This window comes from Stutzerimonas urumqiensis (genome assembly GCF_003640395.1).
GTDB classification, from domain to species: Bacteria; Pseudomonadota; Gammaproteobacteria; order Pseudomonadales; family Pseudomonadaceae; genus Stutzerimonas; species Stutzerimonas urumqiensis.
Genome location: NZ_RBZQ01000003.1, coordinates 1 through 55,762, shown reverse-complemented (window position 1 = coordinate 55,762; position 55,762 = coordinate 1). Strand labels below are relative to the sequence as shown.

General features: G+C 63.9%; 56 protein-coding genes and 1 tRNA gene (1 of these 57 cut by a window edge). 30 read left to right on the top strand and 27 right to left on the bottom strand.

Annotated features, from left to right (window positions below; all coding sequences use genetic code 11):
• Positions 1-99 carry the 5' portion of an LEA/WHy family protein gene (locus D7325_RS06300; RefSeq protein WP_120994703.1) on the bottom strand. Its footprint begins 399 nt before the window's first position, so only the first 99 of its 498 coding nucleotides appear in the window; the start codon lies at positions 97-99; its stop codon lies off the left edge, out of view.
• A gap of 157 nt (positions 100-256) precedes the next feature.
• Here D7325_RS06300 and D7325_RS06295 point away from each other — a divergent pair, with 157 nt between their 5' ends.
• Together D7325_RS06295 and D7325_RS06290 are read left to right on the top strand one after the other, a co-directional pair.
• A complete protein-coding gene (locus D7325_RS06295; protein WP_120994702.1) occupies positions 257-1,141 on the top strand; it encodes an MBL fold metallo-hydrolase in 885 nt (294 codons plus the stop codon).
• Positions 1,134-1,325 (top strand): hypothetical protein, encoded by a 192-nt coding sequence (locus tag D7325_RS06290; RefSeq protein WP_120994701.1) that lies wholly within the window; start codon positions 1,134-1,136, stop codon positions 1,323-1,325. Before D7325_RS06295 ends, D7325_RS06290 begins: the two co-directional genes overlap by 8 nt.
• Positions 1,326-1,336: 11 nt before the next feature.
• Here the strand turns inward: D7325_RS06290 and D7325_RS06285 are convergent, their stop codons facing one another.
• Positions 1,337-2,110 (bottom strand): PhzF family phenazine biosynthesis protein, encoded by a 774-nt coding sequence (locus D7325_RS06285; RefSeq protein WP_281273493.1) that lies wholly within the window; start codon positions 2,108-2,110, stop codon positions 1,337-1,339.
• A gap of 465 nt (positions 2,111-2,575) precedes the next feature.
• Between D7325_RS06285 and D7325_RS06280 the strand changes: the two genes are divergently transcribed.
• From D7325_RS06280 to D7325_RS06240, 9 genes are all read left to right on the top strand, one after another.
• A complete protein-coding gene (locus D7325_RS06280) occupies positions 2,576-3,574 on the top strand; it encodes a DctP family TRAP transporter solute-binding subunit (RefSeq protein WP_120994700.1) in 999 nt (332 codons plus the stop codon).
• A 40-nt stretch (positions 3,575-3,614) separates the two neighbouring features.
• On the top strand, positions 3,615-4,091 hold the full coding sequence (locus D7325_RS06275) for a TRAP transporter small permease (protein WP_120994699.1): 477 nt from the start codon (positions 3,615-3,617) through the stop codon (positions 4,089-4,091).
• Complete coding sequence (locus tag D7325_RS06270) at positions 4,081-5,376, top strand: TRAP transporter large permease (RefSeq protein WP_120994698.1); 1,296 nt, start codon at positions 4,081-4,083, stop codon at positions 5,374-5,376. Before D7325_RS06275 ends, D7325_RS06270 begins: the two co-directional genes overlap by 11 nt.
• 109 nt (positions 5,377-5,485) lie before the next feature.
• Positions 5,486-5,644, top strand: a complete 159-nt coding sequence (locus tag D7325_RS06265; RefSeq protein WP_120994697.1) for a YqaE/Pmp3 family membrane protein — start codon at positions 5,486-5,488, stop codon at positions 5,642-5,644.
• Positions 5,645-5,836: 192 nt separating this feature from the next.
• Entirely contained in the window at positions 5,837-9,340 is a 3,504-nt protein-coding gene (locus tag D7325_RS06260) for a response regulator (protein ID WP_120994696.1), read from the top strand.
• Positions 9,341-10,159, top strand: a complete 819-nt coding sequence (locus tag D7325_RS06255; RefSeq protein ID WP_120994695.1) for a CheR family methyltransferase — start codon at positions 9,341-9,343, stop codon at positions 10,157-10,159. It begins immediately after the preceding gene.
• The gene (locus D7325_RS06250) at positions 10,156-10,740 is read left to right on the top strand and encodes a chemotaxis protein CheB (protein WP_120994694.1); all 585 of its coding nucleotides are present in this window, start codon (positions 10,156-10,158) and stop codon (positions 10,738-10,740) included. Before D7325_RS06255 ends, D7325_RS06250 begins: the two co-directional genes overlap by 4 nt.
• A 2-nt stretch (positions 10,741-10,742) precedes the next feature.
• A complete protein-coding gene (locus D7325_RS06245) occupies positions 10,743-11,936 on the top strand; it encodes a hybrid sensor histidine kinase/response regulator (RefSeq protein ID WP_120994693.1) in 1,194 nt (397 codons plus the stop codon).
• Positions 11,937-12,013: 77 nt separating this feature from the next.
• Positions 12,014-12,781, top strand: a complete 768-nt coding sequence (locus D7325_RS06240) for a TSUP family transporter (protein ID WP_120994692.1) — start codon at positions 12,014-12,016, stop codon at positions 12,779-12,781.
• Between the two features lie 104 nt (positions 12,782-12,885).
• Here D7325_RS06240 and D7325_RS06235 read toward each other — a convergent pair.
• The 4 genes from D7325_RS06235 to rpsU form a co-directional block, all read right to left on the bottom strand.
• Positions 12,886-12,962 (bottom strand) — tRNA-Ile (locus tag D7325_RS06235).
• 121 nt (positions 12,963-13,083) lie between these two features.
• Positions 13,084-14,940: an RNA polymerase sigma factor RpoD gene (rpoD, locus tag D7325_RS06230; protein WP_120994691.1), complete on the bottom strand. Its 1,857-nt coding sequence runs from the start codon at positions 14,938-14,940 to the stop codon at positions 13,084-13,086.
• Between the two features lie 68 nt (positions 14,941-15,008).
• The gene (gene dnaG, locus D7325_RS06225; RefSeq protein WP_120994690.1) at positions 15,009-16,949 is read right to left on the bottom strand and encodes a DNA primase; all 1,941 of its coding nucleotides are present in this window, start codon (positions 16,947-16,949) and stop codon (positions 15,009-15,011) included.
• Positions 16,950-17,137: 188 nt separating this feature from the next.
• Complete coding sequence (rpsU, locus tag D7325_RS06220) at positions 17,138-17,353, bottom strand: 30S ribosomal protein S21 (protein ID WP_003290642.1); 216 nt, start codon at positions 17,351-17,353, stop codon at positions 17,138-17,140.
• A gap of 192 nt (positions 17,354-17,545) precedes the next feature.
• On the opposite strand from rpsU, the gene tsaD reads away from it, so the two are divergent.
• Positions 17,546-18,571, top strand: a complete 1,026-nt coding sequence (tsaD, locus tag D7325_RS06215; RefSeq protein ID WP_120994689.1) for a tRNA (adenosine(37)-N6)-threonylcarbamoyltransferase complex transferase subunit TsaD — start codon at positions 17,546-17,548, stop codon at positions 18,569-18,571.
• A 12-nt stretch (positions 18,572-18,583) separates the two neighbouring features.
• On the opposite strand, the gene plsY is transcribed toward tsaD, so the two are convergent.
• Positions 18,584-19,153, bottom strand: a complete 570-nt coding sequence (gene plsY, locus D7325_RS06210) for a glycerol-3-phosphate 1-O-acyltransferase PlsY (protein WP_120994688.1) — start codon at positions 19,151-19,153, stop codon at positions 18,584-18,586.
• A 63-nt stretch (positions 19,154-19,216) separates the two neighbouring features.
• Between plsY and folB the strand changes: the two genes are divergently transcribed.
• Entirely contained in the window at positions 19,217-19,570 is a 354-nt protein-coding gene (gene folB, locus D7325_RS06205; protein ID WP_120994687.1) for a dihydroneopterin aldolase, read from the top strand.
• On the top strand, positions 19,567-20,091 hold the full coding sequence (gene folK / locus D7325_RS06200; protein ID WP_120994686.1) for a 2-amino-4-hydroxy-6-hydroxymethyldihydropteridine diphosphokinase: 525 nt from the start codon (positions 19,567-19,569) through the stop codon (positions 20,089-20,091). Before folB ends, folK begins: the two co-directional genes overlap by 4 nt.
• Here folK and D7325_RS06195 read toward each other — a convergent pair.
• The 11 genes from D7325_RS06195 to D7325_RS06145 all read right to left on the bottom strand — a co-directional run bounded on the left by D7325_RS06195 (position 20,086) and on the right by D7325_RS06145 (position 33,969).
• On the bottom strand, positions 20,086-21,279 hold the full coding sequence (locus D7325_RS06195) for a multifunctional CCA addition/repair protein (protein ID WP_120994685.1): 1,194 nt from the start codon (positions 21,277-21,279) through the stop codon (positions 20,086-20,088). The genes folK and D7325_RS06195 overlap by 6 nt on opposite strands.
• 53 nt (positions 21,280-21,332) lie before the next feature.
• Positions 21,333-22,883, bottom strand: coding sequence for a SpoVR family protein (locus D7325_RS06190; protein WP_120994684.1), 1,551 nt, complete (start codon positions 22,881-22,883; stop codon positions 21,333-21,335).
• Between the two features lie 7 nt (positions 22,884-22,890).
• Complete coding sequence (locus D7325_RS06185) at positions 22,891-24,162, bottom strand: YeaH/YhbH family protein (protein ID WP_120994683.1); 1,272 nt, start codon at positions 24,160-24,162, stop codon at positions 22,891-22,893.
• Between the two features lie 95 nt (positions 24,163-24,257).
• Positions 24,258-26,180, bottom strand: a complete 1,923-nt coding sequence (locus tag D7325_RS06180; protein ID WP_120994682.1) for a PrkA family serine protein kinase — start codon at positions 26,178-26,180, stop codon at positions 24,258-24,260.
• Positions 26,181-26,462: 282 nt separating this feature from the next.
• Positions 26,463-26,792 (bottom strand): thiosulfate sulfurtransferase GlpE, encoded by a 330-nt coding sequence (glpE, locus tag D7325_RS06175; RefSeq protein ID WP_120994681.1) that lies wholly within the window; start codon positions 26,790-26,792, stop codon positions 26,463-26,465.
• A complete protein-coding gene (locus tag D7325_RS06170) occupies positions 26,789-27,613 on the bottom strand; it encodes a symmetrical bis(5'-nucleosyl)-tetraphosphatase (protein ID WP_120994680.1) in 825 nt (274 codons plus the stop codon). Before D7325_RS06170 ends, glpE begins: the two co-directional genes overlap by 4 nt.
• Positions 27,614-27,640: 27 nt before the next feature.
• On the bottom strand, positions 27,641-28,021 hold the full coding sequence (gene apaG, locus D7325_RS06165) for a Co2+/Mg2+ efflux protein ApaG (RefSeq protein ID WP_120994679.1): 381 nt from the start codon (positions 28,019-28,021) through the stop codon (positions 27,641-27,643).
• The gene (gene rsmA / locus D7325_RS06160; RefSeq protein ID WP_120994678.1) at positions 28,011-28,832 is read right to left on the bottom strand and encodes a 16S rRNA (adenine(1518)-N(6)/adenine(1519)-N(6))-dimethyltransferase RsmA; all 822 of its coding nucleotides are present in this window, start codon (positions 28,830-28,832) and stop codon (positions 28,011-28,013) included. Before rsmA ends, apaG begins: the two co-directional genes overlap by 11 nt.
• A gap of 115 nt (positions 28,833-28,947) precedes the next feature.
• Positions 28,948-29,949: a 4-hydroxythreonine-4-phosphate dehydrogenase PdxA gene (gene pdxA, locus D7325_RS06155; protein WP_120994677.1), complete on the bottom strand. Its 1,002-nt coding sequence runs from the start codon at positions 29,947-29,949 to the stop codon at positions 28,948-28,950.
• Positions 29,946-31,250 (bottom strand): peptidylprolyl isomerase, encoded by a 1,305-nt coding sequence (locus tag D7325_RS06150; RefSeq protein WP_120995099.1) that lies wholly within the window; start codon positions 31,248-31,250, stop codon positions 29,946-29,948. The genes pdxA and D7325_RS06150 overlap by 4 nt, the downstream gene beginning before the upstream one ends.
• Positions 31,231-33,969: an LPS-assembly protein LptD gene (locus D7325_RS06145; protein WP_120994676.1), complete on the bottom strand. Its 2,739-nt coding sequence runs from the start codon at positions 33,967-33,969 to the stop codon at positions 31,231-31,233. The genes D7325_RS06150 and D7325_RS06145 overlap by 20 nt, the downstream gene beginning before the upstream one ends.
• Positions 33,970-34,096: 127 nt before the next feature.
• Here D7325_RS06145 and D7325_RS06140 point away from each other — a divergent pair, with 127 nt between their 5' ends.
• Genes D7325_RS06140 through D7325_RS06130 form a run of 3 tightly spaced genes read left to right on the top strand, consistent with a single transcriptional unit; the run spans position 34,097 to position 36,552 of the window.
• Entirely contained in the window at positions 34,097-35,119 is a 1,023-nt protein-coding gene (locus tag D7325_RS06140; RefSeq protein ID WP_120994675.1) for an aminoglycoside phosphotransferase family protein, read from the top strand.
• The gene (gene murU, locus D7325_RS06135) at positions 35,116-35,781 is read left to right on the top strand and encodes an N-acetylmuramate alpha-1-phosphate uridylyltransferase MurU (protein ID WP_120994674.1); all 666 of its coding nucleotides are present in this window, start codon (positions 35,116-35,118) and stop codon (positions 35,779-35,781) included. Before D7325_RS06140 ends, murU begins: the two co-directional genes overlap by 4 nt.
• Positions 35,782-36,552 (top strand): DnaJ domain-containing protein, encoded by a 771-nt coding sequence (locus D7325_RS06130; RefSeq protein ID WP_120994673.1) that lies wholly within the window; start codon positions 35,782-35,784, stop codon positions 36,550-36,552.
• Positions 36,553-36,554: 2 nt separating this feature from the next.
• Here D7325_RS06130 and D7325_RS06125 read toward each other — a convergent pair whose 3' ends face one another.
• Positions 36,555-37,601 carry a DUF3530 family protein gene (locus D7325_RS06125; RefSeq protein WP_120994672.1) on the bottom strand — a complete coding sequence of 349 codons (1,047 nt, stop codon included), beginning with the start codon at positions 37,599-37,601 and terminating at the stop codon, positions 36,555-36,557.
• 95 nt (positions 37,602-37,696) lie between these two features.
• Here D7325_RS06125 and rpe point away from each other — a divergent pair, with 95 nt between their 5' ends.
• The 6 genes from rpe to trpC all read left to right on the top strand — a co-directional run bounded on the left by rpe (position 37,697) and on the right by trpC (position 43,232).
• Positions 37,697-38,371 carry a ribulose-phosphate 3-epimerase gene (rpe, locus tag D7325_RS06120; protein WP_120994671.1) on the top strand — a complete coding sequence of 225 codons (675 nt, stop codon included), beginning with the start codon at positions 37,697-37,699 and terminating at the stop codon, positions 38,369-38,371.
• Positions 38,368-39,054 (top strand): phosphoglycolate phosphatase, encoded by a 687-nt coding sequence (locus tag D7325_RS06115; protein ID WP_120994670.1) that lies wholly within the window; start codon positions 38,368-38,370, stop codon positions 39,052-39,054. The genes rpe and D7325_RS06115 overlap by 4 nt, the downstream gene beginning before the upstream one ends.
• 217 nt (positions 39,055-39,271) lie before the next feature.
• Positions 39,272-40,750 (top strand): anthranilate synthase component I, encoded by a 1,479-nt coding sequence (trpE, locus tag D7325_RS06110; RefSeq protein WP_120994669.1) that lies wholly within the window; start codon positions 39,272-39,274, stop codon positions 40,748-40,750.
• A 9-nt stretch (positions 40,751-40,759) separates the two neighbouring features.
• A complete protein-coding gene (locus D7325_RS06105) occupies positions 40,760-41,353 on the top strand; it encodes an anthranilate synthase component II (RefSeq protein WP_120994668.1) in 594 nt (197 codons plus the stop codon).
• Positions 41,353-42,399, top strand: coding sequence for an anthranilate phosphoribosyltransferase (trpD, locus tag D7325_RS06100; RefSeq protein WP_120994667.1), 1,047 nt, complete (start codon positions 41,353-41,355; stop codon positions 42,397-42,399). The genes D7325_RS06105 and trpD overlap by 1 nt, the downstream gene beginning before the upstream one ends.
• Positions 42,396-43,232, top strand: a complete 837-nt coding sequence (gene trpC, locus D7325_RS06095) for an indole-3-glycerol phosphate synthase TrpC (protein ID WP_120994666.1) — start codon at positions 42,396-42,398, stop codon at positions 43,230-43,232. Before trpD ends, trpC begins: the two co-directional genes overlap by 4 nt.
• A 41-nt stretch (positions 43,233-43,273) precedes the next feature.
• On the opposite strand, the gene crp is transcribed toward trpC, so the two are convergent.
• On the bottom strand, positions 43,274-43,918 hold the full coding sequence (gene crp, locus D7325_RS06090; RefSeq protein ID WP_120994665.1) for a cAMP-activated global transcriptional regulator CRP: 645 nt from the start codon (positions 43,916-43,918) through the stop codon (positions 43,274-43,276).
• Positions 43,919-44,124: 206 nt separating this feature from the next.
• On the opposite strand from crp, the gene D7325_RS06085 reads away from it, so the two are divergent.
• Both D7325_RS06085 and speD read left to right on the top strand, forming a co-directional pair.
• On the top strand, positions 44,125-44,547 hold the full coding sequence (locus D7325_RS06085) for an OsmC family protein (protein ID WP_120994664.1): 423 nt from the start codon (positions 44,125-44,127) through the stop codon (positions 44,545-44,547).
• 201 nt (positions 44,548-44,748) lie between these two features.
• Positions 44,749-45,546 carry an adenosylmethionine decarboxylase gene (gene speD, locus D7325_RS06080; RefSeq protein WP_120994663.1) on the top strand — a complete coding sequence of 266 codons (798 nt, stop codon included), beginning with the start codon at positions 44,749-44,751 and terminating at the stop codon, positions 45,544-45,546.
• Positions 45,547-45,582: 36 nt separating this feature from the next.
• Here speD and coq7 read toward each other — a convergent pair whose 3' ends face one another.
• From coq7 to hemJ, 5 genes are all read right to left on the bottom strand, one after another.
• On the bottom strand, positions 45,583-46,227 hold the full coding sequence (coq7, locus tag D7325_RS06075; RefSeq protein ID WP_120994662.1) for a 2-polyprenyl-3-methyl-6-methoxy-1,4-benzoquinone monooxygenase: 645 nt from the start codon (positions 46,225-46,227) through the stop codon (positions 45,583-45,585).
• Positions 46,228-46,254: 27 nt separating this feature from the next.
• Positions 46,255-46,596 carry a histidine triad nucleotide-binding protein gene (locus tag D7325_RS06070; protein ID WP_120994661.1) on the bottom strand — a complete coding sequence of 114 codons (342 nt, stop codon included), beginning with the start codon at positions 46,594-46,596 and terminating at the stop codon, positions 46,255-46,257.
• 65 nt (positions 46,597-46,661) lie between these two features.
• Entirely contained in the window at positions 46,662-47,561 is a 900-nt protein-coding gene (locus D7325_RS06065) for a DUF805 domain-containing protein (protein ID WP_120994660.1), read from the bottom strand.
• A gap of 82 nt (positions 47,562-47,643) precedes the next feature.
• The gene (locus D7325_RS06060; protein ID WP_120994659.1) at positions 47,644-48,609 is read right to left on the bottom strand and encodes an NAD(P)H-dependent flavin oxidoreductase; all 966 of its coding nucleotides are present in this window, start codon (positions 48,607-48,609) and stop codon (positions 47,644-47,646) included.
• Positions 48,610-48,623: 14 nt separating this feature from the next.
• Entirely contained in the window at positions 48,624-49,049 is a 426-nt protein-coding gene (gene hemJ / locus D7325_RS06055; protein WP_120994658.1) for a protoporphyrinogen oxidase HemJ, read from the bottom strand.
• Between the two features lie 127 nt (positions 49,050-49,176).
• On the opposite strand from hemJ, the gene argC reads away from it, so the two are divergent.
• From argC to erpA, 4 genes are all read left to right on the top strand, one after another.
• On the top strand, positions 49,177-50,211 hold the full coding sequence (argC, locus tag D7325_RS06050) for an N-acetyl-gamma-glutamyl-phosphate reductase (RefSeq protein ID WP_120994657.1): 1,035 nt from the start codon (positions 49,177-49,179) through the stop codon (positions 50,209-50,211).
• Positions 50,212-50,288: 77 nt separating this feature from the next.
• Positions 50,289-50,933 (top strand): DUF6776 family protein, encoded by a 645-nt coding sequence (locus D7325_RS06045; protein ID WP_162988012.1) that lies wholly within the window; start codon positions 50,289-50,291, stop codon positions 50,931-50,933.
• Positions 50,917-51,333 (top strand): bactofilin family protein, encoded by a 417-nt coding sequence (locus D7325_RS06040; protein WP_120994655.1) that lies wholly within the window; start codon positions 50,917-50,919, stop codon positions 51,331-51,333. Before D7325_RS06045 ends, D7325_RS06040 begins: the two co-directional genes overlap by 17 nt.
• 63 nt (positions 51,334-51,396) lie before the next feature.
• Positions 51,397-51,747: an iron-sulfur cluster insertion protein ErpA gene (gene erpA, locus D7325_RS06035; RefSeq protein WP_120994654.1), complete on the top strand. Its 351-nt coding sequence runs from the start codon at positions 51,397-51,399 to the stop codon at positions 51,745-51,747.
• Between the two features lie 2 nt (positions 51,748-51,749).
• Here the strand turns inward: erpA and D7325_RS06030 are convergent, their stop codons facing one another.
• Both D7325_RS06030 and D7325_RS06025 read right to left on the bottom strand, forming a co-directional pair.
• Positions 51,750-52,844: an anhydro-N-acetylmuramic acid kinase gene (locus D7325_RS06030; protein WP_120994653.1), complete on the bottom strand. Its 1,095-nt coding sequence runs from the start codon at positions 52,842-52,844 to the stop codon at positions 51,750-51,752.
• Positions 52,845-52,846: 2 nt separating this feature from the next.
• Positions 52,847-54,247: a peptidoglycan DD-metalloendopeptidase family protein gene (locus tag D7325_RS06025; RefSeq protein ID WP_120994652.1), complete on the bottom strand. Its 1,401-nt coding sequence runs from the start codon at positions 54,245-54,247 to the stop codon at positions 52,847-52,849.
• Between the two features lie 151 nt (positions 54,248-54,398).
• On the opposite strand from D7325_RS06025, the gene tyrS reads away from it, so the two are divergent.
• Complete coding sequence (tyrS, locus tag D7325_RS06020; protein WP_120994651.1) at positions 54,399-55,610, top strand: tyrosine--tRNA ligase; 1,212 nt, start codon at positions 54,399-54,401, stop codon at positions 55,608-55,610.
• The last annotated feature ends 152 nt before the right edge of the window (positions 55,611-55,762 follow it).

The window sequence follows — 55,762 nt, the reverse complement described above, 5'->3', positions numbered from 1 at the left end:
GCGCGAGCCGAACAGCGCGCAGCCGCCCAGCAGCAGGATGAACAGCCACAGCGGCAGGGCGCGCAGCAGGCGGATCGACGGTGAAAGGGACGATGGCATGGCGCAGCTCCTCGGGACCGGACAGGGCATTCGACACGTCGTCGCGCGATCCGCTCAACGCGGCCCGATATGGCTGAACTCGCCCTGCCGCCACGCCTCTGAACAGACAGGGGCGGCGTATTGCACGCGGCCGGTGAGCGACCGACGGGGGAGAGCCATGCGCATCCATCACCTGAACTGCGGCTGTATGTGTCCCCTCGGGGGCGCCTGGTTCGATGGCTTCAGCAAGGGGCTGACCGCGAGCCTGGTCTGTCATTGCCTGCTCATCGAGACCGAGGCCCACGGGCTGGTGCTGGTCGACACCGGCTTCGGGGCCTGCGACGTGCAGCGACCCCGCGAGCGGCTGAGTCCGTTCTTCATCGCCTTCAACAACATCCGGTTCGAGCACCGCTACACGGCGCTGGAACAGGTGCGCCAGCGCGGCTTCGACCCGGCCGACGTGCGCCATATCGTGCTGACGCACCTGGATTTCGACCATGCCGGCGGGCTGTCCGACTTCCCCAACGCGCAGGTGCACGTGCTGCAACGCGAGATCGACGCGGCGCGCCAGACGCACAGCCTGCTCGGGCGCAACCGTTATCGGCACCGGCAGTGGGAACACGTGCGGCATTGGCATTTCTACGAGCCCGGCGGCGATACCTGGTTCGGCTTCCAGACGGTGCAGGGGCTCGACGGGTTGCCGCCGGAGATCCTGCTGGTCCCGCTGACCGGCCATACCCACGGCCATGCCGGCGTGGCGATCGACACCGGCGCCGGCTGGCTGCTGCATGCCGGTGACGCCTACTTCTACCGCGACGAGGTGGGCCGAACGACGCGGCACTGCACGCCGGGCCTCAAGCTCTACCAACGGATGATGGAGGTCGATCGCACGGCGCGGCTGGCCAACCAGCACCGGCTCTGGACCCTGTCGATGGAGCACAAGCAGAAGGTCACGCTGTTCTGCAGCCACGACGCCCTGGAGCTGGAGCGTATGCAAGCGGGTGAAATGTCGGGCGACGCATCGCAGCAGGCGCCGGCCGAGAGTACGCGGCACGATGGATAAGGCGCTCGCCGCGGTCCGCTGGATCGGGCTGGTCAGCAGCGCCCTGGCGTCCATCGCCTTCCTGGGGCTTGGCAACTACAACATGGCCGGCCTGATGGGCTCGCTGGCGGTGCTGTCGCTGGTCAACATCCGCCGCAAGCGTCGCGCCCGACCGACCGACGCGGACAATACCCGGACCTTCTAGACCCGGACCTTCTAGGCGGCCGGCTCATCCGGCAGCGAGACGACACCGCGGCCCAGCTCGAGTACCCGACCGCCGACCCGGATGCCATGCGGCGGTTCGATGTCCAGGAGCAGGGTGCAGGGCCGGTCGATCTGCGCGCCCTGACGAATGCGCAGCGAACGGGCGGCATGACCGTGCGCCAGCAGCCAGCCGCCGAGGTTGGCGCAGGCCGACCCGGTGCCCGGGTCCTCGACTACGTCGCTGCCGCGCGTCGTGAAGAAGAAGCGGGCATCCACCTCGGTGCGCCCATCGACACTGTCGCCGAGCGCGAACACATAACCGGTGCGGCTCTCCAGGCTCGACAGCGGCCACTGCGCCATGCGGGTCGAGTCCGGCTGGGCGCGTTCCACCGCCTGGCGCGTGCGCACGGGGATCAGCAGCTGGTCGGCGCCGGTATCGACCCAGCAGGGCGCGGCGGCGAGGTCGCCTTCATCGAGGCCGAGCAAGGCGGCGACGGCCGCGGCCGGCAGGTCGACCGGACGCAGCGTCGGCACCTGGTCGACCGGAGCGGTGAAGGTGCGCACCGAGCCGTCGCATTCCACCGGCACCACGCCGACCGCGAATTCCAGCTGCGCCCGTCGGCCAGGCGCCACCACCTCGGCGGTCCCCAGCGTCGGATGGCCGGCAAAGCGCATCTCGTAGCCGGGCGCGAAGATCCGCACCCGCGCATCGGCCCGGTCGCTGGGCAGCACGAAGGTGGTTTCCGAGAGGTTGGAACTGCCGCGCCAAGGCCAGCATTTCCGCATCGCTCAGGCCGCGCGCATCCTCGAACACGCAGAGCGGATTGCCGCCGAAGGTCGATTCGGCGAAGACGTTGAGCAGGCGATAGCGGTACTGGCGCATGGGTGGCTCCGGGCGGCGAGGGCTGCCTGCACTCTAGCCCAGCGCCGTGCGGGTGGTGCGGTACAGCGGCGCGCGAGAACTGTTGCAGCCGTCGGTGGTGCAAACCCGGCGGGACGGCGTTTGGCCAATGGCATCGGCTGGCGCCTTCTGCGATAGTGACCGGCCGGCTCACCCGCCGGCCCGGCGCCGCTCACGAGGCGTTCGCCCTCCCGACGCCACCCTGCCACCGAGCCACCCCCTCGGACCCGGCGTCCCCCGTCTTGCGTCTATCCGGCGCGCCGGCAGCTCACTCCGCTGCCTCGGGTCTGCCGTGCGCCTGCCGGCCCACGGTCGTTCATACAACAAGACTGGATCCACAAGGACGCCCCATGAAACTGACTCGCTTCTTCGCGGCACTGGCCGCTGCCACCGCGCTGACCGCCGCCGCGTCGGCCCAGGCGCGCGAATACTCCGTCTCCACCGTGCTGTCCGATGCCTTCCCCTGGGGGCAGGCGGCGCAGAAGTGGGCCGATCTGGTCAACGAACGCTCCGAGGGCCGCATCACCCTGCGCGTCTATCCGAACGCCCAGCTGGTCGCCGGGGACCAGACCAAGGAGTTCTCCGCCATGCGTTCCGGCCTGATCGACATGGCCGTCGGCTCGACCATCAACTGGTCGCCGCAGGTGCCGGAACTGAACCTCTTCTCGCTGCCGTTCCTGATGCAGAACAGCGCCGACCTGGACGCCATCACCGGTGGCAAGCCCGGCGAAATGGCCTTCGCCGCCATCGACAAGCGCGGCATCGTCCCGCTGGCCTGGGGCGAGAACGGCTTCCGGGAACTCTCCAACTCGGTTCGCCCGATCCAGACGCCGGCCGATCTCGCCGGGCTGAAGATTCGCGTGGTCGGCTCGCCGCTGTTCCAGGACACCTTCACCGCGCTGGGCGCCAACCCGACGCAGATGAGCTGGGCCGACGCCAAGCCGGCGCTGACCACCGGCGCCGTCGACGGGCAGGAGAACCCGCTGTCGGTGTTCGACGTGGCGCGCATCGACCAGGTCGGCCAGAAGCACCTGACGCTCTGGCACTACATGGCTGATCCGCTGATCTTCGCGGTCAACCAGCGCGTCTGGAAGGGCCTGCCCGAAGCGGACCGCGAACTGCTGCGCCAGGCCGCGATCGACGCCGGCGAGTGGGAGATCGAACTGTCCCGTTCGCTGGAAGCCAAGCGACTGGACGATATCCGCGCCCGTGGCGTCGAGGTGGCCGAGCTGACCGACGCGCAGCGCCAGGCGTTCAGCGATGCGACCGCTTCGGTCCGCGAACAGTGGACGCCGAAGATCGGCGAAGAACTGGTCGAAGCGGCCCGCCAGGCCATCGCCCAGCCGTGAGCAGTACCCGGTGGTCGGCCACCGGGACACGAGGTCAATCATGAGCAACAAACCGGATGCGCGCCTCGAGCGCGCACTGGCGACGCTGGCGCTGGTCATCATCGGGGTGATCAGCCTGGCCAACGTCGTCGTTCGTTATTTCACCGACGCCTCCTTCGCCTTCACCGAGGAGCTGTCGGTCTTCCTCCTGGTCGTGCTGACCTTCGCCGGCGCCTCGGTGGCGCTGCGCAGTAACCGGCACATCCGTATCGGCCTGATCGAGCGGCTGTTTCCGCGGCTGCGCATGCCGCTGATTCTGCTGCAATGGCTTGCAGCCGCCTTGGTACTGGGGCTGGTGATCTGGTACGGCGCGCAATTTGCGCTGGAAGAGTATCAGTGGGAATCAGAGTCGCCAGGCCTGGGCCTGCCGAACTGGTGGTACGTGGTGTGGCTGCCCCTGCTGTCGCTGGCGATGCTGGTGCGCTTGACGCAGATGACCCTCGACCGGCTGCGCGGGAGGCTGTCCGATGAGCCCTGACCTCTGGATGCTGCTGAGCTTTCTCGCGCTGCTGGTGCTGGGTGTGCCGGTGGCCTTCGCACTGGGGCTGTCCGGTGCGATCGGCATTCTGGCTGGGCTGACGCCGGACATGCTCGCCACGCTGGGCACCAACACCTTCAACGGCGTGGCGAAGTACCCGCTGATCGCCATTCCGCTGTTCATCCTGACGGGGCTGGTGTTCGAGAAGTCCGGCGTGGCGCTGCGTCTGGTGCGCTTCGCCCAGGCCTTGATCGGCCCGCGACACGGCGGGCTGGCGCTGGTGGCGGTGCTGGTGTGCCTGATCATGGGCGGCATGAGCGGCTCCGGCCCGGCGGATGCTGCGGCGGTGGCGATGGTGATGATCCCGAGCATGACCAAGGCCGGCTATCCGAAGCCGTTCTCGGCGACGCTGATCGCGGCCTCGGCGTCGACCGCCATCCTGATTCCGCCGTCGATCGCGCTGATCCTCTATTCGATCGTGGTGCCCGGCGTCGACCTGCGCGCGCTGTTCGCCGCCGGCCTGTTCCCCGGCATCCTCGCGGGCCTGGTGCTGCTGGTGCCGGCCTGGCTGCTGTCGCGCCGCTATGGCTGGGAATCGCCCGAAGGGGTCGAGCGGCCGCCGCTGGGCGAGAGCTTCCGGCAGGCGTTGCCGGCGCTGTTCGCGCCGGTGCTGATCCTCGGCGGCCTGCGCAGCGGCCTGTTCACCCCGACGGAAGCCGCGGTAGCCGGCGTCGCCTACGGCGTGGCGATCGGCCTGTTCGTCACCCGCGAGCTGGACTGGCGCAGCCTGTGGCGCCTGTGCGGCGAGGCGGCGGTGGTCTCGGGTGTGGTCATGCTGATCATCGCGCTGGCCGGCATCTTCGCCTGGGCCGGCACCCTGCTCGGCACCTTCCGCCATCTGGCCGAGTGGATGATCTCGCTGTCCGACGACGGCGCCGTGCTGCTCCTGCTGGTGATGATCGCCGTGCTGCTGGCGGGGATGCTGCTCGATGCCATCTCGATCTACCTGATCCTGATGCCGATCCTCATCCCGGTGATGCAGCACTTCGGCTGGAATCCGGTGTGGTTCGGCATCCTGCTGGCGATGAACATCGCCATCGGCCAGTTCACCCCGCCGGTGGCGATCAACCTGATGGTCACGACCGAGGTGGCGAAGATCCGGCTGGAGCAGACCATCGGCTGGGCCTGCCTGTTCGTCGTGACGATGGGCTGCGCGCTGCTGCTGGTGGCGCTGTTCCCCGAGATCGCCCTGTGGCTGCCGAGGGTGCTGGGTTACGCGGTCTGATCGAGTCGGTGGCGCCGGCCTGACGGGCGCCACCGAGGAACCCCGCGGCCAGGGTCGGGTCGATCTTTTAGAGGCCAATTCGGGCCAAGCAGACCTGACGGAGACCTACATGGACATCATCCGCATCATCATCGCGATCCTGTTGCCACCCTTGGGCGTCTTCCTGCAAGTGGGCCTGGGCGGCGCCTTCTGGCTCAACATCCTGCTGACGATCCTCGGCTACATCCCGGGGATCATCCACGCGGTCTGGGTGATCGCCAAGCGCTGACACCTGAGCTTCGGCACCGAATAGCCCGGCATTGATGCCGGGCTTTTTTGTGCTCGGGCGGCACGCCCTGTATCTTCCTGCGGTTCGATCTGGCGCGAAGGGAACCTCTTTCGCGCTAAACACTCAAGATTTCCCGGAAAACGTCCGCGGCGCCCGCCGCGCACCCGCCTTGCGGGCCGGAAAGGACAGCCGATGAGCGAAACCACTCAAGAACAACAGTTCCAGCGCATCCTGAACCGCAACGTCGCCGTCCCGCTGGGGTTCGGCTTCCTGAGCGCATTCTTCTTCTGCGCCATCGTCTATTACCTGCTGAACGTCAGCCACTGGGTCGAGCGCTCGGTACAGGGCGTGGCGGTCGGTCATGAGACGTTCAAACTGCTGATCGACCTGGAAACCGGCATGCGCGGTTACCTCATCGCCGGCGACGAGCGCTTTCTCCAACCCTACGAAGTCGGCCTGCCGCAAGTGCGTGCGGGGCTGGACGAGTTGGAGCGCTTTGCCGGAGACGACCCGGCGCAGCAGCAGCGCATCCGCCAGATTCGCGCGCTGCACCTGCGCTGGGTGGATTACGCGCAGGAGGCCATCGAGCGCCGCCGCAACGGCCTGCCCATCGTCGAGTACGTGCAATCGGGCCGGGGCCGCGCGCTGGTGACCGAGATGCGCGACTTGCTGTCCGAGTTCATCGCGACTGAGCGCAAGGTGCGGGCGCAGCGCAGCGACACCTCGGAAACCGTCAGCACGTTGCTGATCGGCAGCTTCCTGCTGTTCAGCCTGATTTTCAGCGGCCTGCTGGTCATCTCGGGGCGGCGGGACCTGATGATGCTGTCGCGCACCTACCGCGACGCCCTGGAGAAGCAGGAAGCGCATGCCCGCGATCTCGAGGCGCAGGCCTGGTACCGCGTCGGCCAACAACAGCTGAGCGAGGCGATCATCGGCGAACTGTCGTTGCCGGTGCTGGGGCAGAGCGTGCTGGGCTTCCTGTCGCGTTACCTCGGGATCGTCGCCGGGGCGCTGTACGTGATGCGCGACGGCCAGCTCAAGCGGGCGGCCGAGTTCGGCTACGACAACGAACAGCGCGAGCAGAACCAGACCCTCGCGCTTGGCGAAGGGCTGATCGGGCAGACCGCGCTGGAACGGCGGCAGATGGTGCTGGACAACCTGCCGCAGGGGTACCTGAAAGTTAGTTCGGCGCTGGGCGAGAGCCCGTCGCGCTCGGTGATGATCGTGCCGATCGAAGACAGCGGCGTACTCAACGGCGTGATCGAACTGGGGTTCCTGCGGCCGCTGAGCGAGCGCGATGGCGAGCTGCTCGCGCGCATCGCCCCGAGCATCGGTTCGGCGATCGAAGCCGCGCGTTACCGCCAGCGCTTGCAGCAGATGCTCGCCGAGACCCAGCAGCTCAACGAGGAATTGCAGGTCCAGCAGGAGGAACTGCGCGCCGCCAACGAGGAGCTGGAAGAGCAGTCCAACGCGCTGCGCGAATCGCAGGCCCACCTGGAAGAGCAGCAGGCCGAGCTGGAACAGACCAACGAACAGCTTGCCGAGCACACCCGCATCCTCGCGCATCAGCGCGACGAGCTGGACCGCAACAACGAGCGGCTGCGCGAGGCCCAGCTGATGCTCGAGGAACGCGCCGAGCAGTTGGAACGTGCCAGCCAGTACAAATCCGAATTCCTCGCCAACATGTCCCACGAGCTGCGCACGCCGCTGAACAGTTCGCTGATCCTGGCCAAGCTGCTGGCTGACAACAGCGACGGCAATCTCTCGCCCGGCCAGGTGCAATACGCCGAGTCGATCTATGCGGCCGGCAACGACCTGCTCACGCTGATCAACGATATCCTCGACATCGCCAAGGTGGAGGCGGGGAAGCTGGAGGTGCATCCCGAGCCGATGCAGCTGACGCGTCTGGTCGAAGGCGTGCGGCGGTTGTTCACTCCCGTGGCGATGGAGCGCGGGCTGGCGTTCGAGGTCACGCTGGACGACGCCTCGCCGGCGACCCTGTTCACCGATCGCCAGCGATTGGAGCAGATCCTCAAGAACCTGCTGTCCAACGCCTTCAAGTTCACCGAGCAGGGCCATGTCCGGCTGCATGTGGCGCCGGCGGCGGGCGGGCAGGTCGCCTTCCATGTCAGCGACACGGGCATCGGCATCGCCGAGGACCAGTTGCCGATGGTCTTCGAAGCGTTCCGCCAGGCCGACGGCACCACCAACCGCCGCTATGGCGGCACCGGGCTGGGCCTGTCGATCTCGCGCGAGCTGGCCGGCCTGCTCGGCGGCGGCATCGAGGCGCAGAGTCGCCCGGGTGAGGGCAGCACCTTCACGCTGCTGTTGCCGCCGCGCTATTCGGCGCCGGCCGACGAGCCGGAGCGATTGACCCCGCCGGCCCCGCCGATCGAAAGCCGCCTGCCCGCGCCGGTCATCAGCGCGCCGGCCGAGGTCGCTCAACCTGAAGCGCCGCAGCGAATCGACCGGGATGGCGGTCTGGCCGATGACCGCGATGGCTACCCCTTCGAACGCTGCGTGCTGGTCGTCGAGGACGAGCCGCAGTTTGCGCGCATCCTCTATGACCTGGCGCACGAGCTCAGCTACAGCTGCCTGCTGGCGCAGAGCGCCGACGAGGGCTTCGACACGGCCGTGCGCTATCGGCCGGACGCGATCCTGCTCGATATGCGCCTGCCGGATCACTCGGGCCTGACCGTGCTGGAGCGCCTGAAGGAAACCCCCGAGACCCGCCACATACCGGTGCACATCGTGTCGGTCGAAGACCGCAAGGAAGCCGCGCTGCACATGGGCGCCGTCGGCTATGCGCTCAAGCCCACCACGCGCGACGACCTCAAGGCGGTGTTCGGCCGGCTCGAGGCGAAGCTGGCGCAGAAGGTCAAGCGCATCCTGCTGGTCGAGGACGATGCCCGCCAGCGCGAGAGCGTGTCGCGGCTGATCGACGACGTCGATGTCGAGATCACGGCGGTCGAGTTTGGCGAGCAAGCCCTGGCGAGGCTGCGTGAAACCGTCTTCGACTGCATGATCATCGACCTCAAGCTGCCGGACATGGACGGCAATGCGCTGCTCGAACGCATGGCGCAGGAGGACATCTGCTCCTTCCCGCCCGTGATCGTCTACACCGGGCGCAACCTGACGCGCGATGAGGAAGCGGAGCTGATGAAGTACTCGCGCTCGATCATCATCAAGGGCGCACGCTCGCCCGAGCGGCTGCTCGACGAGGTGACGCTGTTCCTGCACAAGGTCGAGTCGGACATGCCGCCCGAGCGGCAGAAGATGCTGAAAAGCGCGCGAAGCCGGGAGAAGGCCTTCGAGGGTCGGAAGATTCTGGTGGTGGATGACGATGTGCGTAACGTCTTCGCGCTGACCAGTGCGCTGGAGCAGAAGGGCGCACGGGTGGAGATCGCCCGCAACGGGCATGAAGCGCTGAGCCGCCTGGATACGCAGCGCGACATCGACCTGGTGCTGATGGACATCATGATGCCGGAGATGGACGGCTTCACCGCGACCCGGGAGATTCGCAAGATTCAGCGGCTGAAGAAGCTGCCGATCATCGCGGTGACCGCCAAGGCCATGAAGGACGACCAGCAGCGCTGCCTGGAGGCGGGCGCCAACGATTACCTGGCCAAGCCGATTGATCTGGACCGTCTGTTCTCGCTGATCCGGGTGTGGTTGCCGAAGGTGGAGCTGCTGTAAATGGCTGTCAGCCCTGTCGAAGTCGAGCTGAAACTGCTGGTCGAAGCGATCTACCATCGCTACAGCTATGACTTCCGCGACTATTCCGGCGCGTCGCTCAAGCGCCGGGTGCTGTTGTCGTTGCGGCATATCGGCTGCGAGTCGGTCGGTGCGCTGCAGCGGCGCATCCTCGACGATCCGCAGGCGTTCATGGAGCTGCTGCAGTACCTGACGATCCCGGTGACGGAGATGTTTCGCGACCCTGGCTACTACCGGGCGCTACGCGAGCACGTCGTGCCGGTGCTGCGGACCTACCCGTCGCTGAAAATCTGGGTCGCCGGATGCAGCACGGGAGAAGAGGTGTATTCGCTGGCCATCCTGCTGCACGAGGAGGGCCTGCTGGAGCGCTCGATGCTCTATGCCACCGACATCAACCCGCGATCGCTCGAGCGCGCCCGCGAAGGCATCTTCGACATGCGCCACGTGCGCGCCTACACGCTCAACTACCAGCAGGCGGGCGGCACGGCGAGCTTCGCCGACTACTACACGGCGGCCTATGACTCGGTGCTGCTCGACCGCTCGCTGCGCAGCCGCGTGACCTTCGCCGACCATAGCCTGGCGACCGACAGCGTGTTTTCCGAGACGCACCTGATCTCCTGTCGCAACGTGCTGATCTATTTCAACAAGGGCTTGCAGAACCGGGCGCTCGGGCTATTCCATGAGTCGCTCTGCCGACGCGGATTCCTGGGCCTCGGCAGCAAGGAAACGGTCGAATTCTCCGCCAGCGCGGAGCGCTTCGAGCCCTTCGTGAAGCCGGAACGGATCTTTCGCAAGCTATGAACCTGCCTGCCAACGCACCTCGCCATATCGATGCGATCGCCATCGGCACCTCGGCCGGCGGCCTCGAGGCGTTGTCCGTGCTGGTCAGCGGGCTCGAGGCCGGTTTCCGGCTGCCGTTGCTGGTGGTGCAGCACGTGCCGCCGTCCGGGCCGACGCAGCTTGCCGAAATCTTCCAGCGCAAGACCGGCCTGCGGGTCAAGGAAGCGGACGAAAAGGAGCCGATCGAAGGCGGCACGCTCTATTTCGCCCCGCCGGGCTATCACCTGCTGGTCGAGCAGGACCGGACGCTGTCCTTGAGCCAGGACGAGCCGGTGCATTTTTCCCGGCCGTCGATCGACGTCCTGTTCGAATCGGCGGCCGACGCCTGGGGCTCGGCCGTCGCCGGCGTTCTGCTGACCGGTGCCAACGAAGATGGCGCCGCCGGGCTGGAAGCCATTCACCTGGCCGGCGGCCTGACCGTCGTGCAGGACCCGGCCGAAGCGGAGATCGACACCATGCCACGGGCGGCACTGCAGCGTTTCACGCCCGATCACGTCCTGCCCTTGCGCCGCATTGCGCAGTTGCTGCGCTCACTGGAGTGACCATGTTCGAACGAGATGATGAGGCGAACCTGCTGATCGTCGATGACTTGCCGGAGAACCTGCTGGCGCTGGATGCGCTGTTGCAGCGCAGCGGCATCCGCGTGCACAAGGCCGAGTCGGCGGAGGCGGCGCTGGAACTGCTGCTCGCGCATGAGTTCGCCTTGGCCATCCTGGACGTGCAGATGCCCGGCATGGACGGCTTTCAGCTCGCCGAGCTGATGCGCGGAACCGAGCGCACCAAGCACATCCCGATCGTCTTCGTCAGCGCCGCCGGCCGCGAACTCAACTACGCCTTCAAGGGCTACGAAAGCGGTGCGGTGGACTTCATGCAGAAGCCGCTCGATCCGCACACGGTCCGCAGCAAGGTCAGCGTGTTCGTCGATCTGTACCGCAACCGCAAGCGGCTGGACCGTCAGCTCGAAGCGCTGGAGCGCAGCCGTCGCGAGCAGGAAGTCTTGCTCGACGAGCTGCGTCATACCCAGGCCGAGCTGGAGCAGGCCGTGCGCATGCGCGACGACTTCATGTCCATCGTCTCGCACGAACTGAAGACGCCGCTCAATACGCTCATCCTTGAGGTGCAACTGCGCAAGCTGCAGCTCGGCAAGGCGGATTTCCAGCCCTACGGCCGCGAGCAGCTGCAACGCATGGTCGACAAGGATGAACGCCAGATTCAGAGCCTGATCCGCCTGATCGACGACATGCTCGACGTGTCGCGCATCCGCACCGGCAAGCTGTCGATTCGCCCGCAGCGGGTCGACATCGGCCAGCTGGTCGCCACCGTCGTCGAAAGCTTCGCACCGCAGATGGCAGCGCGCGGCTGCGAGTTGACCTTCGAGCCGCCACCGCCGATCACGGGCGTATGGGACGCCTTTCGCATCGAACAGGTGCTGGCGAACCTGCTGACCAACGCGCTGCGTTATGGCGCCGGCAAGCCGGTGGCCGTGTGCGTCCGCGAACTGCCCGGCGAGGTCTGCATCGCCGTACGCGACCAGGGCATCGGTATCAGCCCTGCCAACCTGCAACGCATCTTCTGCCAGTTCGAGCGCGCCGAAGGCAGCGAGCTGAGCGCGGGCCTCGGCCTCGGGCTGTTCATCGCCGAACAGATCGTGAAGGCGCATGGCGGACGCATCCAGGTCCAGAGCGAGGAGGGCAAGGGCGCCTGTTTCAGCGTGATCCTGCCATTGACGCCCGCCTGAGCCGGCTGGCTCTTGCGGGGTCGTCGGCGTAGGCTTCAGCGGCGCCGGCCGGGCGGCCGGGCCAACGAAGGACTGTCATGGAATTCACGCTCGATCCCTCGCTTCTGTTGCTTCTCGGCGGTGTCGCCTTCCTGGCCGGTTTCATCGATACGCTGGCCGGCGGCGGCGGGCTGATCACCATCCCGGCCCTGATGCTGGCGCAGTTGCCGCCGATTCATGCGCTGGCGACGAACAAGCTGCAAGGCACGTTCGGCAGCCTCACCGCCACCCTCACGCTGCTGCGCAAACGACAGATGACCTTTGCCGAGGTACGTACCGCCTGCATCGCGTCCTTCACCGGCGCTGCATTCGGCGCGCTGGTCGTGCAATTCATCGATGCGTCCGCATTGGCGGTGCTGATTCCGTTCGTGCTCGGCTTCATTGCCCTCTACTTCCTCCTGGCGCCGAGCGCAGGCGACATCGAGCGACGCCCTCGACTGGGCAGCCGTGCTCATACCGGCATCGTCGTGCCAGTGATCGGCTTTTACGATGGATTCTTCGGGCCGGGTACCGGCTCGTTCTTCTCGCTCAGCGAAGTCGCCCTGCGCGGCCGCACGCTCATTCGCGCCACGGCCCACGCCAAAGCGATGAACTTCGCCAGCAATGCCGCCTCTCTGATGGTGTTCCTGCTGGGCGGCAAGATCATCTGGCTGGTCGGCCTGACGATGGGACTGGGCCAGCTCCTCGGCGCCTACCTGGGCTCCCTCGCCGTCATCGGCGGCGGCGCGCGCCTGATCCGACCGGTGATCGTACTGGTGTGCTTCGCCATGATCGGTCGCTACCTGTACCAGGCGGGATACTTCTGAGGCAGTGCTGCTTGCTTGCGGCACGACGAACGCACGCATGCAAATAGCCTGGAAAGCGGAAGTAGCGAAGTCCAACCGAGATAAGCGCTCAGGCGCTGAATAGATGGTGGGCCCACACGGACTCGAACCGTGGACCAAAGGATTATGAGTCCTCTGCTCTAACCAACTGAGCTATAGGCCCCCAGAAGGCTGGCGGATTATACCGGCGAGGGCAGGGGGCGCCAACCGAGGTCTCGGTGTAATCGGCGCCTTAAAACGAAGAACCCCGGCCAAGGCCGGGGTTCTTCGTTGCGGATGCTGCCTTATTCGTCCAGGAACGAGCGCAGGTGCTCGCTGCGGGTCGGATGGCGCAGCTTGCGCAGGGCCTTGGCTTCGATCTGACGGATACGTTCGCGTGTGACATCGAACTGCTTGCCGACTTCCTCAAGGGTGTGGTCGGTGTTCATGTCGATGCCGAAACGCATACGCAGGACCTTGGCTTCACGGGCGGTAAGGCCGGCCAGGACTTCACGAGTCGCTTCCTTGAGGCTTTCCACGGTGGCTACGTCGATCGGGGACTGCATGGTGCTGTCCTCGATGAAGTCACCCAGGTGCGAATCCTCGTCGTCGCCGATCGGCGTCTCCATGGAGATCGGCTCCTTGGCGATCTTGAGCACCTTGCGGATCTTGTCCTCGGGCATCTCCATGCGTTCGCCAAGCTCTTCCGGCGTCGGCTCGCGACCCATTTCCTGCAGCATCTGCCGGGAAATACGGTTGAGCTTGTTGATCGTCTCGATCATGTGCACCGGGATGCGGATGGTGCGGGCCTGGTCAGCGATCGAGCGGGTGATCGCCTGGCGAATCCACCAGGTGGCGTACGTCGAAAACTTGTAGCCGCGGCGGTATTCGAACTTGTCCACTGCCTTCATCAGGCCGATGTTGCCTTCCTGGATCAGGTCGAGGAACTGCAGGCCGCGGTTGGTGTACTTCTTGGCGATGGAGATCACCAGGCGCAGGTTGGCCTCGACCATCTCCTTCTTGGCGCGGCGGGCCTTCGCCTCGCCGATGGACATGCGACGGTTGATGTCCTTGATGTCGGCGATGGCGAGACGGCAGTCGCTCTCGAGGGCGGTCAGCTTTTCCTGCGCCTGGCGAATTTCGCCCTTGAGGTTGCCGATCGCTTCCGCGTACTTGCTCTTGCCGCTGGCCAGTTGGTCGGCCCAGCCGAGGTCGGTCTCATGGCCGGGGAACAGGCGCAGGAAATCGGCACGCGGCATGCGAGCGTCGCGCACGCAGATCTGCATGATGGCGCGCTCTTGCTGGCGAATCTGGGCCAGGGAACCGCGTACGCGTTCGACCAGCGCGTCGTACTGTTTGGGCACGAGCTTGATCGGCATGAACAGTTCGGCCAGCGCCTGCAGTTCGGCGGTGGCTTGCTTGCTGGCACGGCCATGCTTGCTCAGCGCCTTGTTGGCCTTTTCGAGCTGATCGGCGACTGCACCGAAGCGCTGCCGCGCGATCTCCGGGTCCGGCCCGCCGTCGCCTTCTTCTTCCTCGGAATCGGAGTCGGATTCCTCTTCGTCCTCTTCCTTGTCGTCACTCTTGGGCTTGGCAGCAGCCTGCGGCGCGACCGGCTCGACCTCTTGCGGGGCCGCGGCGCCATCGTCGTCCGGATCGATGTAGCCGCTGAGCACGTCGGAAAGCCGGCCACCTTCGGTGGTGACGCGGTTGTATTCGGACAGGATGCTGTCGACGGTGCCCGGGAAGTGAGCGATAGCGCTCATGACTTCACGGATGCCTTCTTCGATGCGCTTGGCGATCTCGATTTCGCCTTCGCGGGTCAGCAGTTCGACGGTGCCCATCTCGCGCATGTACATGCGCACCGGGTCAGTCGTGCGGCCAATGTCGGTTTCCACCGCCGCGAGCGCAGCGGCAGCTTCCTCGGCCGCGGCTTCGTCGGTATCCGCTTCGGCCAGGAGCAGGGCGTCGGCATCCGGGGCAGCCTCGAATACGTTGATGCCCATGTCATTGATCATGCGGATGATGTCTTCCACCTGCTCCGGATCGGAAATATCCTCTGGCAGGTGGTCGTTGACCTCGGCGTAAGTCAGGTATCCCTGCTCACGGCCACGCTGGATCAACTCTTTGAGACGAGATTGCTGTTGCGCTTTTCCGGACATATAACCCTATCCAACTGAAGGTTCTGGCGGGCTGAAAATAAGCTGAGCATTATAGCCCAGAAGCGACCTCACGCGCCAGTTGAGGTCGGTGTAGCAGGTGTCGCATCGCGACTGAGCAGGGCGCGCAGGCGGTCTTTTTCCTCTGCGCTGAGTTCATCTTGACGTGCCTTGCGAAGCAGGCGTTCGAGGCTGCGTTCGCGTTGTCGTGCGGCAAGTCTAGTTATGGTGTCGAAAAACTGCTGTTCAAGGTTATCGGCAGAGATCAGCCATTCTTTTGCGGCCAGTGCTCGAAGAAGGCGCCCCTGGTCGGTGCCATGCCAGCGAGCCAGCAATTGCAGCGTGCGCAGCTTCGGATTCTTTTGCAGCGTGCCGAGCAGGGCGATGAGCAGCTGGGTGTAGGTATCGTCTTCTTCGGCGAACTGGCTGACGTCTTCGACGCGTTGAGCAAGCTCCGGGTGGTGCAGCAAGGTGCGCAGGGTGGTCAGCGTCGGAGGCTCGACGGGTGCCGGCGTTCGTGGACTCCGGGGCGCACGGTCAGCGGATTTTCGTCCACCCTTGGCTCGGTCGTCCTGCTTCCAGCTGCCCTTCTTCCGCTCCTGCTGGTAGCTGGGCTGCGGGGCGGAAAATTCCTCCAGGCCATGATCATGGGCAGGCAGGCTGTCGTAGTAGCCGCTATCGTCGGGTGCCGACGCGGGTGCTGATTGAGTGGCGCTGATCTCCTGCAAGGCCTGCGGATTGAGGCCGGTCAGCTCCGTGAGGCGTTGCCGCATCAATGCGCGCAAATTCGCCCCCGGAATCTTTTCGATCAGCGGTGCGGCGAGCGTCGCCAGGTGCGCCTTGCCTTCGAGCGAGCGGGGATCGGCCTCATCGCTCAATTGCTGGAAGAAATAATCGGCAAGTGGCTGCGCCTGCTGTTGAAGACGTGCGCGAAAGGCATCAGGCCCCTCGGCGCGCACCAGGGTATCGGGGTCTTCTCCTTCGGGAAGAAAGAGAAAGCGCGCCCGGCGCCCATCCTGCAGGTTCGGCAGGGTCGCTTCGAGGGCGCGCCAGGCGGCTTTGCGTCCGGCATTGTCGCCGTCGAAGCAAAACACGACGCTCGGTACCAGGCGGTACAGGCGCTTGAGGTGTTCTTCGCTGGTCGAGGTGCCGAGCGTCGCGACCGCATTGCGCAAACCCTGTTGCGCCAGTGCGATCACGTCCATGTAGCCCTCGACCACGAGAATTTCATCGAGGTCGCGGTTGTTCTGGCGGGCCTCGTAAAGACCGTAGAGCTCCTGCCCCTTGTGGAAGACCGGTGTCTCGGGCGAGTTGAGGTACTTGGGCTTGTCGTCGCCGAGGACGCGGCCGCCGAAGGCGATTATGCGTCCGCGGGTGTCTCGAATCGGGAACATCACGCGATCGCGAAAGCGGTCGTAACGCTTGCCCGAGTCGGTGTTCTCGATCAGTAGGCCGGCGTCGATCATGGCCTTCTGCTGCAATGCATCGCCACCCATGTGCTTGAGCAGATGATCCCAGCCGGGCGGTGCGAAGCCGAGACCGAAATCCCGTGCGATCACGCCGGTCAGTCCGCGTCCCTTGAGATAGTCCACGGCGGCCTTGCGGCTGGGGTGACTTTTGAGGGCCTGTCGATAGTAATCGGCGGCTGCGGCGAGCAGCGGGTAGAGCGGCGAGTCGACAGGCTGGCGTGGCTTGCTGCGGCCGCTCGCTTCTTCTCTGGGCACCTCGAGGCCGACACGGCGAGCGAGATCATCGACCGCCTGGGGGAAGTCCAGGTGGTCGTGATCCATCACGAAGCCCAATGCATTGCCGCCGGCACCGCAACCGAAGCAGTAATAGAACTGCTTGTCCGGGCTCACGCTGAACGATGGCGTCTTCTCGTTATGAAAGGGGCAGCGGGCGACATAGTTCTTCCCGGCCTTCTTCAGCTGAATGCGCGACCCGACCACTTCGACGATGTCGGAGCGATTGAGCAGGTCGTCGATGAAAGACTGTGGAATCAGGCCAGCCATGATCAGCAGGTGCTCGAATGACCGAGAGAGGCATCATCCATCGCTGCGTCTCGATAGAAAAGCGGATGCTCGCGTAGATGAGGAAGGCTGGTTGCCAGCGCTGGCAGGCCGTTCAACCTGCATTTGTGGCAGACACAAACGTCAAAGCCCGGCATGTGCCGGGCCTGGATCGCATCAGCGGTACTGAATCAGTACAGGCGGACGCTACGGCGCTGTTCGCGCTGAACCTTCTTGGCGTGACGCTTGACGGCGGCAGCGGCCTTGCGCTTGCGCTCGGCGGTCGGCTTCTCGTAGAACTCGCGGCTACGGACTTCGGCCAGGACGCCGGCCTTTTCGCAGGAGCGCTTGAAGCGACGCAGGGCTACGTCGAAGGGTTCATTTTCTTTGACTTTGACAGCGGGCATCCAGAACGTACCTTCACTTGATTACCGGTGGCAACGCGCTTTGGCGGAACACTCACAAGCACGCTGGTTTTTAAGGGTTGCGGATGTTAACCCCTGAGAGGCCCGTTTGCAAAGTCTGGCGAAGGAAACCGCTGGCCGGTCGCGGGAAGCTGGCAGTAGTATGCGCGGCTTGTTTTGATCGAGGTTCGGCTCATGTTGGTGTTGGGGCTTGAAACGTCCTGCGACGAGACCGGCGTCGCGCTCTACGACAGCGAACGCGGCCTGCTGGCCGACGCACTGTTCAGCCAGATCGACCTGCACCGCATCTATGGCGGAGTCGTGCCGGAGCTGGCCTCGCGCGATCACGTCAAGCGCATGTTGCCGTTGATCCGGCAGGTGCTGGCCGAGGCCGGCCGGCAATCGACGGACATCGACGCCGTTGCCTATACCTCCGGCCCGGGGCTGGTCGGCGCGCTGCTGGTCGGCGCGTCCTGTGCCCAGGCGCTGGCACTGGCGTGGGGCATTCCGGCGGTCGGTGTGCATCATATGGAAGGCCACCTGCTGGCGCCGATGCTCGAAGCCACGCCGCCGTCCTTTCCGTTCGTCGCCTTGCTGGTTTCCGGCGGTCACACGCAGCTGGTCGAAGTGAGCGGCATCGGCCGATACCGGCTGCTCGGCGAGTCCGTCGACGACGCGGCGGGCGAGGCGTTCGACAAGACCGCGAAGCTTCTGGGCCTCGGCTATCCCGGCGGGCCGGAAATCGCCCGGCTGGCCGAACGTGGCACGCCGAGTCGCTTTCGCTTCCCCCGGCCGATGACGGATCGACCGGGGCTCGACTTCAGCTTCAGCGGGTTGAAGACGTTCACCCTCACCACCTGGCAGCAATGCGTCGCAGCCGGGGATGACTCCGAGCAGACGCGTTGCGACATCGCCCTGGCCTTCGAGCAGGCGGTGGTCGAGACGCTCACGATCAAGTGCCGTCGCGCGTTGAAACAGGTCGGGCTAAGCCAGCTGGTGATCGCCGGTGGGGTTAGCGCGAACCGGGCGTTGCGGCGTTCGCTCGAGGCGGCACTTGGCGAAATCGGCGGTCAGGTGCACTACGCGCGACCCCGGTTCTGCACCGATAACGGCGCCATGATCGCCTACGCCGGTTGCCAGCGGCTGGTCGCCGGCCAGCAGGATGGGCCGGCCATCGAAGTGCATGCACGCTGGCCGATGGAGAGCCTGCCTGCGCTGTAGTCGATGCCGCATTCAGAAATGCCGTTCCCGGCCCGCCAGCAGGTCTCGCAGATTGCCTCGGTGACGCCAGACGATGAGGCTCGCCAGGAGGCTGATCGGCAGCAGGATGGCCGGACGCTGCCAGGCGATCAGCGGCAGGCACAGTGGCAGCGCTATCAGCACGGCGAGCGAGCTGGTGCGGGTCAGGGCTATCACCAGCACCCAGATGGCTATCGCCAGGGCGGCCGCCGCGGGGTAGAGCGCGAGCAGGGCGCCCGCGGCGGTCGCGACACCCTTGCCGCCTCGAAAGCGGAAGTAGACCGGGAACAGGTGACCGATCACGGCGGCGAGCCCGATCCACGCCTGCAGCGTCAGCGGCATGTGCAGGGCGGCGGCGATGAGAACCGCAAAGGCGCCCTTGCAGGCGTCGCCGATCAGCGTGCCTATCGCCAGCCGGCGACCGGCGAGGCGCAGCATGTTGGTCGCGCCGGGATTGCCCGAGCCGGCGCCACGAGGGTCAGCGATGCCGGCGATACGGCTGAGCAGGATGGCGAACGACAGCGAGCCCAGCAGGTAGGCGAGCAGCAGCAGCGGCCAGAACATAGAATGCATCGTGGGCTCCCTGGTGGTCAGCGCCTCAGCCCCCGGCGCCGTGGAGAATGTAGCGTGGATAAGGTGTTCATCGAAGGGCTGGAAGTCGACACGGTCATCGGCGCGTACGACTGGGAGCGCGGCATTCGCCAATGCCTGCGCCTCGATCTGACCTTCGGCTGGGACATCCGGCCCGCCGCGGCGGACGACCTGCTGGACAAGGCGCTCGATTACGCAGCGGTTGCCGCGGTCATCGACCGGTTCGCCCAGGCGGCGCGCTTCGAACTGGTGGAAACCTTTGCCGAACGGCTGGCCGCCGAGCTGATGGAGACTTTCGGCATCCCCTGGATGCGCTTGCGTGTGACCAAGCCGGGCGTACACCCGCGCGCGCGCGGCATGGGCGTCGAGATCGAGCGATCCTCCTCATGACGCCCGTCCTGCTGGGGCTTGGCAGTAACATCGACCGTGAGCGGCACCTGAGCGCCGGGCTCGATGCGCTTGCCGGCCTGCTGACCGACATGCGCTGCTCGCCCGTGTTCGAAAGCCAGGCCGTCGGCATTCGCAGCGGGAATTTCTACAACCTGGTGGTCGCCGGGCAGACCGACTTGCCGCTGCTGGAAATCGATCGCCGGCTCAAGTTCATCGAAGCCGACAACGGGCGCTATGCGCCGGAGCGCAAGGGCCTGCCGCTGGATATCGATGTCCTGCTCTACGGCGATCAGGTGGGCACCTTCAATGGCCTGGTGTTGCCGCGGCCGGAAATACTGCGCAACGCGTTCGTGCTCTGGCCGCTGGCCTTGATCGCGCCGGCGCAGCGCCATCCGGCGGTTGACCGTACGTTCGCTGAACTCTGGCGGGACGCGCGGATCGACCAGCAGCTCTGGCCGGTCGCGTTCGAATGGCGTGGTCAGCCACTCACGCCGCAGGGGCTGCTGCTTTCCCTGTCATGACGGGTGAGGCCAGGCGGCGCGGTGCTCGGCCAGCGTGGCAAGACGTGCCTGATTGATCGCCTCGCCCAGCGCGGCACCTTGATAGCCGGCTTCGATCAGCGGTCTTGGCTGAACGCTTCGAACCGCTTGCGCGGCACTGCGCAGATAGGCGGCCTGAGCGAAGGCATCGGCGCGGCGACTGCCATGGGCGCGGGCGTCCATCTCGCACACGGCGATGAAATGCTCGAACCGTTCGGGGCGGCGATAGACATCGAAACGCTGCAACAGACCTAGCAACGCCTCGGCCGGCAATGCCAGCGCGCGGACCGCCAGGCCGTGGAATTCGCCCGCCAGCAGCGCCAGCTCCTGGCAGTCGCGCGGTGGATTGGTGCTCTCGTTGATGCGAGCGATAGCGACCAACCCGCCATCAGAGCTCGCATCGGCGTCGGTGGCGGCCGGTGCGCTGGCCAAGCCGAGCAGCAGGCACGCCCAGCGCACGGCCAATGGCTGCTCGCTCCGTGCGCTTTGCCGCAACACCTCGAGCGTGTGGTCTCCATCGCCGCTGACCAGCAGCCGTTCGACGTCGGGCAGCAGCTCGGCCAGGGCGCCGCAATCATGCAGGACCTGAATGAACACCTCGGGGCGAGGCTCCAGCAGCGCGCGGGAAATTTCCTTCCAGGCGCGTTCGGGCGTGAGGTCGCGCAGTTCGCCGGACTCGGCCAGCTGGCGCATCAGCGCCTGGGTTTCATCGGCCACGCGAAAGCCAAGGTCCGCGTAGCGAGCGGCGAAGCGCGCCACCCGCAACACGCGCAGCGGATCTTCGGCGAACGCGTCGGAGACATGGCGCAACAGCCGGCTGTCGAGGTCCTGTTGGCCGCCGTAGGGGTCGATGATTTGGCCGTCGTCGTCCTCGGCCATCGCATTGATGGTCAGGTCGCGGCGGATCAGGTCCTGCTCGAGCGTGACGTCAGGGCTGGCGTAGAAGGTGAAACCACCATAGCCCCGACCGCTCTTGCGCTCGGTACGGGCCAGCGCGTACTCCTCGCCGGTCGCTGAATGCAGGAACACCGGGAAGTCCGCGCCAACCGGGCGAAAGCCCTGGCTCAGCATGTCATCAGGGGTGGCGCCGACCACCACGTAGTCGACTTCGGTGACCGGACGGCCCAGCAGGCGGTCGCGTACGGCGCCGCCAACCTTGTAGATGTTCATGGCTTATCCTCCAGACGCCGAAGGATAAGCCAAAGCGGCTGCCAGGATGCCGTTCAGATCGGCGGGATCGACAGGTCCAGCCGGGGGTAGTGGCTGTCGGCGCCCTCAGGACGGGGCGGCATGTGGTGCGTCGCGGCGATCTGGTCGTCCTGCATCGATTCGAGGTGCACATCGAAACCCCAGAGGCGGTGCAGGTGCTTGAGCACGTCCTCGGTCGATTCGCCCAGCGGTTTGCGGTCGTGCTGCTGGTGGCGCAGCGTCAGCGAGCGGTCTCCGCGACGGTTCACGCTCCAGATCTGTACGTTGGGTTCGCGGTTGCCCAGGTTGTACTGAGCGGCGAGCAGCTCGCGGATGGTGCGATAGCCGTCCTCGTCGTGGATGGCCGGTACCAGCAGCTCGTCCCGGTGATCGTCGTCGAGGATGCTGAACAGCTTGAGGTCGCGGATGACCTTGGGCGACAGGAACTGCTGGATGAAGCTCTCGTCCTTGAAGTTGCTCATGGCGAACTTGACCGTGGACAGCCAGTCGCTGCCGGCCATGTCCGGGAACCAGCGCCTGTCTTCCTCGGTGGGGTTCTCGCAGATGCGGCGAATGTCCTGGAACATCGCGAAGCCGAGGGTGTAGGGGTTGATGCCGCTGTAGTACGGGCTGTCGAACCCCGGCTGGAAGATCACGCTCGTGTGCGACTGGAGGAATTCCATCATGAAGCCGTCGGTCACCAGGCCTTCGTCGTACAGGTCGTTGAGCAGCGTGTAGTGCCAGAAGGTGGCCCAGCCCTCGTTCATGACCTGCGTCTGGCGCTGGGGATAGAAGTACTGGGCGATCTTGCGCACGATGCGCACGACCTCGCGCTGCCAGGGTTCGAGCAGTGGAGCGTGCTTTTCGATGAAGTAGAGGATGTTTTCCTGCGGTTCGGCGGGGAAGCGCCGGCTTTCGTCGGGGTCGTCCGGCCGCTCGTTCAGCTTCGGGATGGTGCGCCACAGGTCGTTGAGCTGGCGTTGCAGGTGTTCTTCGCGCTCCTTCTGGCGACGGCGTTCTTCCTCGGCGGAAATCGGATACGGCCGCCGGTAGCGGTCGACGCCATAGTTCATCAGCGCGTGGCAGGAATCGATGAGGTCTTCCACCGCCGAGATGCCGTGCCGTTCCTCGCACTCGGCGATGTACTGCTTGGCGAAGACCAGGTAGTCGATGATCGAGCTGGCGTCCGTCCAGGTGCGGAACAGGTAGTTGCCCTTGAAGAAGCTGTTGTGCCCGTAGCAGGCATGGGCGATGACCAGCGCCTGCATGGTCATGGTGTTTTCTTCCATGAGGTAGGCGATGCACGGATCGGAATTGATGACGATCTCGTAGGCCAGCCCCATCTGGCCGCGCTTGTAGTGTTTTTCGGTGTGCAGGAACTGCTTGCCGTATGACCAGTGGTGATAGCCCAGCGGCATGCCGACCGAGGCATAGGCGTCCATCATCTGTTCGGCCGTGATGACCTCGATCTGGTTGGGGTAGGTGTCCAGCGCATAGCGCTCGGCGATGCGGCCGATCTCCCGGTCGTAGGTTCGGATCAGCTCGAAGGTCCATTCCGATTCGGTCGATATTGGCTGTCGCTTCATACGCACCTCAGGTCGTCATTCGACGCTGGAACAACTCGCGGAACACCGGGTAGATGTCTCCCGCCGAGACCAGTTGCTGCTGGGCGAAGGAGTCGGCGAAGGCTTCGCCCACCTGGTTGTATTCGTACCACAGCGCCTGATGTTCGCGCGGTGTGATCTCGACGTAGGTGAAGTACTGGACGAACGGCATGATCTGCTTGATCAGAATGTCGCGGCAGATGGGGGAGTCGTCGTTCCAGTTGTCGCCGTCGGACGCTTGCGCCGCGTAGATATTCCATTCGTTGATCGGGTAGCGCTCGGCCATGATTTCCTGCATCAGCTTCAGCGCGCTGGAGACGATGGTCCCGCCGGTCTCGCGGGAATAGAAGAACTCCTCCTCATCCACTTCCTTGGCGCTGGTGTGGTGGCGGATGAACACCACGTCGATCTTGTCGTAGTTCCGCTTGAGGAACAGGTACAGGAGGATGAAGAAGCGCTTGGCGATGTCCTTGGTGGCCTGGGTCATGGAGCCCGAGACGTCCATCAGGCAGAACATCACCGCCTTGGAGCTGGGATTCGGATGCTTGACCAGCAGGTTGTATTTCAGGTCGAAGGTGTCGAGGAAGGGCACGCGATTGATGCGCGCGCTGAGCCGTTCGATCTCTTGTTCGGCGGCCTGGATGTCGCCGAAGTTGTCCGGCTCCTCGGTGCGCAGGCGTGCCAGTTCGGCTTTGACTTCCTTGAGCCGCGTCCGGCTACTGCCGGAAAGCGCGATGCGCCGCGCATGGGCCGAGCGCAAGGTGCGCACGATGTTGACGCGCGAGGGGTTGCCCTCGTTGGAAATGCCGGCGCGAACGGTTTTGTAGGTGTCGGTCCCGGTGAGGTGGCGCTTGACCAGGTTCGGCAGTTCCAGATCTTCGAACATGAAGTCGAGGAACTCTTCCTGGGTGATCTGGAAGACGAAGTCGTCCATGCCTTCGCCGCTGTTGCTGGCTTTGCCGGCGCCCTGGCCGCCGCCACCGCCCTGCGGGCGAGGAATGCGGTCGCCCGCCGTGAAATCCTTGTTGCCGGGATGGACGATGGTCTGGCGACCGCCGCGGCCGTGGTGCAGCACCGGCTCGTCGATGTCCCGCCCGGGAATGCTGATCTGTTCCCCATGCTCCATGTCGGTGATGGAGCGCCGGCCGACCGCCTCCTCCACCGCCTTCTTGATGTGTTCGCGGTACCGTCGCAGGAAGCGCTGGCGGTTCACCGTGCTCTTGTTCTTGCCGTTCAGACGACGATCGATCACGTAGCTCATGCGAGCCCTCCGGGCTGGGGCTGAGAGCCGGAGGCTGGATGACGGCGTCGCATGGTCGTCCAGCCCCCGGTCTCAAGCCTCGAGCGGCTTCTTGATTACTGCGATTTCCGAACCCGCAGATACCACTCGGATAGCAGGCGGACCTGCTTCTCGGTGTAGCCGCGCTCGACCATTCGAGTGACGAAGTCGTTGTGCTTCTGCTGATCCTCCTTGCTGGCCTTGGCGTTGAAGCTGATGACCGGCAGCAGGTCCTCGGTGTTGGAGAACATCTTCTTCTCGATCACCGCGCGCAGCTTCTCGTACGACAGCCAGCTTGGGTTCTTGCCGTTGTTGTTGGCCCGCGCGCGCAGGACGAAGTTGACGATCTCGTTGCGGAAGTCCTTCGGGTTGCTGATGCCGGCCGGTTTCTCGATCTTTTCCAGTTCCTCGTTGAGCGCGGCCCGGTTGAGGATTTCGCCAGTCTCGGGGTCGCGATACTCCTGGTCCTGGATCCAGAAGTCGGCGTACAGCACGTAGCGGTCGAAGATGTTCTGGCCGTACTCGCTGTAGCTTTCGAGGTATGCGGTCTGGATTTCCTTGCCGATGAAGTCGACGTAGCGCGGCGCCAGGTATTCCTTGATGAAGCGAAGGTAGCGCTCGCGGGTTTCGGCCGGGAACTGCTCCTGCTCGATCTGCTGCTCCAGCACGTAGAGCAGGTGCACCGGGTTGGCGGCGACTTCGTGCGGGTCGAAGTTGAAGACCTTCGACAGGATCTTGAAGGCGAAACGGGTGGAGAGGCCGTTCATGCCCTCGTCGACGCCGGCGGTGTCGCGGTACTCCTGAATCGACTTGGCCTTGGGATCGGTGTCCTTCAGGTTTTCGCCGTCATAGACGCGCATCTTCGAATAGATGTTGGAGTTCTCCGGCTCCTTCAGGCGTGACAGCACCGAGAACTGCGCCAGCATCTTGAGCGTGTCCGGCGCGCAATGGGCGTGGGACAGCGAGCTGTTGGTCAGCAGTTTGTCGTAGATCTTGATCTCATCGCTCACGCGCAGGCAGTAGGGCACCTTGACGATGTAGATGCGGTCGATGAACGCCTCGTTGTTCTTGTTGTTGCGGAAGGTGTGCCACTCCGACTCGTTGGAGTGCGCCAGGATGATGCCGCTGTAGGGGATCGCGCCCAGGCCTTCGGTGCTGTTGTAGTTGCCTTCCTGCGTGGCGGTCAGCAACGGATGCAACACCTTGATCGGCGCCTTGAACATCTCGACAAATTCCATCAGGCCCTGGTTGGCCCGGCACAGCGCGCCGGAGTAGCTGTAGGCGTCCGGGTCGTTCTGCGGGAATTCCTCGAGCTTGCGGATATCGACCTTGCCGACCAGGGCGGAGATGTCCTGGTTGTTCTCGTCGCCGGGCTCGGTCTTGGCCACGGCGATCTGGTTGAGGATCGAGGGATACAGCTTGACCACGCGGAACTGGCTGATGTCGCCGCCGAACTCCTGCAGGCGCTTGGTGGCCCAGGGCGACATGATCGAGTTGAGGTAGCGACTGGGGATGCCGTAGTCCTCCTCGAGGATCTGCGCATCCTCGGCCGGGTTGAACAGGCCAAGGGGCGATTCGTACACCGGCGAGCCCTTGATGGCGTAGAAGGGCACCTTCTCGATGAGCTGCTTGAGTTTCTCGGCCAGCGATGACTTGCCGCCGCCCACCGGCCCCAGGAGGTAGAGGATCTGCTTCTTCTCTTCGAGCCCCTGCGCGGCGTGCCGGAAATAGGACACTATCTGCTCGATGCAGTCTTCCATGCCGTGGAAGTCGGCGAACGCCGGGTACCGTCGGATCACCTTGTTGGCGAAGATGCGCGACAGCCGTGGATCGGTCGCTGTGTCGATCATCTGCGGTTCGCCGATCGCCATCAGCATCCGCTCGGCCGCGGAGGCGTAGGTGGTCGGGTCCTGTTTGCATAGATCGAGATACTCCTGGAGCGAATACTCCTCCTGGCGGGTCGCTTCGAATCGTTGTTGGAAGTGGCTGAAAATGCTCATGACTTCACCTCGTCGATGCACAGGGGCAGGTGTGGTCACCAGGCATTCTGGAGCGGGCCGTAGCGGCCAGTGGAGTTCCCCCGAACGCCTAATGGTCGAAACCTTAGGCCTAAAACCAGCGGACTGGCTTCTCTTTTTGGATGGCCTTGTCTGAAGGATAGTTCGCTTTCGGGGAGGTCAAGCGGGAGAGCTACGAAGCGGCGACGGGAGGAAGCGGAACGTTGGCGCGACGGCCCGCCGCGCGCCGCCTGGGGAGGTATTCGGCAAGCGAAAGAAAATGTTTCAGTGGTCCGGCGCGGCCTGTACGAGTGCTGGATAGCGTGACCGCCATTCCTCGAAGCCGCCGTCCAGGCTGTACACCTCGGCAAAGCCCCGGTGAGCCAGGTAGGCGGCGGCGCTCTGGCTGGAATGGCCGTGATAGCAGGTGACGATCAGCGGCTGGTCGAAGTCGGCCGCCGCGATGAAGTCTGGCAGCGAGTGGTTGTCCAGGTGGGAGGATCCTGCGATGTGGGCGGTGGCATAGCTCTGCGGGTCGCGGACATCGACCACCACGGCGCCGTTCGAGATCAGCGCCTGGGCGGCGTCGGGGGAGATGCGCTTGAATTCGCTCATCGAGATATGTCCTTGCAGTCCTGGCGGTGGGTTTCACCGGTATCGAGGTTCATCAGTGTCATGCAGTTGCCCCAGACGCAACCGGTGTCCAGGGCATGTACGCCTGGTTCGTCGCAGCGACCTTCGAGCGCGGCCCAATGGCCGAACACGATGGTGCGGCCGCGCATCTTGCGCTCGGGGTGGCTGAACCAAGGGGCGAAGCCCGGCGGCGCCGATGCGAGGCCCTCCTTCGTTTCGAGATCGAGGGTGCCATCGGCGGTGCAGAACCGCATCCGGGTGAAGTAGTTGGTGATCACCCGCAGGCGCGTCACGCCTTGCAACTCACGGCTCCACTTCGCTGGCTGGTTGCCGTACATCCCGTCCAGAAAAGGCAATAGTCGCGCGTCATCGGTCAGCGCCTCCTGCACTTCGGCGGCCCGGCGCAACGCCTTGGCCAGGCCCCAGGGCGGTGGGACGCCGGCATGCACCAGGGTGATGTCGCGCTGCGGATCGTGGTGAAGCAGCTTCTGCCGGCGCAGCCAGTCGATGAGGTCGGCACGATCAGGTGCATCGAGGATGGCCTTGAGGGTGTCTGCCTTCTTCAGACGCTCGATGTTGTGGGCGACGGCGATCAAATGCAGGTCGTGATTGCCGAGCACGGTAAGCCCGGAGCTTCCGAGATCCCGCGCGAAGCGCAGCGCCTCCAGCGATTGCGGCCCGCGATTGACCAGGTCGCCGGCCAGCCAGAGGCAGTCGCGCGAGGGGCTGAAGTCGACCTGTGCGAGCAGTGCCTTGAGCGGATCGAGGCAGCCTTGCAGGTCACCGACGGCGTAGAGGGTCATGGGTGCGGTTCACCTCCTGGCTGGTGATCAATGCAGTACGCCTGGCACCGCCAGGCGGAACGGCGCGATTGGCGCGTCGAATGCGTGACCATCGGTCGCGACCATCCGGTAGCTGCCCTGCATGTTGCCCACTTCGGTCGCCATCAGCGTGCCGCTGGTGTAGACGTGCCGCTGGCCCGGCGCGATCAGCGGTTGCTCGCCGACGACGCCGTCGCCCCGCACTTCCTGAACCTGGCCATCGCCGTCGGTGATGATCCAATGGCGAGAAAGCAGCTGCGCGGCGAGCTCACCGTTGTTCTCGATGGTTACGGTGTAGGCAAAGGCATAGCGGTTTTGTTCCGGCCGCGACTGTGCCGGCAGGTATTGCGGCGAGACCGTGACATCGATCCGGTAGCGGTTATCGCTCATCGCGGGCTCCTTCGGGTGTGCGGCTGGCCAGCTGGTCGGCCAACCGGACGAACGCGGCGAGGTCGAGCTGTTCGGGGCGCAGGCTGCCGTCGACGCCGGCCGATTCGATGGCCGTGGCATCGAGCAGGCCCTTGAGCGTATTGCGCAAGGTCTTGCGCCGCTGATTGAACGCCTCTCGCACAACGCGCTCGAGCTGGCGTACATCCTGCGCGGGATGAGGTAGCTGCGCATGCGGCACCAGCCGCACGATCGCCGAGTCGACCTTGGGCGCCGGGTTGAACGCGCCGGGTCCGACGTTGAACAGGTGCTCAACGCGGCAGTGGTACTGCACCATGATCGACAGCCGGCCCCAGTCGCCCCCGCCCGGCTGAGCCGCCAGCCGCTCGACGACTTCCTTTTGCAGCATGAAGTGCATGTCATGGATGCGTTCGGCGTGGGAAAGCAAGTGGAAGATCAGCGGCGTCGAGATGTTGTAGGGCAGGTTGCCGACTACTCGCAGGCTGCGAGGACGGTCGCTCAGGCGGGCGAAGTCGAACTTCAGCGCGTCACCCTGATGCAGCGACCAGCTTTCGCGATCGCCGAAACGCTCACGTAGCAGCGGTACGAGGTCCAGGTCCAGTTCGATGACATCCAGTTTCGCACCGCTGTCGAGCAGCCCTTCGGTCAGTGCGCCTTGCCCGGGGCCGATCTCGACCAGGTGCTCCCCGGCCTTCGGGTGGATGGCGCGCAGAATGCGATGGATCACCCCCGCATCGTGCAGGAAGTTCTGGCCGAATCGCTTGCGGGCGCGGTGCTGGTAGGTATCGCTCATCACGGCTCCGATCTGTCCCGCAGGCAAGCGGGAAAAGGGCTGGATTCTAGCAGGCGCTCCAGAGGAACGGAGGATGGTGCAACAGGATGCGGCGCGCGCGAACCACGACCGGCGGTCAGCGCGCCTTGCTGTCCGCCATCAGGTAGGCGGTCTGCAAGGCGACTCGCAGACTGCCGTCATCGATGTTGCCGGTCGCCGCGAGGTCGAGCGCGGTGCCATGATCGACCGAGGTGCGGATGATCGGCAGGCCGAGCGTGACATTCACCGCCGCGCCAAAACCCTTGTGCTTGAGCACCGGAAGGCCCTGGTCGTGGTACATGGCCAGCACGGCGTCGCACTGGGCAAGGTGCTTGGGTGTGAACAAGGTGTCGGCCGGCAGCGGGCCGACCAGGTCGATCCCTTCGCTACGAAGCTGCACGAGCGCCGGTTCGATGACCTCGATCTCCTCACGCCCCAGGTGCCCGCCTTCGCCAGCGTGCGGGTTGAGGCCGCAGACGAGGATGCGTGGACGCTCGATGCCGAACTTGCCGACCAGATCGGCATGCAGGATGCGTGCGACGCGCTTGAGGCGATCGCCCGTGACGGCCGCCGCGACATCCTTCAGCGGAAGGTGGGTCGTAACCAGCGCGACCCGCAGATCGCCGGTCGCCAGCATCATCACCACCTGCTCGGTGGCGGTGAGCTCGGCGAGGAACTCGGTATGGCCGGAAAACGGCACGCCCGCTTCGTTGATCACGCCCTTGTGGACGGGCGCGGTGACCATGGCATCGAAGTCACCGTCCAGGCAGCCTTTGCCGGCGCGCGTCAGGGTTTCGATCACGTAGGCCGCGTTGGCGGTGTCGAGCTGCCCGGGCACGGCCGGGCGGGTCAGGGGGGTGTTCCAGACGAAAAGGGCGCCGGCATCGGCTGGCTGGCGGGGCCAGTTACCCGGCCCGACCGGAACGATCGACACGGGAAGCTGCAAGGCGCGGGCGCGCGCTTGCAGCATCTGTATGTCGGCGATCGCGATCAGGATGTGGGGCTGCGCCTCACGCGCCAGCATGAGGCACAGATCCGGGCCTATGCCGGCCGGCTCGCCAGGCGTCAGCGCGATGCGCCGAAGGGCGGTCGCGCTCAGAGCTTGATCTCCACGTAGGCTTCGTCGCGAATCTCGCGAAGCCAGGCCTGCAGCTCTTCCTCATAGCGACGGTTGCGCAGAGCGGCTTGCGCCTGCTGCTCGCGGACCTCTTCGCTGGCATCGGTCGCGCGGCGTCCGAGTACCTCGAGGATGTGCCAGCCATAAGGCGTCTGGAACGGCTGGGACAGCTCGCCGGCAGCGGTTTCGGCCATCACGGCGCGGAATTCGGGGACCAGCGCTTCGGGATCGATCCAGTCGAGGTCGCCGCCATTGAGCGCCGAGCCCGGGTCTTCCGAGAAATTGCGGGCCAGCGTGGCGAAATCTTCGCCCGCAACGATTCGCTCGCGCAGGCGCTCGACCAGCTTGCGGCTCTCTTCGTCGGTGCGAATGGCGCTGGGCTTGATAAGGATGTGGCGGACATGCACCTCGTTGCGGACCTGTTCGCCCCCGCCGCGCTTGTCGAGCACCTTCACCAGGATGTAGCCCGGCGGGGTGCGGATGGGCTCGGTCACTTCGCCGACGCTCATCTCGCTGACCAGACTATCGAAGGGAGGCGGTAGCTGAGCGGCCTTGCGCCATCCCATCTCGCCGCCTTCCAGGGCGTTCTCGCTCGCCGAGCGCGATGCCGCGAGCTGAGCGAAATCGGCACCGTTCTGCAACTGACGGTAGGTGTCCTGAGCCAGCTGCTCGGCCTTGTCGATCTCCTCCGAGCCAGCGCTCTCCGGCACCGGGATCAGGATGTTGGCCAGCCGGTATTCCTCGGCCAGCTGCAGTTGGCCCAGGTCGGAGGCGAGGAAGTTCTCCACCTCCTGCTTGGAGACCTGGATGCGGTCGGCGATGCGCCGCTGGCGCACCCGGCTGATGATCATTTCGCGGCGGATCTGCTCGCGCGCTTCCTCATAGCCCAGGCCGTCCTGTGCCAGCGCCTGGCGAAACTGCTCCAGGCTCATCCCGTTGCGCTGGGCGATGGTCTCCACCGCCTGGTTCAGCTCTTCGTCGCTGATGCGGATACCCGACCGTTCTCCGATCTGCAATTGCAGGTTTTCCAGGATCAGTCGATCCAGCACCTGCTGCTGCAGCACGTCCGAGGGCGGCGCTTCGGCGCCGCGCTTGGCGAACGTCTGCCGAACCTCTTCGACGCGTTGTTGGAGCTGGCTCTGCATGATCACGTCGTTGTCGACGATCGCCACGACGCGATCGAGGGGTTCGACGGCGGCCCAGGCGGAGCTGGCGCAGGCGCCGAAAAGCGTCGCCGCGCACAGCAGCAGCGGACGCAGGTGGTTAGAAAGCTTGGTCTTCACGTTCACGGTAACCCTGGATTCCTTTGTCGAGGAAAGACTCGGTACTGCTGCCGAATACGTTGCCCAGGCCCTTGAGGACGATTTGCAGGAAGATGCCGCGATCCGGCTCGTCGTTCAGGCTCGGGTTGAGGCTGGCCTCTTCGTAGTCCACCCAGTAGCGATTGATCAGGCGCAGCTTCCAGCAGCAACTGTCGTACTCGAAACCACCGAAGGCTTCGAGGGTGCGGTTGCGGCTGTAGTCGTACTGCCAGCGCGCGATGACGCTCCACTGCGGCAGAATCGGCCAGATCGTGGAGAAGTCGTGCTGTTGGATCTTGTAGTAGTCCTGGATGTACGTAGTGCTCGGATCGTTGTCGGTGGCGTATTCGGGGCGTCCGAAGTCGCCGCCATAGACCCATTCGCCGCTGGCCTGGTCGAAGCGAATGGTGTCGTTGCGATAGCGATAGCCGAGGTTGATGACCTTGTTGGGGTTGTCCGCTGGCTGGTAGTGGAACATCGCGCTGCCCGAACGGGTCCGGCCTTCGTCCGGGTCCCAGTTGAACGTCGAGGTGAAGCGCCAGTCCTGGTTGTAGCGGTACTGGTATTCCAGGGCGTAGGGCGATACGTCGGACGTCGCATCGGCACGGTCTGCCGACAGGCCTGGCAACTGGACTTCGCGATCCTTGAAGTAATAGATCTGGCCAAGGCTGATGCGCTGGCGTTCAAAGCCGTTCGGCTCGATCCAGCGGCTGGTGACGCCGAGCGAAACCTGGTTGGCATCGCCGATGCGATCGGGGCCGCTGAAGCGGTTCTCACGCCACAGCGAGGAGTAACCGAAGCTGTATTCGCCGGTGTCGAACACCGGGATCTCGGACTGATCTTCCTCCGGTACGTAGAGATAGAACAGGCGAGGTTCGAGCGTCTGACGATACGGGTTGCCGAACCATTGGGTGTCGCGGTCGAAATACAGGCCGCTGTCGACGCTGACGATCGGCAGGCTGCGGTCGGGATTGTCCTCGAAGCCCGTCACCTGGCTGCGCCCGATCGAATCGAGCTCCAGGTCGTACTGCGTGTAGGCGTACTTGACGGAGGGCTCGAAGAAGCCCCAAGACCAGTCCATTGGCAGGCTCACGCCTGGCTTGAGGTGCAGGCGCGTGCCGTTGGCACGGGTCAGTCCGCGCAGCCGGGCGTCATACCAGAGTTCGGGGTCGCCGTTCTCGTTGATGAAGTTTCCTTCGCGCAGGTCGCGATCGAAGCGGACCAGTTCGCTGGCGTAGGTGAACTGCAAACCGCCAGCGTCGTAGGGCAGGGTTCCGTTGAGAGTCAGTTGCGGCAGCCGGTCATAGGGCGTGACGTCCAGCACCGTTGCGCGCTCGTAGGCGTGCAGGTTGAGCGCGGCGGTATAGCTTTGGCCGCGATAGGTCAGCGTGCCGCGCTGATCGAGATGGTCCGGTTGGTCGATGCCGAGGCCGGTATCGAGATCCTGGAAGTAATAGGGATCGCTGATGTCGGTGTAGTCGATCTCGGCCAGCAGGCGTTCGTCGAGTCCGCTGCGGTGCTGCCAGCTGTACATCCAGCGGGTGTCTTCGTATTCGGACTGGAGCTCGCGCTCGTCATCGCTGTCCTTCAGATACGCCGCACCGACCTGGCCTTCGCTGCCGCGGGTGAGGTAACGGAACTCCCCCTCCATCAGCAGGCCGCGATCGCTCATGTATTGCGGGTAGAGCGTTGCGTCGAAGTTGGGCGCGAGGTTGAAGTAATAGGGCGTCAGCAGCGTCAGGCCGGTGTCGCTGGAGGTGCCGATGCTCGGCGCGAGGAAGCCGGACTGGCGACGGTCGTCGATGGGGAAATACAGGTACGGCGTATAGAACACCGGAATGTCTTTCACCCGCAGGGTTACATTGGTCGCAGAGCCGAAGCCGGTGTTGGGGTTCAGCGTGACGTTGTTGCCCTTGAGCGACCAGGCGTTGTTGCCGGGCTCGCAGCGGGTATAGGTGCCGTCCTTGAGGCGGATGACAGCGGTCTCTTCGCGCTTGACGTATTTCGCGGAGCCACGCACTTCGGCCTCGTGCATCACGTACTCGGCGTTATCGATCTGCGCCTCGCCGGTATCGAGCATCAGCTCCGCACGGTCGCCCACGACAAGGGTGCCGCGATCGCGCAGGCGGACATCGCCAATCAGCTCGCCACGATTCTCCAGCTGGTGCAGGGTCGCTTCGTCCGCCTCGACCTGGATGCTGCCCTGTCGCAGAACCACATCCCCGGCCAGCGTCGCGGTCTCGGTCGCCTGCTCGTACCGGGATGCCTTGGCCGATACATAGGTCGGTGCCTCGCTCAGCGGCGTGTCGTCGAGCCGGCCGGGACGCGGCGGTTCGATGTAGGTGCCGGCGCAGTAAGGACCGATTTCGGCGAGCTGGGCGGCGCTCAGTTGATCGCGCGGTACCCAGTCGAGATAGCTGTAGTCCTGCCCGCGGCTGGCGGCGACTGGCTTCGTGCCCCGTTCCGTGACGGCTTGTGGCTTGGTCGTCGGAGCCTGTGCCGGCGTCGTCTCGACGGGGCGGGGGGGGAGGTTGGCGCGACCGTCCATAGGTGCGCATGCCCAGCCGCCGGAGGGACCGGCCTGGCAATCGAACTGCTCGGCAGCGGAGACGGTCAGCGCCGTCATCGGCTGAAGAACGAAGAGGCTGCCAGTGACCAGGAGAGGGAATTTTCTGCGAAACGCGGGGAATTTGACTGCCATCTTGTTTATTAGTCCGGGCTTCCTGCGAGCCGACGGCCGGCTGGCCACAGGCCTCTCGATGGGCTGAAAAAGATGCTGGATAATAAAGCATGACCCCGTTAACGGCTAGCGCCGTGGAGACCGCTCGATGACCCAAACCGACTCCCGTTTGCAGGAGGCCAGCGCCTGGCTCGATGACATGCTGCCGCTGGTTTTTTCCAGAGAGGGCTGGGGCGACGTGCCCGCGGGCACACTGACGCCAGCCAGCAGCGACGCGAGCTTTCGTCGGTATTTTCGCTGGGAAGGCGCGGGCCGGTCGTTGATTCTGATGGACGCGCCGCCGCCGCAAGAGAACTGTCGTCCGTTCGTCGAGGTGGCCGCACTCCTGGCCAGCGCCGGCGTGAATGTGCCCCGCATCCACGAGCAGGATCTGGACCGCGGCTTTCTGCTGCTGTCCGATCTGGGGCGACGCACCTACCTGGACGTCATCGATGCGAGCAATGCCGATGCGCTGTTCGCCGATGCGATCGATAGCCTGATTCGCTTTCAGCGGTTGCCCGTGGAGGGGCTGGCGCTGCCCGTCTATGACCGCGCGCTGCTGATGCGCGAACTGGCGCTGTTCCCCGAGTGGTATGTCGAGCGGCACCTCGGTCGGTCGCTGGACGCCGCCCAGCGCGCCGCCTGGGATGAGGTCTGCGAGCTGTTGGTCGCTTCGGCGCTCGACCAGCCGCAGGTGGTGGTCCACCGCGATTACATGCCGCGCAACCTGATGGCCAGCGATCCGAATCCAGGGGTCCTGGACTTCCAGGATGCGGTGCTCGGCCCGGTGAGCTACGACGCGACCAGCCTGTTCAAGGATGCCTTTCTCAGCTGGCCCGAAGAGCAGGCCCAGCAATGGCTGCGGACCTACTGGGAGGGCGCGCGCCAGGCGGGCATCGCTGTGCCCGAGCGTTTCGAGGACTTCCAGCGTGCCAGCGACCTGATGGGCGCGCAGCGCCACCTGAAGGTGATCGGCATCTTCGCGCGCATTTGCCATCGCGATGGCAAGCCCCGCTATCTCGCCGACGTGCCGCGCTTCTTCGCCTACTTGCAAGGGGCGCTCGCGCGACGGCCGGAGCTGCACGCGCTGGGTTCACTTCTGAACAGCCTGGGTGTGGAGATCGAAGCGTGAAGGCCATGATCCTGGCTGCGGGCAAGGGCGAACGGATGCGCCCGCTGACCTTGCACACGCCCAAGCCGCTCATTCCTGTCGCCGGCATGCCATTGATCGAGCATCACCTGCGATCGCTGGGCCGGGCAGGCTTCACCGAGGTCATCATCAATCACGCCTGGCTCGGGCAGCAGATCGAGGACTATCTGGGCGACGGTGCCCGGTTCGGCCTCTCGATCCGCTATTCGGCCGAAGGCGAGCCGCTGGAAACCGGAGGCGGCATTTTCAACGCGCTGCCGCTGATCGGCGCGGCGCCCTTTCTGGTGATCAATGGCGACATCTGGACCGATTTCGATCCGGCGGTGCTGCGCCGTCCGCTCGATGGCCTGGCACATCTGGTACTGGTCGATAATCCGCCCCATCACCCTCAAGGCGATTTCTCCCTGAATCAGGGACAGGTGTCGCTCGACGGCGATTCGGCGCTCACCTACAGCGGTATCGCCGTGCTGCATTCGGCACTGTTCGAGGGCTATGAGCCGGGCGCCTTCAAGCTGGCGCCGCTGCTGCGCAAGGCGATCGCGCGGGGCCAGGTGAGTGGCGAGCATCATTCAGGCGCGTGGGTCGATGTCGGGACGCCCGAGCGTCTCGCACAGGCCGAGCGTCTTGCCGAGGCGCGTCGCTGAATGTTCTGGCCGATGACGGTGCTCGGCGCGATTGCTGGCTGGTTGCTTGCCAGCGTGCCAGGGGGCTTGCTGGGGGCATTGATCGGCCAGGTACTGGACCGACGCTTCGGCCTCGACTCGCTGGCGAGCCTGCGCGCCCGTGTCCGGGGCGAAGGGAGCCTGGCGGACGATGCCTTGCTGTTTTTCCTCCTCGGCCGACTGGCCAAGAGCGGGGGTCGGGTGAGCGAGGCGCATATTCGGGCTGCCCGGGATGAGATGCGTCGCCTGGGCCTGTCATCCGAAACCCAGCGCAGCTGCATCGAGGCCTTTTATCGCGGCAAGGCGAGCGACGGCGAAGGGCTGCGCAAGGCGCTCATGCCGTTGCGGGAGCGGGAGGAAGCCGCCCGACGCTGGCTCCAGGCCTGCTGGCGCATGGCGCGGGCAGGCGGCACGCTGGATTCGCGCGCGCATGAGCTGATCCTGTTGTGGGGGCGCTGGATGGGCTGGGATGCCGTGGCCGTCGCGGCGCTCGATCCGGGCGCGCGGTCAGCGGCGTCGGCCCCCGCTGCACGTGGCAGTGCGTACCGTGAAGCGCTTGCGCTGCTGGGCGTGCGGGACGACAGCGAACCTGCGGCCATCAAGCGAGCCTACCGGCGCCTGCTCAGCCGGCACCATCCCGACAAGCTCGCCGGGCGCGGCGCAACGCCTGCCGAGATCAGGGAGGCGACGGATCGGACGCGTGAGCTGCAAAAAGCCTATGCCCTGATCCGCGAGCGACGCGGTTTTCGTTGACGCTAGCGTCCGGTCAGGCGATCCAGCCATCCTCGAACGCGCCGTACGAGCCGCGTAGAGCGCTGGTGTTGCGTCGCCTCGGCGGAGTTGAGGCGAACCTGAGTCAGTTGCTGATGGCCCGTCCTGGCGAGCGCGTCACGTCGCGCTTGGGCGGCAGCATCGGCGTGGTTGGCGCGGTGATAGAGGTCGAGCACCGGTAGCTTGAGCGTGGCCAGCGATTCCCTCAGCGGCCCGTCCGTTTCCGTCATGGTAGTGGCATCGATCATGCCCAGCGCGCCGATGCCCTCGGGCGATCCGTCCGTCAGGTAGCGGACCGCCCAGTGCGCACCGGTGCCGTGGCCGAGCAGAACGATCATGGCGGGCTGCTGAGTTTGCGCATGACCGATGGCCGCCTGGATGCGTGCGAAGACGCGGGTCTCGAAATCCGCTGGCGCCGGTTCGGGCGGTTCGGGCGGCTCGGCCGTTGCGGCGGCCTCGACCGGCAGGCTGGCCTGCGCGTCATCAGGCGCCTGCTGCGGGTCGCTGTCGGCCGCGGAAGGCGCCTCCTCGGTGGGCGCCGATTCCGCCGCGTTGGCGGCTTCGGCGGGCTGCTGGTCCGTTGGCCGCTTCTGAGCGGCGAGGGGCTCGGCGATCGGTGGGTCGGGCAAGGTGATGCTCAAGGTATTCCAGCCATGATCGGGCAGGTATTCACGGATTGGCCCGGGCGCGCGCGGACCGTCGGCCGTCTCGCCTTCCGAAGGGAGCAACACGACGGTGCCCTTGGCTTTCGGCGTATTGGCCGGCAGCCACAGGCCAAGAAACCGTTCGTCAGCCCCCTGCAATTCGATCGCCTGCTTCGGCAGGGTGCGGGCCAGTTCGGCCGCATCGCGGCGGTGGCGCTCGACGACCGGTTGCCGCTCGGGCGGCGGCGGGGCGGCCTCCTCCGTTTGAGCAGCCCCATCGGCCTGCGCAGCCGGCTCGGCTTCGGTCGGTTCCGCCTGGGCGGCCAAGGGCAGGGAGACCAGGGGCAGGGCGGCTAGGAGAAGGGCGGCAAGCAGTGGATTGGACATGGCTGGATTCGCGTAGAAGAGATGGGCCTGGCGACGATCGGCTCGCACGGTTGCGTCGGTTACACTAGCGGCCCGTTCAGTGCCTGAGGTGCGCCATGCAGCCGTTCGCCATCGCCCCGTCCATTCTATCGGCCGATTTCGCGCGTCTTGGAGAAGACGTCGACAAGGTCCTGGCGGCGGGGGCCGACATCGTGCATTTCGATGTCATGGACAACCACTATGTCCCCAACCTGACGATCGGGCCGATGGTCTGCTCGGCGCTTCGCAAGTATGGCGTGACCGCTCCGATCGACGTGCACCTGATGGTCAAGCCGGTCGACCGGATCATCGGCGATTTCCTCGAAGCCGGCGCCAGCTATATCACGTTCCACCCCGAGGCGAGCGAGCACGTGGATCGTTCGTTGCAGCTGATCCGCGACGGCGGCGCCAAGGCGGGGCTGGTGTTCAATCCGGCAACGGGCCTCGATGTGCTGCGCTATGTGATGGACAAGGTCGACATGGTGCTGCTGATGAGCGTGAACCCCGGTTTCGGTGGGCAGAAGTTCATCCCGGGCACGCTGGACAAGCTCAGGGAAGCGCGTGCGCTGATCGATGCCAGCGGCCGTGACATCCGGCTGGAAATCGACGGCGGCGTGAACGTCGGCAACATCGGGGAGATCGCCGCCGCAGGCGCCGATACCTTCGTGGCCGGGTCGGCCATCTTCAATGCACCCGATTATCGAGCGGTGATCGACGCGATGCGCGCCGAGCTGGCGAAGGTGCGGGGATGACGGCGCTGGAGCGCCTGTTCGGTGGACAACTGCCGAAGCTGGTGATGTTCGACCTCGATGGCACGCTGCTCGACTCCGTGCCGGATCTCGCGGCGGCGGTCGATGCGATGCTGTTGCAGCTCGGACGTCCGTCGGCCGGTATCGAGCGGGTCCGGGACTGGGTCGGCAATGGCGCGCTCGTGCTGGTGCGTCGGGCGCTCGCCGGTGGTCTCGAGCACGACGGGGTGGATGAGGGCGAGGCCGAGCGCGCTTTGGCCCTGTTCCTCGAGGCCTATGCCGGCGGTCATGCGTTGACGACGGTGTACCCCGGCGTCATCGGGACGCTCGAATGGCTTGCACAGCGCGACGTGCCGCTGGCGGTGATCACCAACAAGCCCGAACGGTTCGTACGCCCTCTGCTGCAGGAGAAAGGCCTCGACCGGTTCTTCGGCCGGATCGTCGGAGGCGACACCCTGCCTCGGCAGAAGCCGGCGCCGGATGGCCTGTTGCACGTCATGGCGTCGGTCGGCGTCTCGGCCGACGCTTGCCTGTTCATCGGTGATTCGCGCAATGACATCCAGGCGGCACGAGCCGCCGGTATGCGCTGTGTCGGGCTGCGCTACGGCTACAACCACGGCAGGCCCATCGATGAGGAAAATCCCGACCTGACGCTCGATCAGCTGGGGCAGCTCATCGGCGGTTGATTTCGTGTCGGACGCTGCGCTAGTGTGGTCCGACGTCAATTCTTCCCGCCTCAGCGAGATCAGATCCGTGGTGGACTTGTACAAGCATCGGTATTCGAGCGCCTGGATGAAGGTCATCAAGGCCTTGGCGCGTTGGCGCTGGCGCGCCTGAATCCACTGGCCGGCCTGTCCGGCACGCTTGCACGACCGTCCTTTCCGCTTAGCCACGAGGCTGATCATGACCCGCCAAGAGTTTCTGCGGCTGGCCGACCAGGGCCACAATCGCATTCCGCTTTCGTTCGAAACCCTCGCTGATTTCGATACGCCCCTGTCCCTTTACCTGAAGCTGGCCGATGCGCCGGGTTCGTATCTCCTCGAGTCCGTCCAGGGCGGAGAGAAGTGGGGACGCTATTCGATCATCGGCCTGCCGTGCCGTACGGTGCTCAAGGCGTTCGGCCATGAAGTGACGGTCACGACCGACGATCAGGTCGTCGAGCGAGTCGAATCCGAGGACCCACTGGCGTTCGTCGAAGCCTTCAAGGCGCGTTATCGAGTCGCGCCGGTAGACGGCTTGCCGCGGTTCAACGGCGGACTGGTGGGCTACTTCGGCTATGACAGCGTCCGCTACGTCGAGCCTCGCCTCGCGGCCGGGGTCAATCCCGATCCGCTTGGAACGCCCGACATCCTGCTGATGGTGTCCGATGCGGTCGTCGTCTTCGACAACCTTGCCGGCAAGCTGCACTGCATCGTGCTCGTCGAACCGGGCGAGGAGGGCGCTTACGAGCGCGGCCTCGAGCGGCTCGATGCGCTACGTGCTCGTCTTCGCCAACCGATTGCGCCTCGCCTCGGGCTGGACTTCACGCATCCGCTGTCGGCCGAGCCGAGCTTCGCATCGAGCTTCAGCCGCGAAGACTTCGAAGGCGCCGTCGACCGCATCAAGGATTACATCCTGGCCGGTGACTGCATGCAGGTGGTGATTTCGCAGCGGATGTCCATTCCGTTCAAGGCGGCGCCGATCGATCTCTACCGTGCGCTGCGCTGCTTCAATCCCACGCCCTACATGTATTTCTTCAATTTCGGCGACTTCCATGTCGTCGGCTCGTCGCCGGAAGTGCTGGTACGGGTCGAGGATGGCGAGGTCACGGTGCGGCCTATCGCCGGCACTCGCCCGCGGGGTGCCGACGAAGCAGCAGACCTCGCGCTCGAAGCGGACTTGCTATCCGACGCCAAGGAGCTCGCCGAGCACCTGATGCTGATCGACCTGGGGCGCAACGACGTCGGCCGGGTCGCTGATACCGGCACCGTGCGGGTCACGGAGCGGATGATCATCGAGCGCTATTCGAACGTGATGCACATCGTGTCCAACGTCACGGGCCGACTCAAAGGGACGCTGAGTGCGATGGATGCGTTGCGCGCGATCCTGCCGGCCGGCACCTTGTCGGGCGCACCGAAGATCCGGGCGATGGAGATCATCGATGAGCTCGAGCCGGTCAAGCGCGGCGTCTACGGCGGCGCGGTCGGCTATCTCGCCTGGAACGGCAACATGGACACCGCAATCGCCATCCGCACCGCCGTGATCAAGGAGGGCCAGCTTCACGTGCAGGCCGGTGCCGGTATCGTCGCCGATTCCCAGCCGGCGCTGGAGTGGGAGGAGACCATGAACAAGCGCCGTGCCATGTTCCGGGCCGTCGGCCTGGCCGAACAACCGGACGCCTGAGGTGATGCCATGTTGCTGATGCTCGATAACTACGATTCCTTCACCTACAACGTCGTCCAGTACCTCGGGGAGCTCGGGGCGGACGTGCGGGTAGTTCGCAACGACGAGATGAGCGTGGCGGACATCGAAGCCCTGGCCCCCGAGCGCATCGTGATCTCGCCCGGCCCGTGCACCCCGAACGAGGCCGGTATCTCGATGGACCTCATCCGCCATTTCGCCGGCCGGCTGCCGATTCTCGGGATCTGTCTCGGCCACCAGGCCATCGGCCAGGCGTTCGGAGGCGATGTGGTGCGCGCCCGGCAGGCGATGCACGGCAAGACCAGCCCGGTGTTCCATGCCGGCCAGGGGGTGTTCGCGGACTTGCCCGACCCGGTCACCGTGACGCGCTACCACTCGCTGATAGTCAAGCGGGAAACCCTGCCCGACTGCCTGGAAGTCACCGCCTGGACACAACACCCGGAGGGCGGCCCGGATGAAATCATGGGCCTGCGGCACCGCACCTATACGATCGAAGGCGTGCAATTCCATCCCGAGTCGATCCTCACCGAACAGGGCCATGAGCTGCTCGCCAACTTCCTGAAGGTCCGTGGAGGGCTTCGTTAATGGACATCAAAGAAGCGCTGGGCCGGATCGTCGGCCAGCTGGACCTGACCACCGACGAAATGAAGGCGGTCATGCGGGAAATCATGACCGGGCGATGCACCGATGCGCAGATCGGCGCGTTCCTCATGGGCATGCGCATGAAGAGCGAAACCATCGACGAAATCGTCGGCGCCGCGCTGGTCATGCGCGAGTTGGCCGAGCCTGTGGTGATCGACGCTGCCAACCTGGTGGACACCTGCGGCACCGGCGGAGATGGCATGAACGTCTTCAACGTGTCGACGGCGGCGGCCTTCGTCGTTGCCGCGGCAGGCGGGCGGGTAGCCAAGCATGGCAATCGCGCCGTCTCCGGCAAAAGCGGCAGCGCCGATCTGCTCGAGGCTGCGGGCGTCTATCTCGACCTGACGCCCGAAGAGGTGGCCCGCTGTGTCGAGACGGTCGGCGTCGGCTTCATGTTCGCGCCAGCCCATCACGGCGCCATGAAGCATGCGATCGGCCCGCGCCGCGAGCTCGGCATGCGGACGCTGTTCAACATGCTCGGCCCGATGACCAACCCGGCCGGCGTGCGGCACCAGGTGATCGGCGTATTCAGCCAGGCGCTGTGCCGGCCCATGGCCGAGGTGCTGGCGCGGCTGGGCAGCGAGCATGTGCTGGTCGTGCATGCGCAGGATGGTCTGGACGAGTTCAGCCTGGCGGCGCCAACCTTCGTTGCCGAGCTCCGCCAGGGGCAAGTGACCGAATACCGTGTGCAGCCGGAGGATCTCGGTATCAAGAGTCAGAGTCTGATCGGTCTGACGGTCGAGAATCCCCAGCAATCCTGCGAGCTGGTGCTCGAGGCCCTCGGCCCGCGCTCGACCGAGAACGCCTGCAAGGCTGCCGACATGATCGTGCTGAACGCCGGCGCGGCGCTGTATGCGGCTGACCAAGCCAGCTCGCTCGAGCAGGGCGCAGCCATGGCGCAGGATGCACTCGATTCCGGGCTGGCGCGCGAGAAGCTGCGTGAGCTCGTGGCCTTTACTTCGGTGTTCAAGCAGGAGCGTAGCCAGTGAGCGTGCCGACGGTGTTGCAGAAGATCCTTGCGCGCAAGGCCGAGGAGATCGCCGAGCGGCGGGGGCGTGTATCGCTCGCCGAACTCGAGCGGATCGCTTCGCTGGCCGACCCGGTCAGGGGCTTCGCCGAAGCACTGCAGACTCGAGTCGCCCGCAAGGAGGCGGCCGTCATCGCCGAGGTGAAGAAGGCATCCCCGAGCAAGGGGCTGCTGCGCGAACACTTCGTACCGGCTGACATCGCGCGAAGCTATGAGGCCGGTGGTGCGGCCTGCCTGTCGGTGTTGACCGACATCGACTTCTTCCAGGGGGCGGACAGCTATTTGCAGGAAGCGCGAAGCGCCTGCCGGCTACCGGTCATCCGCAAGGATTTCCTCATCGACCCGTATCAGGTGGTCGAGGCGCGCGCGCTCGGGGCTGATTGTGTGCTGCTCATCGTGGCAGCGCTGACCGACTCGCAGCTTGCGGAGCTCTCGTCCGTTGCGAAAGGCATGGGGCTGGATGTCCTGGTCGAGGTGCATGATGCCGAGGAGCTGCAGCGGGCGCTCGAGCATGTCGAAACTTCGCTGGTCGGCATCAACAATCGGAACCTGCATTCCTTCGACGTCAGCCTCGAGGTGACGCTCGATCTGCTGCCGGGCATTCCGAAGGACAAGCTGGTCGTGACGGAGAGCGGCATCCTCAACAGAGCCGATGTCGAGCTCATGGAAATCAACGGGGTTCATGCCTTTCTCGTCGGCGAAGCATTCATGCGAGCCGCCGAGCCGGGGCAGGAGTTGCAGCGGTTGTTTTACCCAGGTCGCAGCAAACCAGGCGTCGCCGCCGATCCAGAATGAAAAAAGCCGGCTCGCTGCCGGCTTTTTTTGCATGCGGACGATCAACGCGTTCCGAATACGACCATTGTCTTGCCCTTGACGTGGACGAGTCCCTGCTCCTCCAGGCTCTTGAGTACGCGACCAACCATTTCCCGCGAGCAGCCGACGATCCGACCGATCTCCTGGCGGGTGATCTTGATCTGCATGCCGTCGGGGTGCGTCATCGCGTCGGGTTGCTTGCAAAGATCCAGCAAGGTGCGTGCAACACGTCCGGTCACGTCAAGGAAGGCCAGATCGCCGACCTTGCGCGTGGTGTTGCGCAGGCGCTCGGCCATTTGGCTGCCGAGGGCATAAAGAATGTCCGGATCGTTCTGGGTGAGTTCGCGGAACTTCGCATAGCTGATTTCCGCAACTTCGCATTCGGTCTTGGCGCGGACCCAGGCGCTTCGCTCTTTTTCCGAGCCTTCCTGTTCAAACAACCCCATCTCGCCAAAGAAATCGCCGGTGTTCAGGTAGGCGATGATCATTTCCCGGCCATCGTCATCTTCGATCAGGATCGTGACCGAGCCCTTGACGATAAAGAACAGGGACTCGCAACGATCACCTGCATAAATGATGGTGCTCTTGGCGGTGTAACGACGGCGGTGGCAATGCGCCAACAGCTTGTCGATATGCTTGAGTTTGGGAGTGAGGGAAATAGCTACCATGCGGAATTCCTATTGCGCAGTCTCGCGAGGGCGACTCGCCTGATATCCCTATCAAGCTGTCATTAAGTCGACGCCAGCTTAGCAGACGGGTCACTCTGGGCAATCAAAAAAAGCTGGATTTGTGAGGTTATACGATGTCCGGCTTTCGAATGTATGCTCGGGTGGCATGTTAATCTGCGCGCTTTCAAACAAGTGGGGAGCTTTCGATGAAAGCGCGTATTCAATGGGCCGGCGAAGCCTTGTTTGTCGCGGAATCCGGTAGCGGACATGCCGTTGTCATCGATGGGCCGGCAGAATATGGCGGTCGCAACCTCGGCGTTCGGCCAATGGAAATGGTCCTGATGGGACTGGGCGGTTGCAGCAACTTCGATGTCGTCAGCATCCTGCGCAAGTCCCGACAACCCGTGGAAAGTTGTGAAGTGTTCCTCGAAGCCGAGCGCGCCGAAGAGGACCCCAAGGTATTCACCAAGATTCATCTCCACTTCGTGGTGAAAGGCCGCGGCCTGAAAGAAGGCCAAGTCCAACGTGCGGTCGCATTGTCGGCAGAGAAGTATTGCTCCGCCTCGATCATGCTGGGACGGGCCGGTGTCGAGATCACCCACGACTACGAGCTGGTCGAACTCGGCTGATGCCGACCCGCCGATTGCCGTCTTCCGTCGGTCGATGCACTGGCATCGACCAGGCGCTATCTGCATAATGCGCCCCCTTTTTCCGATAGCCAAAAACCAGAATCGCGAACGCGAAGAGGTGTTTTCTCGTCCTACGCAGCGCCAGGCGCTGACGGGCATGCTCAATTACGCGGCAGAGCCGCACTTTGAAGAGAATCTCCAATGGCCAAAAGCAAACTCAAGCTCCACGGGTTCAACAACCTGACGAAGACCTTGAGCTTCAATATCTACGATATCTGTTATGCCGAAACGCCCGAAGATCAACAGGCGTACGTGCAGTACATCGATGAAGAATACGATGCGGAGCGTCTGACGCAGATATTGACCGATGTCGTGGACATCATTGGAGCGAATATCCTGAATATCGCCCGGCAAGATTACGAGCCGCAGGGCGCCAGCGTCACCATTCTTATTTCGGAGCAGCCGGTCACGCCGACCGACAGCCAGATCGAGGAATCGCCGGGGCCATTGCCCGAGACCATCCTGGCTCACCTCGACAAGAGCCATATCACGGTTCATACCTACCCGGAAATCCACCCAGATGATGGCATCGCCACGTTCCGCGTGGACATCGACGTTTCAACGTGCGGTGTGATTTCTCCGCTCAAGGCGCTGAATTACCTGATTCACCAGTTCGATTCCGACATCGTCACGGTCGATTATCGCGTGAGGGGATTTACGCGGGACGTAGAGGGTCGCAAGCATTTCATCGATCATGAAATAAACTCGATCCAGAACTATCTCTCCGACGATACGCGGCAGGCTTACCAGATGACCGACGTGAACGTGTATCAGGAGAATCTGTTTCACACGAAGATGCTGCTGAAGAACTTCGAGCTGGACAATTATTTGTTCGGCGATGCCACCAATACCTTTTCACCGGAACAGCGCAAAAAAGTCGAAGCGCGGCTCAGGCATGAAATGCTCGAAATATTCTATGCGCGGAATATGCCGGTATGAAAAAGGGGCTCACGCCCCTTTTTCTTTAGCCTTGGGTCAGGCGTAGTAAGTCGTCTTCGTCATCGCTTTTGACATCAGCGTCATGGCCATCTTGACCGGCCCGGGAAAACGCAGACCGCCTGCCGCGACGGCGTTGGTCGCATGTTGCGCTTCATCCGTTCGCATCTGCTCGAGAATAGCCCGTGATTTCTCGTCCTCGGCGGGTAGCTGCGCGAGATGCTCGTCAAGGTGTTTGCACACCTGGTCTTCGGTCGCTGCAACGAAACCGAGGCTCACGCGGTCGCTGACCAACCCCGCGGCCGCTCCCATGCTGAAGGAGAGCGCATAGAAGAGCGGGTTCAGCACGCTGGTGTGGCTGCCCAGCTGGTGGATACGTTGTTCGCACCAGGCCAGATGATCGACCTCTTCGGCCGCGGCATCTTCCATCGCGTCGCGGATGTGCGGCAGTTTGGCAGTCAGCGCCTGACCCTGGTACAGCGCCTGGGCGCAGACTTCCCCGGTGTGATTGATGCGCATGAGTCCGGCGACATGCCGACGATCCTTTTCGCTCAGCTCGGCATCGCTATGGGGCGCCGCCGGAGACGGTCGTGCCGGCTGGCCTCCGAACGGGAGCAAGGTCTTGGCGGCCGTGTCGAGCTGGATCAGCAGGCGATCGATTGGCGAGTAGTGGCGGCTGCTCATGAGCCCTCCTGTTCTTGTCGCGCAGGGCTAGCCGGGAGGCCAGTGAAGGCGTCGCTGCCCTAGCACATGCATATGGATGTGGTAGACGGTCTGACCGCCCAGGTCGTTGCAGTTCATCACCACGCGAAAACCTTCCTCGCAGCCCAGTTGTTCAGCCAGCCGTTGGGCGGTGAACAGGATATGGCCGGCGAGCAGCTTGTCGTCTTCTTCGCTGAGATCGTGCAGCGTGGCGATGTGCTTGCGCGGAATGACCAAGAAATGCACCGGCGCCTGAGGCGCAATGTCATGGAAGGCGATGACCTGCTCGTCCTCGTAGAGCATATTCGCTGCAAGGTCGCCGTTGGCGATTCGGCAGAAGAGACAATCCATGGGGTGGCTCCGTCGTGACTAGTCAAGTCTAGCAGCGCTGGCATGGGCTCCAGTGGCGAATCGCATCAGTCCGGGAACAGCAGCGATACGACCAGGCTAACGCCGAAAACGATCAGTGCGAGTGCAGCCGTTACCTTGACGCCAATACCGTTGGGTGGAGGCGGTGGTCCGAACCGGTTCGCGCCCGGACTCCCGGGCGCGACGACGGTGACGAGCGCAAACAGATTGCCGATGACCGGAATGACGAAGATCAGATAGAGCCAGCCTGACCAGCCGATGTCGTGGAGTCGCTGGACGCCGATTTGTACGGCGACGACCAGCGCGGCGATGCCGATGGCTGCAAAGGCTAGATAGCCCAACACATCGAGTACGGCCAGCAGCAGCGTGCCGCAGAAGACGAGGGCCACTGTCACGATGAGCCAGACAAGCGACCAAGCCAGGTAGCGCAGGCGACCTATTCGGCCGTTGGTCGTGAAGACGGCCAGATCGGCGACACCCTCCGGCTCGCTCAGTCGCTCCGCGCGTGGCGCCTCGTAGGGCGAGGCGGGCTCTCGCGCCGGGGTGGCTTGTGCCTGCCGCGCCAGGTATTTCTCGATGATGATGCCGCAGCCCGCACATTCGGCGGCAGTCGGTTGGCTCTGGCCGCACTTCGGGCACTCCATCGAGGCCGAATCCTTTTGGACCCCCTCCGTCTGGGCGCTCTCGACGGGTTCCAGGGACAGGCTGCCTGCCAGGTCCGGCTCCTTTCGCACCCTCGCGCCAGCGGCTTGCAGTGCTTGGACATAGCGATCGGCTTGCTCTTCCTGCAAGGCCCTTTTGATCGCGATGGGCCCTCTGCAGAACAGCGCGTTGACCTGGGCCTGCTCGAGCTTGAAGAGGCGGCTCAGGTTCTCCTTGACGGCTTCGAGCGTCGTATCGGGCATCAACTGGCCGTCAAACATGATTTTGAAGCGAGCTTCGTTCATTCAGGACATCCCTGTCTCTGCCGTGGAATGCGTCGAGCGTAGAGCGGAACGTGCGGCCGAACAAGCTCTTCGGCGCGCCTGCTCAGCGATCGGAAGCGTGCGATGGCACGGTGGCCGAGCGGGCGGCGCGGTACTCGGCGTCCAGTCTCGCCACGAGTTCCGCCACGCTGGGCGTGTCGTTCACCCCGCCGACACCCTGGCCGGCGGACCATACGGTTTTCCAGGCCTTGGCTTCGTCCTTGACGGGTTTGAGTTTTTCGCCGTAGTTCATCGTGCCCTTGGCTTGGAGGCGTTCTTCATCGAAGCCGGCCTCTTCGAGGCTTTGCCTCATGAAGCTGGCTGGCACACCCGAAACGGCGGCCGTGTGGACGATATCGGCGGCGCGAGCGGTCAGCAGCATGTTCTTGTACTCGGTGCTGGCGGCGCTCTCCTGGGTGGCGATGAAGCGGGTGCCCATGTACGCGAGGTCCGCTCCCAGGACCTGTGCGGCGAGAATCTGGTGCCCGTGGTTCAGGCAGCCGGACAGCAAGACCGTCTTATCGAAAAACTGGCGAATCTCGGCGACCAGCGCGAAGGGGCTCCAGGTACCGGCATGACCCCCAGCGCCCGCTGCGACGGCAATCAGGCCATCCACACCTGCCTCGGCGGCCTTTTCGGCATGGCGGCGCGTGGTGACGTCATGGAAGACCAGTCCGCCATAGCCGTGCACCGCGTCGACCACATCCTTCACGGCCCCCAGGCTGGTGATCACGATCGGGACCTTGCGCTCCACACAGACCGCGAGATCAGCCTCCAGGCGTGGGTTGCTGTGATGGACGATGAGGTTCACGGCATAGGGCGCCGCTGCGGAATCACCCTGGAGTGCCTCGGTAATCTCGTCGAGCCATGCGGCGAAACCGGAGGTTTCCCGTTGGTTGAGCGCCGGGAAGCTGCCGACGATGCCGCTTCGACAGCAGGCGATCACGAGCGAGGGGTTGGAGACGAGGAACATCGGCGCAGCGACTACCGGCAGGCGCAGACGATTCTGGAGCAGCGTTGGCAAGGGCATGGGTGTCTCCGTTGTCAAAAGGGTTTGACCACTACCAGGACGACGATCGCGATGAGGGCGAGTACGGGCAGCTCGTTGAACCAGCGGTAGAACACATGGCTTCTGGCGTTCTCGTTGGCGGCGAACCGGCGAAGCTGACGGCCGCACACATGGTGGTAGCCGATCAACAGTAGGACCAGCGTGATCTTCGCGTGAAGCCAGCCGCTGGCGAGCCAGGCGGGGTTGAGTGCGACGAGGGCGATACCGAAAACGAGGGTGGCCACCATCGACGGGTACATGATGCCCCGATAGAGCTTGCGCTCCATGATGCAGAAGCGCTCGTGGCTGATCGGGTCGTTGCTCTGAGCGTGATAGACAAACAGCCTCGGCAGGTAGAACAGGCCGGCGAACCAACAGACGATGGCAATGATGTGCAGCGCTTTGATCCAGAGATAGAGCATTCGACATGTCCTTGGGAGGGGGCGAAGCGATGGTAGCCCTCATCGCCAATCGCCGTCACCGGTTGGCCCTCCGCTCTGTCGGACCTTATCATCGGGGTTTCCTTTTGGGCGCAACGAGGCGAACGCGATGATCAAGATCGGCATAGTGGGTGGGACCGGGTACACGGGTGTCGAACTCTTGCGTCTGCTTGCCCAGCACCCCGAGGCGGAGGTCGCGGTCATCACGTCCCGCTCCGAAGACGGTGTGCTGGTGAAGGACATGTATCCCAACCTGCGCGGTCATTACGACTCGCTCGCCTTCAGCGTGCCTGACGTGGCCACGCTGGGTGGCTGCGATGCGGTGTTCTTCGCCACGCCGCATGGCGTCGCTCACGCGCTGGCCGGCGAGTTGCTGAGCGAGGGCACGCGTGTCATCGACCTGTCTGCGGATTTCCGCCTGAAGGATGCCGATGAGTGGGGCAAGTGGTACGGCCAACCGCATGGTGCACCGCAGTTGTTGCCGCAAGCTGTCTACGGGTTGCCGGAAGTCAACCGCGAAGCGATCAAGGACGCACGATTGATCGCGGTACCGGGGTGTTACCCGACGGCCACGCAGCTAGGCTTTCTGCCGTTGCTCGAAGCTGGGATCGCCGACACGACCCGCCTCATTGCCGACTGCAAGTCCGGTGTCAGTGGTGCCGGTCGAGGCGCCAAGGTGAGTTCGCTGCTGACCGAGGCGAGCGAAAGCATGATGGCTTATTCGGTCAAGGGGCACCGGCACCTTCCCGAAATCAATCAGGGTTTGAAGCGCGCAGCCGGCGGGGAGGTGGGTCTTACCTTCGTTCCGCATCTTGCCCCGATGGTGCGCGGCATTCATGCCACGCTGTATGCGACCGTGGCTGACCGCGGGATCGATCTGCAGGCCCTGTATGAGGAGCGTTACCGCAGCGAACCGTTCGTCGATGTTCTCCCTGCGGGAAGTCATCCGGAAACCCGTAGCGTTCGAGGGGCAAACGTTTGCCGCATCGCAGTTCACCGGCCTCAGGGCGGTGATCTGGTCGTCGTGCTTTCGGTGATCGACAACCTGGTCAAGGGGGCATCGGGCCAGGCGATCCAGAACCTCAATATCATGTTCGGCCTGGACGAAAGGACGGGCCTCAGCAACGTCGCGTTGCTGCCTTGATACCGCAATGGGAGGTCCGTCCGGCAGCGAAGCCCGGCGGCTTTCGGCGTGGCGTCCTACTTCTGGTCCTCGTTGCGTTGGCCGCGGGTTTCGCCGGTGGCTTCTACCTGTCGAGCCACCTCGAGCAGGGCTCGGAGACGCAGCGGGAATTGTTGCGGCGGCTGTCCGATCAGGCGCAGGAGCTGGAACGGCTGAGGTCGCGCTATGCGGTCGTTGCCAGCAGCGACCAGGTCGGGCGGGAGGTCGAGGAGCAGAGCCGGCGGACGATTCAGTTGCTGGAAGAACAGGTCTTCGAGCTTCAGCAGGACTTGGCGTTTTACAAGGGGGTGGTTGCGCCGGCGAGCCGGCGAGAGGGCTTGCGAATTCGTTCGATGCAAGTCACGCCGGGTTCGCAAGAGGGCCGCTTTCAGTACCAGATCCTGCTGAGTCGTGTGGGTAAGGACGAGAAGCCGGTTACGGGTGATTTGGTGGTCATGCTTGTCGGTCACCGGGCGGGTAAGCCACTTCAGGTGCCGCTGAATGACGATGGCGCACCGCTGCGTTTCGCCTTCAAGCACTTTCAGGCGCTGCCCGAGGCTGGGCGATATCAGGAGTTCGGTTTACCGGAGGATTTTGTGCCTGAGCGATTGATGGTGTCCGCAAAAGTTGCTGGTAGCGACGTTCCGGTCGAGCAAAGCTTCGACTGGCCTGAAATGGAGAGTTCTGATGTTCAAGAAAGATAACGCGCCGGCCGACTTGCAGCGTTTCAATGGCAAGACGACCGTCATCGCCGCGGATGCACAGATGCGGGGCGATTTGATCTTCGATGGGGCGGTTCAGGTTGACGGACGACTCTATGGCACGCTCGCCACGACGGAAGGGCTTGTTCGCGTGAGCCAAGGAGGCATCGTCGAGGGGACCATTCGCGCGCCGTTCGTTGTCATCGATGGCGAAGTAACGGGCGACGTGGAGGCAATCGAACACCTTGAGCTCGGCAGCAAGGCGCGTGTGCGAGGCAACCTGTCCTATGGCGTGATGGTGATGGCGGCCGGAGCCAGCGTCGAGGGCGAGTTGAAGCGCCTTTCGGACAAGCCGGCGGCGCTGACAACGCTGCCGGCAGAGGCGTCCGCAATAGTTGACTAAAATCGTAGGTTAAGCATAATTCTGCCTCTAACGATTTTCGGGGCTGCAAGCCCGGGAGCACCGATGACTGTCGAAACGTTCATGCCCACCGCGATCCAATTCACGCAGGGAGCGGCGACAAAGGTGAAGAGCCTGGTCGATGAAGAAGGAAACCCCCGATTGAAGCTTCGGGTTTTCGTCACGGGTGGCGGTTGCTCGGGTTTTCAGTACGGATTCACATTCGACGAGGAGGTGTCCGATGACGACACCATCGTCGAGCGCGAGGGAGTTAGCCTGGTCGTTGATCCCATGAGCTATCAGTACCTTGCGGGCGCCGAGGTTGATTATCAGGAGGGGTTGGAGGGATCCCGGTTCGTGATCAAGAACCCGAACGCCTCGACGACCTGCGGCTGCGGTCAATCGTTTTCGATCTAAGGCTACGCTGGGTAGATGGCGCCCAGCACTCGCAAGCCCTTGGCGCCGGTCACGCTTGGGCGGTTGGCTGGAATTCGCTCAAGGCAACAGTGAGCGAGCCATGCGAATGCCATCGCTTCCACCCAATCAGGCGGTACTCCATATTCGGCAGTGGTTGCGACACGGCTGTTCGGCATTAGCGCGGAAAGCCGTGCCAGCAGGGTCTTGTTATGGGCTCCGCCTCCGCAGACAAGCACTTCCATCGGTTCTTCCGGAGCTTCCTCCACTGCGGACGCAATGGCGCGAGCGGTGAGCTCGAGCAGGGTTCGCTGCACGTCGACTGTCGGTAGATGCCCAAGATGCTCGAGGTGTCGATCGAGCCACTCCAGATTGAACAGCTCTCTCCCTGTGCTTTTAGGGCCTTTTTCGGAAAAGAATGATTCGGATAGCAGGCGTGCCAGCAGCGGTTGTTGTAGCTGTCCTTCCGCCGCCCAGTCGCCGTTCGCGTCGTAACTCTGGTCGCGGTGTCGCTGGATCCAGGCATCAAGCAAGACATTGCCTGGGCCGCAGTCCGACCCGGTGACCGGTCGCCCGGGGATCAGCCAGGAAATATTGCTGAAGCCGCCGATATTGACGACCGCGCGCACCCGCTCGCTCGATCCGAATACCGCTTCGTGAAAGGGCGGGACCAGGGGCGCGCCTTGCCCGCCGGCGGCCATGTCTCGCCGGCGGAAGTCGCTGACTACGGTTATGCCTGTCAGCTCAGCGAGCAGCGCCGAGTTCGCCAGCTGTATCGTGAAGCTTCTAGCGGGTTCGTGCCTGACTGTCTGCCCATGACTGCCGATAGCTCGAATGTGCTTCACATCGATATCGGCTTTGATGAGGAGTTGGGTGATACAGCTCGCCGCGATCGCAGCCCAGCGTTGCTCTGCAATCGCGGACCGGGCGAGTTCATCCGAGCCTGGCCGGCTGAGCGCGAGCAGTTCAGCTCGGAGGTCGACGGGCATTGGCGCATATTCCGTCGCAATGAGTTCGCACCTTCCATGGTGCAGTGAGATCAGGGCGCAATCGAAACCGTCGAGACTGGTGCCCGACATGATGCCAATGTAATGATGCATCGTTACGGCTTGCTGAGCGCAAGCATGGTGGCTTTTTCCTTATCGAGAAATGCCATCAGTGGTTGGCTGATCTTCAAAAAGCGTTGTTTTTCCTGCTTCGCTAGCGGGTCGGCCATCGGTAGCTTCAAGCCGAGCGGATCCACATGGACGCCATCAACCTGGAATTCGTAATGAAGATGAGGGCCGGTGGAGAGCCCCGTCGTGCCGATGTAGCCGATGATCTGGCCCTGTTTGACGCGGGAGCCGTTACGGATGCCTTTGGCGAACCCTTGCATGTGTGCGTACAAGGTTCGGTAGCGATTGCCGTGCTGAATAACGACCGTATTTCCGTAACCGCCTTTACGTCCCGCCAATAGCACCTTGCCATCTCCGGTGCTCTTGATGGGAGTCCCTCTCGGTGCCGCATAGTCGACGCCTTTGTGGGCTCTGATCTTGTTCAGGATCGGGTGCTTTCTTCCGTTTGAGAAGCGTGAGCTGATCCGTGCGAAATCAACCGGAGTGCGAATGAAGGCTTTACGCATGCTCTCGCCGGTCGCCGTGTAATAGCTCGTTGACCCGTCCTTGTTCGTATAGCGAACCGCAGTGTACGTCTTCCCCTTATTGGTGAAGCGAGCAGCAAGAATGTTGCCGGTCCCAACGCGCTTGCCCTCTATGATCTGCTCTTCATATACCGCCTCGAAGGTATCGCCTTTGCGAATATCCAAGGCGAAATCGATGTCGTATCCGAAGATATTTGCCAATTCCATGGTGAGGTTATGGCTAAGACCGGCTCGCTTGGCTGCGATGAAGAGACTGCTGTCGATACGCCCATAGGCATAAGCCTGTTGCGTTGAGGGCTTCAGCTTTTCCTTTTCGAAGCGGTATTTGCCCTCGTCGCGAATCAGCTGGACAGTCTCCAGATCGCTGATCTGGCTTCGCAAGCGTTCGAGGTTTCCGCTCTCGTCGAGCCTGATTTCGATTTGCTGACCGACCTTCAGCCTGGCTAGCGACTTGGCTTCTTTGCTGCTCGATAGGGCTTCGTGAACTGCGGACGATGGCAATCCGGCTTGGGCAAAAATCGTCGAGAGCGTATCTCCGCGCGAAACGGTAATGACCTTGTCCCGAGAAGGCGTCTCGACTTCGACCGCTAATGTCTTGGCTGACTCGCCAGGATCGGTCTGTCCCGGCATTTCAGGGAACGGTTTTTCGGCTGTTGAAATAGAGGGCGCCGCCGGCTGATTGGGGGTGGCGGTGCTACTCAGTTCGCTTGTTGGCGGCAGATCCAGTTCTATAAAGGTGCGCTTTGCCTCGACTTCACGCGTAGGGAAAACGAGCAGCGCCAGGCTGAGGAGTGCTGCAACACCGCTAGCTGCCAAAATATGGCTTTTTGGGTACAGCGGCGCTTTTGAGGAGGTAGGCGTCATCGGTATCCGGCAGGGGTGTTTGGAAATAACGCACTAAAATAGAGGCAATGCCCATGTGAGGCAACTCTTGGCGGGGTCGACCTGCCTAGCGGTCGCCGTATCCCTGTGTTCTGTTGTAAGGTTTTGCTCTTTATTGGTTGGGAGTCCGGAGATGGTGTCGGTAGCGGAGCAGCTTGCGCTTATCAAGCGAGGCGCGGATGAGCTGTTGGTCGAGTCGGAGCTCATTGAGAAGCTCGGGCGTGGTCGGCCGTTGCGTATCAAGGCGGGCTTCGATCCGACGGCGCCTGATCTGCACCTCGGGCACACGGTGCTTATTAACAAGCTTCGCCAATTTCAGCTGCTGGGCCATCAGGTCATTTTTCTCATAGGCGATTTCACCGGCATGATTGGCGATCCCAGCGGCAAGAGCGTGACGAGGCCGCCGCTTACGCGCGATCAGGTTCTGGAAAATGCCGAGACCTACAAGGCGCAGGTGTTCAAGATACTGGACCCCGCCCTCACCGAGGTCGCCTTCAACTCGATCTGGATGGATGTGCTTACGCCTTCTGATTTCATCCGGCTCGCCTCCAGTTATACCGTCGCTCGGATGCTGGAGCGGGACGATTTCCAGAAGCGGTATTCCGGCAATCAGCCCATTGCCATCCATGAGTTTCTCTATCCGCTTGTTCAGGGGTATGACTCCGTGGCGCTAAATGCCGATGTTGAGCTGGGAGGGACGGATCAGAAGTTCAATCTGCTTATGGGGCGCGAGCTGCAGCGTGCCTATGGGCAGGAACCGCAAAGCGTGTTGACCATGCCGCTGCTTGAGGGCTTGGATGGCGTGAAGAAGATGTCGAAGTCGCTGGGTAACTACGTTGGTATCCAGGAAGCGCCGGGCGTTATGTACGGAAAGCTGGTCTCCATGCCGGATCATCTGATGTGGCGCTACTTCGAGCTTCTGAGTTTTCGCTCTGTGGAGGAGGTTGATCAATTCAGGCGGGACGTCGAGGGTGGTGCTAACCCGCGCGATATCAAGATCAAGCTGGCCGAAGAAATCGTTGAGCGATTTCATGGGGCTGAGGCGGCGGCGGCGGCGCACAGGTCGGCAGGAAATAGATTGCAGGCTGGGGAGGTTCCTGCCGATTTACCGGATGTGGAGTTGGTTTCTGAAGAATCGATGCCTGTCGCGGCGGTGCTCAATCAGGCGGGGTTGGCCAAAAATGCGGCAGTTGCCCGGGACTTGCTTCGCTCGGGAGGCGTGCGTGTCGATGGTCATGTAGTGGACCGCGACTTCCGGTTCGAGCTCGACAGGTGGTATGTCTGTCAGGTTGGTAAGCGTTCCTTTGCAAGGGTGTCTCTTCGGAGAGCCGTCCTGAAGGATTGATGAGTGTCTTTTTATTGGAAATGCTGTTGACACCAAAACCCATGGCTGTATGATTCGCGGCCTCGCAGTCAGGGAGGTTGTACTGGCTGCGGGGCAAGCGGTTGAGTAGAAAAGAGATTTTCGAAAAAGTGCTTGACGCGAAGAAGGGCTGC

Coding starts and splice junctions, on each gene's coding strand:
- D7325_RS06295 (WP_120994702.1), top strand. CDS start 257: ATGCGCATCCATCACCTGAACTGCGGCTGTATGTGTCCCCTCGGGGGC.
- D7325_RS06290 (WP_120994701.1), top strand. CDS start 1,134: ATGGATAAGGCGCTCGCCGCGGTCCGCTGGATCGGGCTGGTCAGCAGC.
- D7325_RS06285 (WP_281273493.1), bottom strand. CDS start 2,110: ATGCGGAAATGCTGGCCTTGGCGCGGCAGTTCCAACCTCTCGGAAACC.
- D7325_RS06280 (WP_120994700.1), top strand. CDS start 2,576: ATGAAACTGACTCGCTTCTTCGCGGCACTGGCCGCTGCCACCGCGCTG.
- D7325_RS06275 (WP_120994699.1), top strand. CDS start 3,615: ATGAGCAACAAACCGGATGCGCGCCTCGAGCGCGCACTGGCGACGCTG.
- D7325_RS06270 (WP_120994698.1), top strand. CDS start 4,081: ATGAGCCCTGACCTCTGGATGCTGCTGAGCTTTCTCGCGCTGCTGGTG.
- D7325_RS06265 (WP_120994697.1), top strand. CDS start 5,486: ATGGACATCATCCGCATCATCATCGCGATCCTGTTGCCACCCTTGGGC.
- D7325_RS06260 (WP_120994696.1), top strand. CDS start 5,837: ATGAGCGAAACCACTCAAGAACAACAGTTCCAGCGCATCCTGAACCGC.
- D7325_RS06255 (WP_120994695.1), top strand. CDS start 9,341: ATGGCTGTCAGCCCTGTCGAAGTCGAGCTGAAACTGCTGGTCGAAGCG.
- D7325_RS06250 (WP_120994694.1), top strand. CDS start 10,156: ATGAACCTGCCTGCCAACGCACCTCGCCATATCGATGCGATCGCCATC.
- D7325_RS06245 (WP_120994693.1), top strand. CDS start 10,743: ATGTTCGAACGAGATGATGAGGCGAACCTGCTGATCGTCGATGACTTG.
- D7325_RS06240 (WP_120994692.1), top strand. CDS start 12,014: ATGGAATTCACGCTCGATCCCTCGCTTCTGTTGCTTCTCGGCGGTGTC.
- rpoD (WP_120994691.1), bottom strand. CDS start 14,940: ATGTCCGGAAAAGCGCAACAGCAATCTCGTCTCAAAGAGTTGATCCAG.
- dnaG (WP_120994690.1), bottom strand. CDS start 16,949: ATGGCTGGCCTGATTCCACAGTCTTTCATCGACGACCTGCTCAATCGC.
- rpsU (WP_003290642.1), bottom strand. CDS start 17,353: ATGCCCGCTGTCAAAGTCAAAGAAAATGAACCCTTCGACGTAGCCCTG.
- tsaD (WP_120994689.1), top strand. CDS start 17,546: ATGTTGGTGTTGGGGCTTGAAACGTCCTGCGACGAGACCGGCGTCGCG.
- plsY (WP_120994688.1), bottom strand. CDS start 19,153: ATGTTCTGGCCGCTGCTGCTGCTCGCCTACCTGCTGGGCTCGCTGTCG.
- folK (WP_120994686.1), top strand. CDS start 19,567: ATGACGCCCGTCCTGCTGGGGCTTGGCAGTAACATCGACCGTGAGCGG.
- D7325_RS06195 (WP_120994685.1), bottom strand. CDS start 21,279: ATGAACATCTACAAGGTTGGCGGCGCCGTACGCGACCGCCTGCTGGGC.
- D7325_RS06190 (WP_120994684.1), bottom strand. CDS start 22,883: ATGAAGCGACAGCCAATATCGACCGAATCGGAATGGACCTTCGAGCTG.
- D7325_RS06185 (WP_120994683.1), bottom strand. CDS start 24,162: ATGAGCTACGTGATCGATCGTCGTCTGAACGGCAAGAACAAGAGCACG.
- D7325_RS06180 (WP_120994682.1), bottom strand. CDS start 26,180: ATGAGCATTTTCAGCCACTTCCAACAACGATTCGAAGCGACCCGCCAG.
- glpE (WP_120994681.1), bottom strand. CDS start 26,792: ATGAGCGAATTCAAGCGCATCTCCCCCGACGCCGCCCAGGCGCTGATC.
- D7325_RS06170 (WP_120994680.1), bottom strand. CDS start 27,613: ATGACCCTCTACGCCGTCGGTGACCTGCAAGGCTGCCTCGATCCGCTC.
- apaG (WP_120994679.1), bottom strand. CDS start 28,021: ATGAGCGATAACCGCTACCGGATCGATGTCACGGTCTCGCCGCAATAC.
- rsmA (WP_120994678.1), bottom strand. CDS start 28,832: ATGAGCGATACCTACCAGCACCGCGCCCGCAAGCGATTCGGCCAGAAC.
- D7325_RS06145 (WP_120994676.1), bottom strand. CDS start 33,969: ATGGCAGTCAAATTCCCCGCGTTTCGCAGAAAATTCCCTCTCCTGGTC.
- D7325_RS06140 (WP_120994675.1), top strand. CDS start 34,097: ATGACCCAAACCGACTCCCGTTTGCAGGAGGCCAGCGCCTGGCTCGAT.
- D7325_RS06130 (WP_120994673.1), top strand. CDS start 35,782: ATGTTCTGGCCGATGACGGTGCTCGGCGCGATTGCTGGCTGGTTGCTT.
- D7325_RS06125 (WP_120994672.1), bottom strand. CDS start 37,601: ATGTCCAATCCACTGCTTGCCGCCCTTCTCCTAGCCGCCCTGCCCCTG.
- rpe (WP_120994671.1), top strand. CDS start 37,697: ATGCAGCCGTTCGCCATCGCCCCGTCCATTCTATCGGCCGATTTCGCG.
- D7325_RS06115 (WP_120994670.1), top strand. CDS start 38,368: ATGACGGCGCTGGAGCGCCTGTTCGGTGGACAACTGCCGAAGCTGGTG.
- trpE (WP_120994669.1), top strand. CDS start 39,272: ATGACCCGCCAAGAGTTTCTGCGGCTGGCCGACCAGGGCCACAATCGC.
- D7325_RS06105 (WP_120994668.1), top strand. CDS start 40,760: ATGTTGCTGATGCTCGATAACTACGATTCCTTCACCTACAACGTCGTC.
- trpD (WP_120994667.1), top strand. CDS start 41,353: ATGGACATCAAAGAAGCGCTGGGCCGGATCGTCGGCCAGCTGGACCTG.
- crp (WP_120994665.1), bottom strand. CDS start 43,918: ATGGTAGCTATTTCCCTCACTCCCAAACTCAAGCATATCGACAAGCTG.
- D7325_RS06085 (WP_120994664.1), top strand. CDS start 44,125: ATGAAAGCGCGTATTCAATGGGCCGGCGAAGCCTTGTTTGTCGCGGAA.
- speD (WP_120994663.1), top strand. CDS start 44,749: ATGGCCAAAAGCAAACTCAAGCTCCACGGGTTCAACAACCTGACGAAG.
- coq7 (WP_120994662.1), bottom strand. CDS start 46,227: ATGAGCAGCCGCCACTACTCGCCAATCGATCGCCTGCTGATCCAGCTC.
- D7325_RS06070 (WP_120994661.1), bottom strand. CDS start 46,596: ATGGATTGTCTCTTCTGCCGAATCGCCAACGGCGACCTTGCAGCGAAT.
- D7325_RS06065 (WP_120994660.1), bottom strand. CDS start 47,561: ATGAACGAAGCTCGCTTCAAAATCATGTTTGACGGCCAGTTGATGCCC.
- D7325_RS06060 (WP_120994659.1), bottom strand. CDS start 48,609: ATGCCCTTGCCAACGCTGCTCCAGAATCGTCTGCGCCTGCCGGTAGTC.
- hemJ (WP_120994658.1), bottom strand. CDS start 49,049: ATGCTCTATCTCTGGATCAAAGCGCTGCACATCATTGCCATCGTCTGT.
- argC (WP_120994657.1), top strand. CDS start 49,177: ATGATCAAGATCGGCATAGTGGGTGGGACCGGGTACACGGGTGTCGAA.
- D7325_RS06040 (WP_120994655.1), top strand. CDS start 50,917: ATGTTCAAGAAAGATAACGCGCCGGCCGACTTGCAGCGTTTCAATGGC.
- erpA (WP_120994654.1), top strand. CDS start 51,397: ATGACTGTCGAAACGTTCATGCCCACCGCGATCCAATTCACGCAGGGA.
- D7325_RS06030 (WP_120994653.1), bottom strand. CDS start 52,844: ATGCATCATTACATTGGCATCATGTCGGGCACCAGTCTCGACGGTTTC.
- D7325_RS06025 (WP_120994652.1), bottom strand. CDS start 54,247: ATGACGCCTACCTCCTCAAAAGCGCCGCTGTACCCAAAAAGCCATATT.
- tyrS (WP_120994651.1), top strand. CDS start 54,399: ATGGTGTCGGTAGCGGAGCAGCTTGCGCTTATCAAGCGAGGCGCGGAT.